The sequence below is a fragment of the Streptomyces asoensis genome, assembly GCF_013085465.1.
Lineage (GTDB): Bacteria > Actinomycetota > Actinomycetes > Streptomycetales > Streptomycetaceae > Streptomyces > Streptomyces cacaoi_A.
Genome location: NZ_CP049838.1, coordinates 9,152,983 through 9,210,653 on the forward strand (window position 1 = coordinate 9,152,983; position 57,671 = coordinate 9,210,653).

A 57,671-nucleotide genomic window follows, 5' to 3' on the forward strand; every position below is an offset into this window, starting at 1 on the left:
GAATCCGGCCCCACCGCCGGCCGCCCCGTCCTCGTCCTGCACGGCGGTGGAGGTCCCGCCACCGTCGCCCCGATCGCCGAGCACTTCGCCGCGACCGCCCACACCCTGCTGCCCACCCACCCGGGCTGGAACGGCACCCCCCGGCCCGACGACTTCACCCGCGTGGCCGACCTTGCCGCCGCCTACCTCCGCCTCCTCCACGACCGCCACCTGTCCGACGTCCTGGTCATCGGCTCCTCGCTCGGAGGATGGATCGCCGCCGAGCTGGCCACGGCCGACACGCAGGGCCTGATCAGCGGGATCGTTCTGATGAACTCGGTCGGCATCGAGGTCGACGGCGACCCCGTCCGAGACTTCTTCACCCTCGACGCGCGAGGCGTCGCCGAGTACGCGTACCACGACTCCGAGCGCTTCTACGTCGACCCGGCGACCGTCCCGGCCGAGCGACTCGCCGTCTTCCAGGCCAACATGGCAGCCCTGCGCGTCTTCTCCGGCGGCCCCGCCATGAGCGACCCCACCCTCCGCCCCCGCCTCGCGGCCGTCACCACCCCCACCCTCGTCCTGTGGGGCGAGAGCGACCGCATCGCGACCCCGGCATACGGCAAGGAGTACGCCGCGTCGTTCGGGAACGCCCGCTTCGAAGTCGTGGCGGAAGCCGGCCACCTGCCCCATCTCGAACAGCCCGCGCGCACCTTCTCCCTGCTCGATGAGTTCGCCGCGGAGACCGGTCGCCGCTGAGGAATGTCCGGCGCGTCACGAGCGAAGCCGGAGCCGGGCCGCCGCACCGGAGGAGGACCCGGCCGGCCGAGGCGGTCGCCTCGGCGTCCCTGGTGGGGGAGCCGGGACAGCGACCGTCCGGCGCGCAGCACGCTTCCGATGCGTCCTGTCCGCGTCACCCGGTCCGGCGTTCGCCCGCCTCCGGGTGCTCCAGGCGGGAGGCGAGGCCGGCGGCCCGGACCCGGCGCCGCACGCCCAGGCTCGGCCAACAGGCGGGGGACGTGGTTCTTGACCGTCTTCTCGCTTCCGCTTGTCTCCGGACCCGGAGGGCGTGGCCGCCTACTGACGGCCGAGCCACGCGCGGTACGCGGCCACGGCAGTCGGGAGCGTGGGGAATAGCCGGTCCTTGCCGACCGTGTCCGCGAGGCCGTACGCCTCCAGGTCGTCCAGCAGGTCCTGCTTCACCCGCGCGAGGGCGAACAGGATGCCGCGGTGGGTCAGTTCGCGGCGCAGTTCGTCGACCGCGTCGAGGGCGGTGATGTCGACCTCGACATTGGCCTCGGCGTTGAGGACGAACCAGCGGACGGGGTCGGTCTGTTCGTCGACGGCGGCCAGGGCCCGGCGCCGGAAATTCTCCGCGTTGGCGAAGAACAAGGGCGAGTCATAGCGGTAGACCAGCAGCCCGGGGATCGTCCGGGCCTGCGGGTAGTCGTCGACGTCGTGCATGCCGGCCACACCGGGAACCAGGCCCTCGACGGCGTCGTGCGGACGCGCGACCCGCGTCAGCAGCTCGGCCACCGACAGGCCGACGGCCACGATCACCCCGTACAGGATGTCCAGGGCGAGTACGCCGGCGAGACAGCCGAGCGCCAGGAGCAGCTCCCTGCGGCGGAAGGAGGCGAGCCGCCGGAAGCCGGCGAGGTCGATCATGCGGACCGCCGCGTAGACGACGAGCGCGCCGAGCACCGCGGACGGAGTCCGCGCCAGCAGCGGGCTAAGGAAGAGCAGCACGGCTAGCACCACCGCCCCGGCCACCAGCGAGTACGCCTGGCTGCGGGCGCCCGCCGAGGAGGCGAGGGCGGTGCGGCTGGCGCTGCTGCTCACCGGGAATCCGTGCAGCGCCCCGGCGCCCAGATTGGCCGCGCCCAGGGCGAGGAACTCCTGGTCGGCGTCGAGCCCGGGGCCTTCGTCGTCGTGGTCGGCGAACGCCCGCGCGGTGAGGATGAAGTCGGTGTAGGCGACCAGCAGCACACCGAGCGCGGGCAGCACGAGGTGCGGCAGCTCGCTCAGGTCCGGGACGGCAAGGCTCGGCAGACCGGCCGGGACCTCGCCGATCACCTTGAGCCCGTACCGCCCGTCGAGGTCGAAGACCACGACGGCGGCGGTGCCGAGGACGAAGGCGACCAGCGGGCCGGGCACGGCGGCGGCGTAACGGGCCGTCACGAAGAGGAACACGAGGACGACGACGGAGAAGACGACGGTCGCCGGGTCCGCGTCTGGCAGGTGGACGAGGAAGGACCACACCTGGGGGAAGAACTCCGCGCCCGTCGTCCGTACCCCGGTGAGCTTCGGCAGCTGGTCCACCATCATGATGAGCGCCACGCCCGCGAGATAGCCGATCAGGACGGGACGGGACAGCAGGTCCGCGAGGAAGCCCAGCCGCACCGCCCGGGCGACCAGGCAGAGAAGCCCGACCGTCACGGCGAGAGCCGCCGCGAGCGACGCGTAGCGCCCGGCGTCCCCGGCGGCGAGCGGTGCGACCACGGCGGCCGTCATGAGGGCGGTCGTGGACTCGGGGCCGACCGACAGCAGCCGTGAGGAACCGAACACCGCGTACAGCGCGAGGGCCGGGAGGATCGCCCACAGACCGGTGACCGGCGGCAGCCCGGCCACGCCCGCGTAGGCCATGACCTGCGGCACCAGGTAGGCGGCCACGGTCACCCCGGCGAGCAGATCACCCGTGAGCCACGCGCGCCGGTAGCCGAGGAGCGCGACGAGACCGGGCACCAGCCGGCGCCACTGCGGGACGTGTCTGCCCGAGGCCTTGGACATGTGCCGCCTTCCGTCGTCTGCCCTCATGATCTACCGGCCATGAGAGCTACGGCGAGAGCAAGGGGTGTCGGGCACCGAACCGATCTGACCGGACCGCCTCCGCGTCCGAGTCGGCCGTGTCGGCAGACACCGGCACGCACACCGTGCGGGCCTTACGCCTTCGCGTTCCCGCGCCTGCTCACGGGGTTCGTCTTCCTGTGGGCGTTCCTCGCACGAGGGCGTCGGCCTGGTGGAGGCACTCGGCGAAGGCGCCACCCACCTCGCCCTCGGGCAGCTGGTCGCCGTGCCGCTCCGCCTGCCCCGTCGCGGTCGTACCCGAGCGGGTGTGAGAGCGATGGCCGGCTGCTCACAGGCTCGCCGCGTGGTCGGGGACGTAGGTCTGGAGATCCCGCGGCGGACGCTGGTAGCCGGTCGACGGCGGCCGCTCCGGGAGCTCCAGCACGGGCGGCGGCACCTCGCGGTACGGCACGGACGACAGCAGGTGGGCGATCATGTTCAGCCGTGCCCGGCGCTTGTCGTCGCTCTCGACCACGTACCAGGGCGCCTCGGAGATGTCGGTGTGCACCAGCATCTCGTCCTTGGCGCGGGAGTAGGCCTCCCAGTGGGTGATCGACTCCAGATCCATCGGTGAGAGCTTCCAGCGCCGCAGTGGATCCTCCAGGCGGCGCCGGAAACGCTCCTGCTGCTCGGTGTCGCTCACCGAGAACCAGTACTTGCGCAGCTGGACCCCGGCTTCGACCAGCATGCGCTCGAAGATCGGGCACTGGCGGAGGAAGAGCTGGTGCTCCTCCTTCGTGCAGAAACCCATCACGTGCTCGACCCCGGCCCGGTTGTACCAGGACCGGTCGAAGAGCACGATCTCCCCGGCCGCCGGCAGATGTTCCACGTACCGCTGGAAGTACCACTGGCTGCGCTCGCGCTCGGTCGGCTTCGGGAGCGCCGCGATCCGGGCCACGCGTGGGTTGAGGTGTTCGGCGACCCGCTTGATCGTCCCGCCCTTGCCCGCCGCGTCCCGACCCTCGAAGACCACCACCAGGCGAGTGCCGGACGCCCGTACCCACTCCTGAAGCTTCACCAACTCGGTCTGTTGGCGCAGCAGTTCCTTCTCGTAGGTCTTGCGCGGCAGCCTCGCCGCCTTCTTGTCGGCCATGCCGCCTCCACCGCCCGATGACTTCCGGAGTCCCTCATGCCCGAGGTCGAACACCAGGACGCCACCGTACTTTCCGAGGACGAGCTGCGCACTCTGGACGCGCACCGGCGGGCCGCCGATCACCTGGCCGCCGGACAGATCCATCTGATGTCCGACCCGCTGCCGACCGAGCCCTTGAGGCCCGCACACATCGAGCCCCGACCGCTCGGCCACCGGGGCACCTCGCCCGGCCTCAACCTCGTGTACACGCACCTCGACCGCGTGATCAAGACGCGCGGACTCGACGCCCTGTGCACCACATCGTCGACTCCGTGGTCAACCAGCACATCAAGTGGCTCAAGACGTCACGCGAGTTGCCGTGGCGCGCGCACATCGCCTCCCTCAACCACCTGCTCACCTCGCACGTCCGGCGCCAGGACCACAACGGCTTCTCCCACCAGGACCCGGAGTTCGTCGACCGCGTCCTCAACGAGAGCCCGGAGCCCGACGGCGTCCTCGGCGTCAGCGGCTCGCGGAGTCCAGTGCCGACTGGAGCGACTCGCGGTAGCCGTCGCTGGTGTACGTGGCACCGGAGACGGTGTCGATGTCGGCACTCTGGGCCGTGAGCGCCTCTCTGGTCAGCTGCGGGATGGCATACGCGTTGATCTGCTGGTCCCTCGGGTTCTCCTGGGGGTAGGTGACCGCGGTGACGTCGGTGAGCTTTCCGTCCTTCAGCGTGACGCGGACCTGGACGGGGCCCCAGCGGGTCTGGACGGAGTCCCCGGTGAGGGTCCGGGTTCCCGTGGCCGCCGAACCGCTCGACCCGCCAGACCCGGTCGCTCCGCTCGACGCACTGGAACTGCCGGAAGGCGCGGGGGAGGACGCCAACCCTGCGACGGCCGGCGTCGTGTGCGGCTTCAGCGACAGCAGCAGCACCATCCCGGAGACGGTCGCGGCGCTGGCCAGCACGATGCGGCGCAGCGGACGGTTCTTCTTCAACGTGTGCAAGGCGGCCTCACAGCTCGAAGGACTCGTGGTGGATACGGCTGTCCGGGACCCCGGCGGCGCGCAGTGCCTCGTACAGATCCCGCGCGAACCCGTGCGGGCCGCACAGATACACGTCGTGGGCGTCCAGGTCGGGCACCGCCGCGCGCAGGGAAGGGGCCGTGAGGTCCGGCCGCCGACCTTGGGGAGCGTTGAGCGCGTACAGCACCTTCGCCCCGCGCCACCGCGCGACGGTCTCCAGCTCGGCGCCCAGCGCGAGGTCCTCGGCCGTGCGGGCGCGGTAGAGGAGGGTGACCTCGCCGGGCAGCGTCTCGAACAGCGCCCGCAGCGGGGTGATGCCGACGCCGCCCGCGATGAGCAGGGCCTTGTGCGCGCTCTGCCGGTCCGCGGTCAGCGCCCCGTACGGCCCCTCCACCCACACGCGGGTGCCCGGCCGCAGCAGGCCGACGGCGGCACTGTGGTCGCCGAGTGCCTTGACGGTGATGCGCAGCAGGTCGGGGCGCGGCGGCGCCGACAGGGAGTACGGCGTGGAGGTCCAGCGCATGCCCTCGGTGAGGAACCGCCAGCGCAGGAACTGCCCCGGCCGCGCGCCCAGTTCGTCCAGTCGTCGGCCGCGGACGACGACGGAGTGCACGCCCGGTGCCTCCCGGTGCACGGAGTCGACCCGCAGTCGGTGACGCAGGTTGAGCCGTATCGGAGTCAGGACACGGAACCACACCACCAGGGCCGCGACGCCGAGGTACAGCACGTACCAGGCGGCCTGAACGGGCCGGCTGCCGACGAGGTCGGACCCCAGGGCGAGCTGGTGGCCGAAGGCGAGGAAGACCGCGGCGTACGTCAGCAGGTGCGTGTAGAACCAGAACTCGTGGCTGACCCGGTCGCGTACCGCGCGGGCCGAGACGATCCCGACCGCGAACAGGATGAAGGTGCCGGCGGTGGCCTTGAGCATCTCCGGGTAGTCCAGGACCACCGTGAGCGTCTCGTGCACGAATGACGAACCGTCCTGGGCGGCGTACCCGAGCAGGATCAGCACGACGTGCGCCACCAGCAGACAGATCGTGTAGCGGCCCGCCATCGCGTGCCAGCGCGTCACCCGGTCCGCCCCGATGCGCCGCTCCAGGAGCGGGACGCGGGCCATGAGACCGACGAGGACGGCGCAGGCGTACCCGCACAGCAGTCCCGCGATCCGCCCGGCCCCCGTCAGCCGGCCCGAGGCGCCCACGACCGACCCCGTGTCGTGCCACCACAGGGCGACCACGGCGGCGGCACCGCCCCACAGGACGGCGAGCACGGGGCCGACGGGGGAGCGCCGTGGAGCGGGAGGCGCCGGGGCCACCCTTCGTCGCGCGTAGGCCGTCGTCATCCGCATGTCCCTTCGGCTGTCCGTACGACCCCCGGTTCTTCGGCCGTCCGGGACGACACTGTGCCGACGCAACCTCTGAGCCCGCTCTCAGCGACCGACGGGCGACGCGGACCCGCCGCAGGTCGGAGGGTCGCCCAGGTGATCGGTGCCGACCGGCGGCACGGCGCACTCAGAGGGAACTCAGAGGTTGGGAAGACAGCTCATGTCGTGGCGAGACCGCATCCTGGTAGCTGAGATGAACACTTCCCGCCCCCGCGGCTCCGGCCGCCCCCTGCTGACCCGGACCGACGGCGCCCCGCTCCGGGTCCTCGTCGTCGACGACGACCCCGACCTCGCCGAGGTTCTGTCCGGTGCCCTGCGCTACGACGGCTGGGAGGTACGCACGGCGGGCGACGGCGTCTCGGCCGTCGCCGAGGCACGTGAGCTGTTGCCCGACGCCATCGTCCTCGACGTCATGCTCCCGGACACCGACGGCTTCGCCGTGCTGCGCTCGCTGCGTGCCGTGCGCCCCGACGTGTGTGTGCTCTTCCTGACCGCACGGGACGCGGTCGAGGACCGCATCGCGGGCATCACGGCGGGCGGCGACGACTACGTGACCAAGCCCTTCAGCCTGGAGGAGGTCGTCGCCCGCCTGCGCGGACTGCTGCGCCGGGCCGGCATGGCCCGACAGCTGGCGGAGGGGCCGCGGCTGACCGTCGGCGACCTGGTCATGGACGAGGAGGCTCGAGAGGTCACCCGCGGCGGCGAGCTCGTCGAGCTGTCCCCGACGGAGTTCGAACTGCTGCGCTTCCTCATGCGCAACCCGCGACGCGTCCTCAGCAAGGCACAGATCCTCGACCGGGTGTGGTCCTACGACTTCGGCGGGCAGGCCCATGTCGTCGAGCTGTACATCTCCTACCTGCGCAGGAAGGTGGACGCGGGCCGCCCGCCCATGATCCACACGGTGCGGGGCGCCGGATACGTGCTCAAGCCGGTGGCCCGGTGAGGAGGGGGGCACGACAGCGCCCCGCACGCGGTCCGCTCCGGCGCGGGGCGAGGCGGTGGCCGGCCCGGCTGCCCCGGCCGCACACGTTGCGGGCGCGGCTCACCACCGGCCTCGTCGTGCTGCTCGCGGTCAGCTGCGCGGCCGTCGGGGTGGCGGCGGTGGTGGAGCTGAACGGCTTTCTGACCGGCCGCCTCGACCAGCAGCTGCGCGACGCGGGCGAACGGTTCCCGGCGAGCCTGGAGCACGGCGGGACGCTGCCCTCCGATCACGACGGCGACGGTGACGGCGACAAGGACGGTGACGGGGATGGCGACACCCGCCGGCAGACCGTCGGCACCTTCGGAGCCCGGCTCGTCGGCGACACGGTCACGAACGCCGCGGTGGTGGGCTCCGGCGCGGGCACGGGCGCGGGCGCGGGCGCGGGCGCGCTGGACGTTGCGCTCGACGCCGCGGACAGGAGAACGCTCGCCTCGGTGCCGACGGACGGCAGAGGGCACACGATCGATCTCTCCGCGCTGGACGACTACCGCGTGATGGCGGTCCAGGGCAGAGACGGCGATGTTTTGATCACCGGGCTGCCCACGGAATCCGTCGAGGCCACCGTCCACCGGCTGGAACTGGTCGCCGCAGTCGTCTTCGGCGCCGCGCTGGTCGTGGCCGGCTTCGCGGGAGCGCTCTGGGTGCGCTGGTCGCTGCGACCGCTCAGCAGGGTGGCCGCGACCGCCACGAAGGTCAGTCGGCTACCGCTCTCCAGCGGCGAGGTGGGTCTCTGGCCGCGCGCGCCCGAGGCCGACCCGCGCAGCGAGGTCGGACGGGTCGCCGACGCCTTCAACACGATGCTCGGCCACGTCGAGGACGCGCTGACCAAACGGCACGCGAGCGAAGAGCGGCTGCGCAGTTTCGCCGCCGACGCCAGCCACGAGCTGCGCACGCCGGTGGCGTCGATCCGCGGCCACGCGGAACTGGCACTGCTCCACCCCGGTCCGGTGCCACAGAAGGTGGCGCGGGCCCTGGAACGCATCGAGGCGGAAGCGGCCCGCATGGGCGAGATGGTCGACGACCTGCTGCTGCTCGCCCGCCTCGACGCGGGCCGTCCCCTGGAGCGCCTTCCCGTCGACCTGACCCGTCTGGTCCTGGACGCGGTGACGGACGCGCAGGCCGCGGGCCCCGGACACCGCTGGACGCTGGAGCTTTCCGAGGAGCCGGTGACGGTGACGGGTGACGCCCACCGGCTCCATCAGGTGCTGGCCAACCTGCTGGCCAACGCCCGCCTCCACACACCCGTCGGCAGCACGATCACCATCTCGCTGGAGACCGACGACGGCATGGCGGTGCTCAAGGTCCACGACGACGGCCCCGGCGTCGCCGCGGACGTCCAGCCCAGGGTCTTCGAACGCTTCACACACGGGGACCGCCGCCGCACGGAGGGCGTGGAGAGCGGCACGGGCACCGGCCTCGGCCTGTCGATCGTGGCGGCGGTGGCAGAGGCCCACGGTGGCGGCGTCGCCCTCGAAAGCGCTCCCGGCTCGACCACCTTCACGGTACGGGTCCCCGCCGCCAAGGGGTGATCGGCCACTGGTGTCCTCCGGGTCGTAGAGGCCGCTCCAGGCGGCCTCGCGGCCGTTGATCAGGTCGCTGAGTCGGCGGAGTCGTCACGTCACTCGAATGCGTTACCGTGCGCCGTCGCCACCTCGGGCGGAATGAGGAACTCGAACTCGGGGCGGTCCCATGCCACGGCCGGCGGGTTCGCGGAGGCGGTCCCGGTACGTACCGCACCCTCGCTGCGGTAGAAGCCCTCGGCGGGAGGATGCGACACCACCAGGACGCGGTCGAGCTCGGCGGCGCGGGCCTCGGACTTCATGTGTGCCACGAGCAGCCGTCCGATGCCACGTCCCTGTGCTCCGTCGGCCACGAACAGCAGGTCGAGCTCCGGTGGGGCGAGGACGAGCGAGTAGAACCCGAGGACAGGGCTGTGGTGCTCGTCGGCGGCGACGGCCACGAAGACGCGGTGGGTCTCGATGTAGTCGGGTCCCACCCGGTAGTCCGCGACCATGGGCGCGTACGGACCTTCGTAGGCGCGTGAGCCGCGCACGAGCCGCGTGAGCCGTTTGGCGTCCCGCGCCACGGCCCGGCGTATCGTGATCGGCCCACCCCTGGGCGTAATGCCTGAGTTCATCAGGAGAGTATTACGCATCGGGAAGCGACTTCTTGCGACGAGCGGTTGAGGGAGATCGGCCGCGGGAACGGCGCGTGAGCATTTCGAGCGTACGGCAGCTGCTGAGCATCGGGATCGGGAGGGGGCGGAAGAGGTGGAGGCAAGCCTTCACCAGGTGCTTCAAGGCGCCCCAGTACTGCTTCGGCGCCTGCTCGTTGCCCTCGTCCAGCAGTCTCTGCATGATTCTGGTCAGGCTCGCCCACGACCGGAGAGCGGCGGTGATGCGACCCGCTCGCTGCTGCGCGGCTCCGAGGGCGAGGAGAATTCTGATTTCCTGGTCGAGCCCGTCGTTCTCCGGCAGGTTGGCCAGGACCCAGGTGTACAGGGCCATGGCCTTGTCGGCTCGTGGTGTGTCCCGGACGGGTAGACCCAGGTCGCTCAGTGCTCTCCTCTCGCACCATGTGTCCTCCAGCTCGTGGTAGATGCCGACCGCTCTGACGTGGGCTTCCGTCGCCTCCAGTCGGCGCCGCCCGCATTTCAGCGTGGTGGCGAGGCGTTTCAGTGCCTCGGCCTCCTTGTGCCGGTCACCGCGGGCCCGGAACAGCGCGACCTCTCGCTCGTGCACCTCGGCGGCCTCGGTGAGGCGGCCGGCCGCACGCAGTGCGATACCGAGGTCGTCCAGCACCGTGATCAACAGGCTTTCCTCGTCGCGCTCCTCGTGGATGGCCGCCGCCCCGCGGTGGGCCGTGACGGCCTCGTCGTACCGGCCGAGCTGCTGGAGTCTGTTGCCCAGGGCGTTCAGCGCCACGGCCTCCAGAGCGCGGTCGCACACCTTGTGGCAGATGTTCACGAGCCTCTCGTAGTTGTCCACCGTCTCCTCCAGGCTCATGTCGCTCACCGCCCACAGGTGCTGCATGGCGATGGCCTGATGGTGCTCGTCGCCGCGCTCCTGGTAGAGGACGAGAGCGCGGCGGTACGTGTCGACGGCTTCGGTGGACTGTTTCATCGCGAACAACGTGTCTCCGAGGCGCATGAGTTGGAGGCCCTCGTGATGCCAGTCGCCCATCTCGGAGAAGTGCCGGACGGTCTCGGTGAGCACGTCGGCGGCCTCCCTGTACCGGTGCGTGTCATGAAGTGTGTCGGCCAGGCCCATGAGCGCCTTGCCGATGCAGCCCTGGTCGCCGAGTTCCTGGCTGAGGGCCAGGCTCTCGGCATGGGCCTCGGCGGCTTCCTCGAACCTCTGGGCCCGCCGGAGCGAGGAGCCGAGGTTGGTCAGTGCCGAGACCTGGCGTTGCCGGTCGCCGCGTGCCCGGCTGATGTCCAGACTCCTGGTGGCGGCCTCCACCGCCTCCGGCAGCCGTCCAGAGTTGGGGAGGGCTTCGCTCAGGTAGTACAGGGCGGTGGCCTCACAGCAGGGATGGCCGATCTCGCGGGCGCAGTCGACGGCCAGCTGCGCGGCGGTCACGGCGTCGGCGGCGTAACTGCCCCGGCCCAGCAGGAACAGACGCATCTTCTCCTGGAGGTCCAGTACCGCACGCGGGTGTCCGGTGGCCGCGGCCCGGACGATGAGCGCCACCAGGTTGGCCCGTTCTTCCTCCAGCCATTGCACGGCGTGTGCACGGTCCCGGAAGCCACTCGGCAACGGTCCGTCGTCATAGGTGTGCAGATGTGCGTTCGCCGCGTGCGCGAGATCCTGACAGTGCTTCAACAGGCGCGTGAAGGCGGCGGTCCGCCACTTGGCGCTGTCACTTTCGACCAGCGTGGCCGCGTAGACGCGGAGGAGGTCGTGCATCCGCCAGCGTTCCGAGCCCACGGGCTGCTCCGCCAGCAGTCCGGCCCGGGCGAGCGCGGCAAGGGCGTCCCGGGTCCGGGCCGCCGACCGTCCCCAGAGTGCCGCCGCCGCGCCCGTGCTGATGTCCGGGCCGGGATTGAGCGCGAGTTGCCGGAACACCTGGCGGTGGTGCGGAAGCAACCGTCGGTACGAGAGGCGGAACGCCGCCTGGACTGCCGTCGTATGCCCGCCGTCTTCGTAGCACAGCACGTCGAGGCGGGTGTGGGCGTCGGCCAGGTCGGCGGCGAGCGCGGCGATCGGCCGTCCCGCGTCGGTGGTGAGCAGGGAAGCGGCGATCTGAAGGGCGAGCGGATGGTGGCCGCAGTGTCCGGCGAGATCGGCGAGCGCGTCGGCCTCCCGCTGCGGGCGTGGATCGTCGGGCCGGGCATACCTCAGCGCCTCGGCGATCAGATCGGCGGCACCGCGTGGCGTCAGTTCGTCCAAGCCGATCAGCCGAGCCCGCAGAGAGGGGCCGGTGAGAAGGTGACGGGAGGTCACCAGCAGTCGGTGCTCCGAGCGGGCGGGGACGAGGCGTTCGATCTGTGCGGCGCTGGACGCGTCGTCGGCGATCAGCAGCACCGCCCTGCCCTCGTCGGCGAGCCGGTTGAGCGCGGCCTGGCAGAGGCCCGTCTGCTCGTCCGGTGTCATCGCGTCGTCCACGCACAACGCCCGCGCCAGTGTGCCGACGGCCTCCTCCGCGCCGACCGGCCCGGCCGGATCGTAGCCCCGCAGGTGAAGGAAGACGGCGCCCCCGGGGAACCACCCCCGCGCCATGGCCCGGTGGGCGACATGGAGGGCCAGAGCGGTCTTGCCGATGCCGGGCAGTCCGGACAGCACCGAGACGACGGTGGCGGCTCGCGCCCGGGACGAGGGGGCGAGCAGCGCAAGTACGGCCTCGGCTTCCTTCTCCCGGCCGGCCAGGTGCGTCGGCTCCGCGGGGAGCCGCAGCATCGGCGACGGGTCCGCGGCGCCCGACGCGCAGACCATGTTGCCGCTGCCGCTGATCTGGATGACATGGCCGTGTCCGGATGCCGTGGCGGCCTGTGCCTGCCCGGCCGTGGTCCTACCGATCACCACGCTCGAAACCTGTCGTACGGTCGTTCCCGCCGACCTGGGTGACACGGGCCCGGCCCGATGCCGTGGCGCGCTGCGTCACTCTGCCTGGGCGCTCCTCGGGAACGGCGTGCCCGAGGCCTCGGTGCCCCGCGACCTGGGTGACCCGGGCGGCATCCGATGCTGTGGCCTCCTGCTGCACCGCCTGCCCGCCGGGCCCGGGAGGGTGCGGCGTCTCAGGCGAGAGGTTGTCCGGAGGGACGGAGCCGGGGCGCCGCTCGTTCCCCGCCCACCAGCCGGCCGCCCCTCCGACCAGCGTGGCCACCGTCGTCGCGAACGCCGTCGCCACCGCCCACCGGTCGGCGTCCGCCCGGGGGAGGAAGCCGAACGGAGCGGCCCGTGCCGACCACAGACAGATCACGAACGAACCGGCCCCCGCGAACACCGTGACGGCCCAACGCCTCGCGCGTTGCATGCGTTCCCCCTTGTCTCGACGCGTGATGTCAGAGGTACAGCGGGAAACGGCCCACCGGGAGCAAAACATGGAAAGCACGGACAGAGCCGCCCTCTTCGGGTAGCTCACGATCCGAGCCGCGTCCACAGCGGTCCCGTGGCAATGCCGTGCTTCGCCGGCTTCGTCTGCTCTCGTTCGGCGTGCAGGGCCGGGCCACTACTGGAGGGCGTGAACCGCGGCTGCGAACAGCGGGGGCATCCGGGACGCAGCGGGGACGATGAGGCGGGCGGTGCCGGGACGGCGGCTCGCGGCCAGCAGGGCCCCGGTCAGCAGCCGGTGTCGTCGGGTCAGCCGCACCCAGGCACGCTCGTACTCGTCCGGCCGGCCGTCGGCCAGGCAGCGGACGGCGGCCCCGGCCGTCGCCAGCGCGAGGGCGATGCCCTCGCCGGTGAGGGCGTCCAGGTAGCCTGCGGCGTCGCCGACGAGCAGGACACGGCCGGCGGTTCTGCGCCGCACCCGCTGTCGCAGCGGTCCGGCGCCGCGTACCCGAGTCGCGGCCGGGCCGCGCAGCGAGGCGGTGAGCGTCGGGAAGGCGGCCAGGTGCCCGTCGTACCCGCGGCGGTCACGGCTGAGGATCGCGACGCCCACCAGGTCGTCGTCGACCGGTGTCACATAGGCCTCGCCGTGCCGTGACCAGTGGACCTCCACGAAGTCCGTCCACGGCTCGGCGCGGTAGTGCCGGCGCAGTCCGTAGCGACCATGGGGGCGGCCCGGCAGTTCCAGCCCCAGGCCACGGCGCACCGGGGAGTGCAGGCCGTCGGCGGCGATCAGCCAACGGGCCGTGATTCCCGCGGCGGTGACCGTGTCCGTGCTCTGGTACACCTCGCCCACCTTGCCCGGCAGCATGCGCACGCCGAGGTCGAGGGCGCGCTGGTGCAGCGCGGAGTGCAGCGTCGTACGGCGGACTCCCAGCCCGTTGCCGCCGCGGAAGGGCGCGTCGGCGCGGGCGGTGCCGTCCAGGTAGCGGATGCCTCGCAGTGCGCGGCCGGTGACCTCGACGCCCAGTGTGCGCAACGCGGCTACACCGCCGGGCATGACGCCTTCTCCGCAGGCCTTGTCCACGGGCGAGGTCCGGGGCTCGACGACGACGGCCTCCAGGCCGGCGAGCGCGGCGTGGACGGCGGCGGCCAGGCCGGCCGGTCCGCCGCCGGCCACCAGGACGTCGATCACGCCGGAGCGGTCGTGGTCGGAGCGGTCGTGGTCGGCGCAGTCGCGGCGGCCAGCGCCCGGTTCTCACAGCGGATGCGCACGGTGAGCAGGGCGGCGTTGAGCACCGTGAACAGGGCCGCGGTGACCCAGGCGGTGTGGACGAGCGGCAGGGCCGCGCCCTCGGCGACGACGGCCACGTAGTTCGGATGCCGCAGCCACCGCCACCGGTAGGGGCCGCCCGTCACCAGCGGCAGGCCGGGTACGACGATCACCCGGGTGTTCCAACGGGGGCCCAGGGTGTGGATGCACCACCACCGCAAAGCCTGCGCGCCCGCCAGCACGGCGAGCATCGGCCAGGCCAGGGCGGGTACGAAGGGGCGGTCGGCCAGCCAGACCTCGGCCGGGCAGGCGATCAGCAGGCCGGTGTGGAGGGCGACCATCGCCGGATAGTGGCCCTGCCCGGTCACGGTCGCGCCGCGGGCGCTGCTCCACCGTTCGTTGCGGCGGGCGACGACGAGTTCGGCGACGCGCTCGGCGGCGACGGCGGCCACCAGCAGTCCGTACCAGATCATGTGTCCTGTGTCCTTCGTCGGTCCGAACTACCAGCGCAGCAGGACGAGTTCGCAGGCGAAGCCGGGCCCCATCGCCAGCAGCACACCCGGAGTGCCCGGCGGCGGGCGGCGCTCGGCCAGAGTGTCGCGCAGTACGTGGAGCACCGACGACGAGGAGAGGTTGCCGACGTCTGCCAGGTGACGCCAGGTCACATCAAGCGCGTCGTCGGGCAGGTCGAGGGTCTCGGTGACGGCCTGGAGGACCTTGGGGCCGCCGGGGTGGCACACCCAGGCGGTCACGTCCTTCGGCTTCAGGCCGTGGTCGCCGAGAAACCCCTCGACGTCATCGGCCAGGTAACGGCGCACCACGTCGGGCACCTGCGGGTCGAGGACGACCTGGAAGCCCGAGTCCTTGATGTCCCAGCCCATGACGCGCCCGGTGTCCGGGTACAGGCGGCTGCGGGTGTCCACGATCACCGGGCCGCCGGTGTCGGCGGGGCGGTCCGCACCGCACGCGACGACCGCGGCGGCGCCGTCGCCGAACAGCCCGGTGGCGACCAGGTTGGCCACGGAGGCGTCGTCGCGCTGGAAGGTGAGCGAGCACAGTTCGACCGACAGCAACACCGCCACGTGGTCGGGGCGGCCCAGCAGGTAGTCGTGCATACGGGCCAGACCGGCGGCGCCGCCGGCACAACCCAGGCCGAACAGGGGCAGCCGTTTGACATCCGGCCGCATTCCGAGGCGGCCGGCCAGCCGTGCGTCGATCGAGGGGGTGGCGATGCCGGTGACGGAGGTGAAGATCAGCAGGTCCACGTCGGCTGCGGACAGACGCGCCGTGCGCAGTGCGTCCCGGACGGCCCTGGTGCCCAGGTCGGTGGCGGCGGCGATGAAGACGTCGTTGGAGGCGCCGAACCCGTCCAGTTCGCCGTACCGTTCGAGCGGCAGTGTCATATGGCGCGAGCGGACCTTCGCACTGCGGTGCAGCCGGTCCAGGATTCGGCGGTCGGCGCCCTCGGGCAGACAGGTGCGGGCCACCATTTCGGTGATCTCGGACTGGGTGCGGCGGTGCGGTGCGAGGGCACCGTGAACGGCGGCGATCCGCGTCATAGGGTTCCCGTCCGGTTACCGACTGGGGCGAGTTGCTCTCACGTGTTCCCCGGCCCGGGACTTCGACACCATGGATCGCCCGTCCGGCCGTTCGTCCCGGGGCGCGGTGCACCGGCCGGGCGGGGCCCGGGCGCCTACGATCGGCCGGGTGGGCACTCCCGAGCAGTCGACGACCGGCGGCCCGGCAGCGAGTTGGGTCGGCCGGGTGACCGGCCTGGCCGGCGCCTGCCATCCCGGGCCTGTCGTGGCGGTCACCGCCTTGATGGCCGCGCTGGCCGTGACCGCAGGCCAGGGCGCCGCGCGTGGTGTCCTGACCGCTGCCTCCGTTCTGGCCGGGCAGTTGTCCGTCGGCTGGTGCAACGACGCGTTCGACGCGCGCCGGGACATCGCCGCCGGCCGCCGTGGCAAACCCGTCGTCGACGGCACGGTCGGTGTGACGGAGGTGTGGGTGGCCGCGTACGCCGCGCTGGCGCTGTGCGTGCCGCTCTCGTTCGCCTGTGGCTTGTGGGCAGGGGCCGTTCACCTGACCGGGGTGGCTGCGGCGTGGGCGTACGACCTGCGGCTCAAGGCGACAGCGTGGTCCTGGGTGCCGTACGCGGTGGGTTTCGCCGCGCTTCCGGCGTTCGTGGCGCTGGGGCTGCCGGGGCAGCCGTGGCCGGCCTGGTGGGTCGTCACCGCCGGGGCGCTACTGGGGGTCGGCGCCCATCTGGGCGATGCGCTGCCGGACATCCGCGGGGATCTGGCGACGGGCGTACGGGGATGGCCGCACCGGCTGGGCCCGGACGGCGCGCGGCTGCTGCTGCCGGTGCCGCTGGTGACCGCGTCCGCGATTCTGGCGCTGGGGCCCGCCGGACCACCCGGCAGAGGGGGAATGGCGGCGCTCGCGGCGGCCGGCCTCGTCGCGGTGGCGGGGACGGTGCTGGGACGCCGCCGGGAGCGTGCGGCGTTCGCGGCGGCGGTCGCCGTGGCGGCGGTGGACGCGGCCTTGCTGCTGCTGCGCGGCACCGGAATCGCCTGACCGTGGGGCCTCGCCGACTGTCGGCCTCGCGCCGCTGAGGTGGCGCGGAAGACGACTGTGTGTCCTCCATGCGGGAGGGGGAGGCGGTCACAGGCGTCGTCTTTCCGCTCGCCGCGGGCGAGATGGCGTACGAGCACGATGGCGTCGGCCGGCCCCCCATGCTGCCGCAACCTCTTGGTCGGCCTTCGGGGACGGGTAGGAGGTGGCGGCGAGGCGGCGGCCGGTGCGCGGTCCGATGTAGGCCGAGTGGCGGTGGCGGCAGCTGTGGTGCACGCCCTGCGCGCCGACGGCGTGAAGGGCCTCCTCCAGCCACGCCCGGCCCGGTTCGCCCACGTCACGGGGGCGAGCGCCGAGTGCGACCAAGCGCCGCGCGACCCCGCCGCGGCCGCGCTCGTTGTTGCGTACCTTGGACATCGCGCGGTCGGAAACACGCGAGTTCGCCGTTCAGACAGCCGGACGGTCTATGCCCCACTCGGTACCCACGTGCACTTCTTCGACTACCTCAAATCCAGCATGGAACACTCAGGGGCACGGCTCACGGCTCACCGTCGAGGCTGTGGGCGGAGGGCCGCCGCTGGGTGAGGCCGCAGCGCTGGCCTCGGTGATGGTCCTGGTCGTGAACCCGACGCGGTCGATGACCGGCCGGAAAACGCCGGGGGCTGCCGCGGCAAGGGTGTGGAGGCGGTGCGGAGTGATCGTCTGCGCACGGCGTTCGATGCCCGACACGATGCTGCGCACGGCCTTGTCGACGGAGCACACCCGCCAAAGCCCTCGTTCGTTTCCGCTCCACAGGCGCCGACCTGCCGGATCCGCGTGGATCGCGTCCAGCATCGGCGTCTTGAGGAAGGTCGGGTGCAATGTGCCGACGTCGACGCCGAGATGCCTCACCTCCAGGCGGATGCTGTTGCACATCGCCCAGACGCCGGCCTTGCTGGCGGTGTAAGGGCCTTGGAGCGGGGAGTGTACGAAGGCCGCCATCGAGGAGACGGCCAGCAAGTAGCCGCGTTGACGTTCGACATGCGGGAGGGCGGCCTTGAAGGTTCGCCATACTCCGGTCAGATTGACGTCGATGACGCGCTCGAAGGCGTCGGGATCGAGGATGGCCGTCGGGGCGATGACGGTCACCCCAGCGTTGGCGACGACGATGTCGACGCGACCGAAGTGGTCGGCGGCTCGGTCGATCGCCGACCGGAGGCTGAGGAGGTCGGTCACGTCCGCGTGGGCTGCCCACGCGGTGCGGGGCCCGCCGAGCATGTCGGCTTGAGCGGCGAGGGCGCTCTCATCGCGGCCGAGGAGGGCGAGGTGCGCGCCTCGATCGTGCAGTGCGGCGGCGACGGCGGAGCCGAGTCCGCCGGTGGAGCCGGTGATGACGACGGTGCGTCCGGCGAGGTCGTAGCGGCTCATGGGGCTCTTTCGGGACGGCTGGATTTGTCGGAATGTCCGAAACGGTTGGCCGACGTCTTGTCAGGTGGAGAGGGGAACGTCGTCGGCGGGCCGGGGAACGGCGGTTGCATACGGCGTGGTGTCGGCGGGCTCAGGGCCCGGCCGGAGGGGAAGACGGCGGCGCAAGGGGGCTGGTAGCCACCAGTTGGCGTTACCCGCCAGCTTCATGACGGCGGGCACGAGCAGGGGACGGATCACCGCAGCGTCCAGGAGGACGGACAGCGCGACGGTGACAGCGATGCTCTTCAGGATGGCGACGTCCGTCACCGCGAGCGCCAGGAGAACGACGAGGACCACGGCGGCCGAGGCGGTGAACAACGGCGCGGCGGCTTGCAGGCCTTCGGCGGTCGCACGGACGGTGTCGCGGGTACGGCCGTGCGCCTCGGTGATGCGGGCCAGCAGCAGGATCTCGTAGTCCATCGACAGGCCGAAGGCGAGGAAGAACGCGATGAACGGCAGTGAGAGGTCGGTGTTGCCGGTCATGACGAAGTCGCCGACCCAGTGGCGCAGATGGCCTTGCTGGAAGACGTAGACCATCGCGCCGAAGGTCGCCGTGAGGCTGAGGATGTTGATCAGCAGGGCCTTGAGCGGCAGGAACAGGCTACGGGTGAAGGCGAGCAGCAGGGCCAGGGTCGCGACGGTCACGACCACAAGAGCACCGGGCAGGTGGTGAAACGCCGAGGTGCGGGTGTCCAGGAAGTCAGCCGTGGCCCCACCGGTGAGGGCTGGCACGGGGGCCGGTCGAGCGCGGACGCTGTGCAGCAGGTCGACAGCGGCAGTGCCGTAGGGCCAAGGTGCGGAGTTGATCGCCAGCCAGGTGCCGCTGGGCAGGGTGAATCGCCGTAGCCCCGCGCAGGGGTGATTCGCAGGTGGTTCTTCGGTCGGTTCACACAGGGGGCCGACGGGCTTGCCGTCGAGGTAGGTGCCGGTCGCGGTGCGTAGTCCTTGGACGCCGGGGAGCCGGGAGAGACTGCGGGCGTAGGCATCGAGGCGGTCGGCGTCGTCGGGGCTGATGGGGTGCCACTCGGGCAGGACGACATCGATCTCGGTCCCGAGGTGGGGGAAGTCGGTATGCAAGTCGCTCATGGTCCGGGCGACGGGTGAATCGGCGGGCAGGGCACGTTCGGCGCTGAAACCGAAAGTCACATCGCGGAAAGGCAGGGCGAGCAGGAGCAGCAGGGCGCTGGTCAGGGTGAGGACTACCAGGGGGCGGCGCATGACGGCGGTCGCCAGGGTGTCCCAGCGGGCGGCGGCCCGGGCGGCCTGGCGTCGGCGGGCGAGGATGTCCCGCCCGGCCAGGCGTTCGCCGAAGCAGGCAAGGGCGGCCGGGACGATCAGGAGGGACGCCGCCGCGGCCAGAACGATGACGCTGATGCCCGCCGTGGCCAGAGAGCGCATCAAAGGCACCGGGAACAGCAGGAGTCCCAGCAGTGAGACGGCGACGACGCCGGCGGAGGCGATCACGGTGCGTCCGGCGGTGCGGCCGGCGAGGACCACCGCTTGGGCGTGCGGGCGACCGAGGGCGGTCTCCTCGCGGTAGCGGGCGATGAGGAACAGGCTGTAGTCCACGGCCAGCGCAAGCCCAACGGCCGTGGTGAGACTGAGGGCGAACGCGGAGATCGGGGTGACGGCGGCGACGGCGCGCAGGATGGCGGCGGTGCCCGTGATGGCGACGGTGCCGACGGCCAGAGGCAGAAGAGCCGCTGGAACGCTGCCGAACATCAGAAACAACAGGACGAACGTGAGGGGCAGGGCCAGTAGTTCCATGCGCACCAGGTCCCGCTCGCTGTACAGGTGAATGGCGCGAGTGACGGCCGCCTCGCCCGCCGCCCGGGTCTCCAGGGGGCCGTACCGGCCGTCGGCATGGGCGAGGACGTCCGCGGTGGCGGCGTGCCGAACGGGCTCGGTGGTGTCGAGCCACACGGCGATGAGGGCCGTACGGCCATCGGTGGCGCGTAGCAGTGGGTCCGGCGGGGGTGGGAGCGCCGGAGTGGAGGCAGCCGGGTCGAGAGGGCCTGTCCAGTACGAGTCGACGGCGGTGACGCCAGGTACCCGGCGCAGGTCCTCCGCGAGGCGAGTACCGGCGGTGCGCGCGGCCGGCTCGTCGACGGACCCGGTGGCGCGGGCGAGGAGCAGGAGGGGCGGCATACCCCCGTGCGGCGACTGCGCCAACAGATTGCGTGCTCGCGCCGCGGTGGTGTTCTCGGCAAGCCAGCCACCGCTGCTCAGGTGTGCGGAGACTCCGGCGGACAGCAGGCCCGTGGTGACGACGAAGAGCGCGGCGGCGGCGAGGACGAGCCGGTTGTGGCGTGCGGCCCATCGGGCGAGCGTGGCGAGGGAGCCCGGGATGTGCGAGCGGTCGGGGTGCGGGGACGGCTCGCACATCACGGTCGGCCTCTCTACTACAGGTGTAAGGGTCGGTGAGTCAGGGGGTGCGAGCGCCTTGTGCGGGCACGGCAGGGGCCGGCACGGTCGGAGTCGGCGCGGTTGAGCTGGGCGCGGCCGGCGCCGGCACGGTCGGGGTCTGATGGCCGAGGCGGATCAGGGCACGGCGGGCGAGGTCGGTGATGCCTTGGGCGTTGAGGAATTCCAGGGTCGGCAGTTCGCAGCCCAGGCGGCGGCGGGCGGCGACGACGGCTTCGACGGCCATCAGCGAGTCCAGGCCGAGTTGATCCAGGCGGCGATCGCGGTCGAGACGGGCGGGGTCGGTCTGCAGGATCTCGGCCAGAACCTGGGTGATGGCGTCCGCCGCCAGGGCGAGTGCTTCGTCGGGGGTGGCGGTGGCGAGACGGTGGCGTAGTTGGTCGGGTCCGTCGTCCTGGGGGGTGTGGAGGGGGATGAGACCGGCGAGGCGGGGGGTCTGCACGGCCGGCATCATGCTGCGGATGCGGGCCCAGTCGATCCTGGCGGCGGCGGTGACGTCGGTGTCCTGGGCGACGGCGTTTGTGAGGGCGGTGCAGGCCTCGGCGGGGGTGAGGTTGTCCAGGCCGAGGCGGGCGAGCATGTCGGTGATGCCGTGGCGGGCGGCGTAGCCGGTGTCGCCGACGGCGCCCCAGGCCACCGTCGTGCCGGGCAGGCCGGTGGCGCGCCGGGTGCGGGTGAGTGCTTCGAGGTAGGCATTGGCGGCGGTGTAGTTGGCCTGGTAGGCGTTGCCGAACCAGGCGGTGACCGACGAGCAGGTAGCGAACAGGTGGAGGTCGCGGTCGCGGGTGAGGGCGTGCAGGGTGGCCGCGCCGAGCATCTTGGGCTCCAGAGCGGTGCGCAGACGTTCGTCGGTGAGTTCGGCCAGCGGCGCGTCGTCCAGGACCATCGCGGCGTGGACCACCCCGCCCAGCGGGGGGCCGTCGGCGTCGATGGTGGCCAATGTCCGGCGTAGGTCCTTTTCGCGGGTGACGTCAGCCGCGTGGGCGGTGGTGGTGGCGCCGCGCTCGGCGAGTGTCTGCATCAGCTGGGAGCCGCCGGGGGTGTCGGAGCCTCGGCGGCCCAGGAGGGCGAGGTGGCGTGCGCCGTGGTCGACGAGACGGTGGGCGAGGGCTGCGCCGAGTCCGCTCAGTCCTCCGGTGACCAGGTAGGTGGCGTGCGGGGAGAGCCGCAGGGGTGCGTGGATGCGCTCCAGGGGAGGTGGCTCCTCGAAGGTGATGACGACCTTGCCGAGGTGGCGCGAGCGCTGAAGGACGCGCAGTGCCTCGCTGATCCGGGTGGCCGGGTAGGCCAGGTGCAGCAAGGGTCGGTAGGTTCCGTCCGCGATGAGCTGGGCTGTTTCGTCGAAGCAGGTCCCGGCTTGGGGCAGGCGGCCGGAGATGAGCTGGTATGCGTCCACGCCGAAGAAGGCGATGTTGTTGCTGAAGGGCCGCAGGGCCAGGGGAGTGGAGGTGTAGATGTCGCGCTTGCCGAGTTCCAGGAAGCGTCCGCCCGGCCGCAGGAGTTCCAGGGTGCGGCTGATGGCCTCTCCCGCCAGGGAGTTGAGGACGACGTCGACGCCCTGCCCGCCGGTGAGGTCACGGACGTGCTCGGCGAAGTCCAGGGTTCGGGAGTCCAGGACATGGCGGACGCCGAGCATGCGCAGCAGGTCGCGTTTGGCAGGGGTGCCGGCGGTGGCGATGACGTGGGCGCCGCGGGCCCGGGCGAGCTGGAGGGCGGCAAGGCCGATGCCACCGGCGGCACCGTGGACAAGAACGGTCTCGCCCGCCTGGAGACGCGCGAGGCGCTCGAGGGCGTGGTGGACGGTGAAGTAGACCACCGGCAGGGTGGCGGCTTCGGTGAACGTCATGCCGTCGGGGACGGTCCCCACGAGGCGGGCGTTGACGGTCACATGGGAGCTGAGGCTAACGGGGTGCGAGCGCGTAGACGCGGTCGCCCGTTGTCAGATGGGTGACGTCGGCGCCGACTGCCGTGACCGTGCCGGCGCACTCCAGGCCCAGGGCCGGCCCGTCCGGCAGCGGCGCCTCCGCGCCCGGGGGCAGGAGGCCGACGGCGAGCATGACGTCGCGGTAATTGAGTGCGGCCGCTGCGACGGCGATGGTGACCTCGTCGGCGGCGGGCTGCTGCGGCCGGTCCGGAGTCCAGATGAGCCGGGGGCGCAGGCCGGCGTCGTGCAGGCGCAGCGTGAAGGGCGTTGAGCCGGAGGCATCGGGTGCGGTGGCGGAGGCGGGCCGGGGGACGGTGCGCGGGACGAAGCGGCCGCTGCGGGTCAGGACGACCTCGTCCTCGTCGGTGGGCTGGAGCAGTTCGGCCGCCAGACGCCGCGCGTCGTCGGCGGGCCGGTCCCCGGCGTCCAGGGAGATCCGCCGGATGGTCAGCTGGGGGATCTCGTTCGCCAGGGAGCGGGTAGCGCCCCACAGCGCCGCGTCCTCAGGAGTGCCCGGTCGTTCGGGGGCGGCGTGGATGCCGCTGGGTCGGGTGACGATCCACAGGTTGGCTGCGCTCCCGGCCGGCAGGCGTGAGCCGGTTTCGGCGAGGTCCCGCAGCACACCGAGTCGGGCGACGGCTTGGTCGCACGTTTCGGCGGGGCTGTCGCCGGGATGGGCGTCGAAGACCAGAACCGTGTGAGGGGGTTGTTCCTCCCCCGCGACCTGCGCCCAGTGCCGAGGAACCTGGTCCAGGCCGGCGGTGCGGACATCGGCGCCCGCCTGGATGAGAACGTCGACGAGGTCGCGGAGCAGGTCGCCGTCGGGGTTCTCCCCGGCCAGCAGCCAGCGCGCGTCCGGGGCGGCGGGCGGCGTGAGGGGGGCGGGGAGGACGGTGGTGCGTGCCGCGCGGCGGGCGCAGAACACCGAGTACTCGAGTTCCGGCAGGGCTTGGTCATGTCCGAGTTGGGCGACCTCGTCGAAGCCGCACTCGCGCAGCAGTGGTGCCCAGGCCTCCCCCGGCAGCAGAGGGGAGTCCTGGCGCAACGGGGCGTCGGTGAAGTCCCAGAATCCCTCGAGCGTGCCGAAGCAGGGGGCCAGCAGGCCGGGTTCGTGGGTCTCGTGGGCGAGAAGTTGTCCGCCGTCGGCAAGGAGATAGGTGATGCGGGAGAGGGTCGCGTGCAGGTCCCGGGTGGCGTGCAGGACGTTGGTGGCGATCACTACGTCGAAGGAGGCCGCGGTGAAGCCCTGCTCGTCCGGGTCCTGGTTCAGGTCCAGGCAGCGGTAGTCGACGAAGTCGAAGTCGGCGAAGCGGGCCTTGGCAGCGGGGAAGAAGCCGGCGGACAGGTCGGTGAAGGTGTATGCGGTGCGCTCGGGCGGCAGATGGGGCAGGAGCAGGGCTGTACTGCTGCCGGTACCGGCACCCACCTCCAGGATGCGCAGCGGCCGGTCCTCGGGCCACGTGCGAACCTGCTCACGTACCAGGGCGAGCAGCAGCTGATTGTGGAAGCGAGGCTGGACGGCGTCGCTGTAGAAGTACTCGATCAGATGGCGGTCGGGTTCGTCGAAGAGGAGCGCCAGCGGATCATGGTCGCCGCGCAGGACGTCGGCCAGGTGCAGACAACACCGGCCGAACAGGGACGTCTCGACCGTATGCTGGGGGAAGTCGCGTACGAGTTGCTGGAACAGCTCCAGCGCCGGAGGGCCGTCGGTGTCGGGAAGGCGCCAACGTGTCGGGCGGCCATCTCCGGCCTGCTGGATCTGGCCCAGCAAGCCGCGGGTGGCATGGGCGAGAAGCTCTGCCAGGCGGGCGTGTCGGGGCTGCATGCCGCCTGCCACCAGATCACCGGTGTCGAACTCGCTCTGTCCCTCCGGCAGCAGCTGGGCGAACGCGTCGGCGATCAGGCGCGAGCAGCACTCGCGTAGACGTTGCAGCCCGGCTTCGTGCCCGTCCTCGCGCCAGGTCTTCTCCAGACGGTCGCGGTAGGGCAGACACCGCCGCGCCAGGGCGGTGGGCGAGGGCAGGGGGCCGGGCAGTGCCGGGTCGGCGGTCCCTGGAGCGGCGCGCAGCACGCTGACGAGGTGCTGCACGGGTTCGGTGGGGGTGTTGCCCATGCGGCGTAGCCGGCAGCCGGTGAGCTGGAGGCAGATCTTGCCGTCGGCATCGGACAGGGTGATGTCCCAGCACGTTTCCTGGGGGTTGCTCTCTCGCAGGCGTACGTGGATCAGGCCGCTCTGCGGCGGGGTGTGCCACAGGCGCAGGGCTTCGACGGCGACCGGCAGGAACGGCAGGTACTCGCCGTCGACGCTGATCAGGCAGGCGCCTGCCTGGAGTGCACCGTCCAGGAGCGCCGGGTGTACGTGGTAGCCGTCGGCCGGTTCGCCCAGGGTGTAGGAGGCGAGGGCTTCGCCCTCGTGCAGCCGCAGGTCGGTGAGGACCTGGAAGGCGGGTCCGTACACGAGGCCGGCGCGCCGGGCACGGGCGTAGTGCTCGGTGACGTCCATGCGGGTGTGCAGACGCGAGCGCAGGTCGGCGAGGTCGACGGACGGCGGCGTGGCGGCCAGCAGCCGTCGCACGCGGGCACGGGCGTACGGCTGCCAGGGCAGGTCGTCGCCGGTACGCGCGGCAATCGTCAGGGCCTGGTCGCCTTCGCTGAGGGAGACCTGTACGCGCACGTCGGCGGCCTCGTCGTTCCAGGGCAGATCGAGGGCACGGGTGATGAGCAGATGGTTGACCTCGACGGGGGCGTCGTGGACGAGCCCGCCTGCGGCAAGGGCCATCTCCAGGTAGGCAGCGGCGGGCATGACGACGGAGCCTGCGACCTGGTGGTCGGCCAGCCACGGCAACCGGGTGGGCTCTACCAGGTTGGACCAGCCGGGCTGCTGTACGGGGACGCGTGCTCCCAGCAGAGGGTGCTGGACGGGGGTGGTCTCGCCGGCGACGCGCAGCCACCACTGAGGGTCACCGTGCCAGTGCCGCTCGCGCTGCCAGGGATAGGCCGGCAAGTCGCTCGTGCGTCCGGGCCGCGGGAAGAAGACGTCCCAATGGATTTGGGCGCCGGCAGCCAACACGTGGGCCGCCGCCGTGTCGACGGCGGCGGGCCCCGGCACGGCCCGAGCACAGGTAGCCGTGACCAGCACCGAACGTTCCAGGCCCTTGATCGCCTTGCGCAGGTAGGGCCGCAGGACGGGGTGGGGGCCGATGTCGACGAAGATGTCGTAACCGTCATTGAGCAGCGTATGCAGGGCCGGTCCGAACAGCACGGGCTCACGGACGTTGCGCCACCAGTAGTGGGCTTCGAGGTCCTCGCCCGGGCAGGCGGTGCCGGTGACCGTCGAGACGAACGGGAGGACGGTGGCCTCCGGACGCAGGCCCTCCAGGCACTCGAGCAGGCCGTCCCGTACAGGGTCCATGGCGCGGCTGTGGAAGGCGTAGTCCAGCTCCAGCATGCGGAAAAAGACCGCGCGCCGCTCCAGATCCGTGCCCAAGGTGCGGAGGTCTTCCTCGGGACCGCAGACGGTGACGTCCTGGTCGCCGTTGACGGCGGCGATCTCCAAAGTGCCGGCGTAGGGGGCGAGTTCCTTGGCTGCCTCCTCCGCGGACAGGCCGACTGCGGCCATGCGGCCCCGGCCGCGGGTGGCTGCCTGAGCACGGCTGCGTTCGGCGACCACCCGGGCGGCGGCAGACAGGCCGAGAGCGCCGGCTACGTGTGCGGCGGCGATCTCGCCGACGCTGTGGCCCAGGACCGCGGCCGGACGGATACCGCGGGCCTTGAACAGTTCCACCAGACCGATCTGGAAGGCGAACAGCAGCGGCTGGGCGATCTCGGTGGCCTCGATGCGCGCGGGGTCGGCTGCGGCCATCTCCGCACGCACCGACCAGCCCAGGTGAGGCCGGAGCGCGTCATCGACCCGGTCGAGCGCCGCCCTGAAAACGGGTTCCTCGCGCAGCAGGTCCGCCCCCATGCCGGCCCACTGGGAGCCGTTGCCGCCGAAGGCGAACACCACGCGGCCGTCAGTCACCGCCTGTCCGGTGGCGGTGGCGACGGGCAGGGGCAGTGCCCCCTGGCCGACGGCTTCCAGGGCTTCGGCTGCCTGCCGGGCGCCGGGGACCAGGACCACGGTCCGGTGCGGGTGCAGGGTACGACGACGTGCGGCCGTCCACGCGACGTCGTAGAACCCCTCGGGGGTCTCCTCCCGGAGCCGCTGGGCCATGCGTGCGGCCGCGGCCTCCAGCCCCTCCGGGGTGCGGGCCGAGACCACTACCGGCAGCACACCCTTGGGGGGCTCACTCGGGTCGGTGAGGGGGACTGCGGGCGCGGCGGCCAGCACGACGTGCGCGTTGGATCCCCCGAAACCGAAGGAGTTGACGCCGACCACCGGCCGCTGCCCGGCAAGGGACCTGGCTTCGGTGCACGGATCGAGCTGCCAGCCCTCGAAGTCGATGTGGGGGCTGAACGGCTGCGCGTGCAGGGTCGGCGGGATGCGGCGGTGACGCAGGACGAGCAGGGCTTTCATCAGTCCGGCCATGCCGGAAGCGGCCTCCAGGTGACCGGTGTTGCTCTTGACCGATCCGATCGGCAGTGGCCCGATCGTGCGGCGGGTGCCCAGGGCGCGGCCGATGGCGTCGCACTCGATCGGGTCGCCCACCGGTGTTCCGGTGCCGTGGGCCTCCAGGTAGGACAGGTCGTCGGCGCTCACGCCGGCCTGGGCGTAGACCTGTTCCAGCAAAGCTGCCTGCGCCTGGGCGCTGGGAAGTGCCAGCCCGGTGGTGCTGCCGTCGCTGTTGACGCCGCTCGCCAGGATCACTCCATGGATGCGGTCGCCATCCGCAAGCGCGTCGGACAGAAGTTTGAGGGCCACCACGCCACCGCCCTCCGCGCGCACGTAGCCGTCTGCCTCCGCCGAGAAGACACGGCAGCGGCCGGTCGGCGACAGCATGGAGGCGGCCGAGAAGCCGGTGAAGCCGAACGGACTGAGCAGGACGCTCACTCCTCCAGCCAGAGCCATACGCGCTCGGCCCGTGCGCAGCGTCTCGCACGCCTGGTGCAGGGCGGTCAGGGCCGAGGAACAGGCGGTATCCACCGTCATGCTCGGCCCGTGCCAGTCGAGCAGGTGGGAGATGCGGTTGGCGGCGTTGGTGGCCGCCAGCCCAGCCATCGAGTACGCGTTGGGCGCGTCACCGCCGGTGGATTGCAAGTCGGCGTAGTCGTGGCTCGACATGCCGACGAACACCGCCGTGTCGGAGTCGGCGGTGGCAATCTGGTCGATGCCGGCGTCGTCCAGGGCCTCGACCGCCATCTCCAGCAGCAGCCGGTGCTGCGGATCCATGCGCGCCGCCTCGCGCGGTGAGACCCGCTGGAAGTAGCCGTTGTCGAAGCCGGTGACGTCCTGGAGGAATCCGCCCGCCGCCGTGTAGCTCTTGTTGTTCCTGCGCCGCCCGGTGTCGACGAACCGTTCGGGGTCGAAACGGTCCGGCGGGACCTCGCCCACCAGGTCGCGTCCCTCCAGCAGCGCCTCCCACAGGTCCTGCGGTCCATCGATGCCGCCCGGCAGTCGGCACGAGAGGCCCACGATCGCCACGGCGGGCCTGTCAGGGTTCGTGGGGGCCACGATCACGGAGTTCTCCCGGTGCACGAAGAAATGGGGGGGTGAGCAGCAAAGACGCCGGCAGGCAATGGCACGCAAAAAGGTGTTCCGCCGCCGGGAACGCCGTGATCTTAGGAGAGCGAACGAACAGTCCTTGCACGCGTTACTGCGTGCGGGGGAACGCCAGGAACAACTCCGGAGCGGACAAGGGGGTGAATTCGGCGGGTCCGGCTGCCCAGGGCAGCTCTGCCATTCACCCCTGCGCGTGAAGTTCGTGGCCCCTCCACGGCACTGACGTGCAAAAACGTCGGAATGGCGTCAACCGGTCACCCGTTGATCCCGGAAAGGGTGGCGGTAGGTAGGTGTTCCTCCAGGCCGCCGGTATGGTCACCGACGTCCTGAGCCCGTCCCCCTGTGCGGCTATTCGCACGTCCACGGCGACGAACCTGTCACCGCCGCTTTTTCGCGCGCCGTGACCCAGCCGACGAAGGCCTCTTTCGAGGCGGTCGCAACGTTTCCCGGAAGGTAGGCCATGAGCAGTTCACCGGTCGCCGTACCCGCCGTCCAAACCGATGTGACCGCCTGCGGCTGGTGGCGTCCATGCACGGTCCAGGTCATCGGCGAAGTGCCGGAAGGGCAGCAGGCGCTGCGGTCCTTCCTGGACCACCTGGTCGCCTCCTTCGAGGTGCAGGGCCATACCGTTCTCGACCGCTCCCATGGCGACGTCGACCTGATGCTCATGTGCGGACAGATCCCCGAGGGGCCGCAGCTCCTGCGGGAGAGGATCCCCGACGAATTTCCGCCGCTGAGTGCGATGCTGCGCCAGCAGCACGGTCTGCGCCGCAACCCCCGTCATGTCGTCGCCGTGGTCGAGGTGCCCGAACGACTCAGTGCACTGCCCCACGCAGAAGTCGTCGCCACCGCCCGCACGGCCATGGGCCGGCTCGGCGCGGCCAAGGTCCTATTCGTGTCCCGCGGGGATGCTCCCGGGCAGGTAGGGGAGGTGACGTTCTGCAACATGGAGGGCGGCCATCCCACCGAGATCACGGACATCGCCGACCGCATGCGTGATCGGCTGGTCACCGCGGCGTGCGCCCGGCAGGTCGCTGAGGACTACGACACCGTCCGTGATGCGATCACCATCGAGGCGTGGCAGGCCAGCACCGCGCCTGAGCGACTGGCCGATGCCGGCAGGCGGATGGGCGAGCTGGGACTGCTGCCGGCGCCGGTGAAGGTGTCCGACTTCGTCTCCGACCAACTGGCTGACATGTACGAGGTCTACATGGGAATGCGGGGCTTCAGCGAAGGCATGCTGTTCGCCTTCGACCCCGATCTCAACTGCCTGGTGGTCAGCGCCTCAGGTTCCTGGGACGTCGACAAGCGCAACCTGACACGAGAGCAGACCGTGGCCGTCGAGCCGCGCCTGGCCGACGGCCAACGCCTGCGCGTCCTGGCCCCCAGCGGCATGCTGCCGATGCAGCCCTCCGTGGAGACATGGGAGATCTGCGCCCTGATGGAGGCCTGTCCCACCGTCCGCGTCACGAAGGACCCGTCAGGTACCTGGGTGCTGGACCCCGACGGGGAACGCGAGGTACCTCTCATCCGGGCCGGCATCCACGCCCACGTCGGCGTGGTCTCCAGCGACCACACAGTGATCGAAACCGTCGGGGCGGACCGCGAGCAGTTCCCCTACGGCTTCGGCTGCGGTACCGACCTGACTGTCGAGATCGCCCGCGACACCGTTCGCCGTTCACACGCCGTCAACGATCCGGCCGACCCGCGGACCTACGTGCGCTGGCCCCTGCTGTATCACGGGGAGATGGCCGTCGAACTGTGGAAGCCCGGCCTGCCCGCCCAGCCCTTCCAAGGCCTGCTCGACCTGTACGGCACGGCAGTGCGGTTCACACCCGACGACGTCCCCCAGCCGGTATGAGTGGGCGTTCCGCCTCCGGCCCGTGGACACAACCCGGCAGCGAGCAGCCTGCCACCGTCGGGTGCAGCCGTGCCGTGGGCCACCCGATCGGTAATCGCCGCCGCCCGTGCCGGGCCAGGGGGGCACGCCCCCTCTCCCGCCCAGTGACCGACGCGATGAGCAGGGATCCGGGCTGCCGCCGATCGGCTCCTCCCTCGCCCGGTCGTCGTGACCGAGGCACCGCGACGTGACCTTCCCGTCCGTCCGCCCCCGACCGTCGGCCCGGCCCCTGACCCCCGACCGCGGCGCGATGCCGGGACTGCGCATCGGCCAGGACCTCCTGCGCGGCGACCGACTGCTGCTCGCCCTGGCAGCCGTCCTGTCCCTCGCTTCGGTCGCAGCCGGTCTGGCGGTGCCGTGGCTGGCCATGGGCGTGATGCGTGCTCTCACCCGGCACCAGCCGGTCACCCAGCCCGCCGTGGGCATGAGCGTCGCCGTCCTGGGCGCGGCCGGACTGCAGGCCCTGAGCGGGTGGTTACTGGCCGGAGTCGGCGAGCGCGCCGTGCTGCGTCTGCGCCGCCGGGCCATGGGGCATCTGCTGCGGCTGCCGCTGCGCGCCGTACGCGACGAGGGCACCGGCAGCCTCACCGCCAGGATCACCTCGGACGCTGTGCTCCTGCGCCTGCTCATCGAAACCGGTCTCGTCCACCTCCCCGTGGCGCTCATCGCCACGGCGGCCACGCTCACCGCCATGGTCGTCATCGACCTCAGGCTCACCATGGTCGCCGTCGGAGCCTTCGGACTCACCGGTGCCTGCATCGCCCTCATGACGACCCGGATGAGACACCTCGCGGTCGCCCAGCAGCGCGCGCTCGGACAGCTCGCCCAGAGCCTCACCGCCCACCTCGCCGCGCTCGTCACCGTCAAGGCCTGCCGTTACGAGAGTGAGGCCGCACACAAACTCGGACACGCCGCGGACGCCGTTCGTTCGGCGTGTCTGCCCGCCTCCCGTTTGCAGTGCCTCATCGGCCCGGTCGTGAATTCGGGCCAGCAGATTGCCGTCCTGGCCGTCGCATTGGCAGCAGGGCAGCAGATCACGCACGGAGAACTGTCTCTGGCCGCCTTCAGCGGCTTCTTTCTCTACCTGCTGCACCTCACCTCGCCCCTGACCGTCGCCGCCCTCGGCATCGGCCATCTTCAGGCGGGACGAACCGCGCGAGGCCGCTTCCACCGCCTCCTCACTCGCCCCGCGGAAGCGGAACAGGACACGACCGCAGCTCCCGTCCTGCCCCTGCCCCGCCCCGACGCACAGGCAGTGACCTTTCGCCGTGTCACCTTCCGCCTTCCGCAAGGCAACCCTGTCCTGGACCATGCGAGTTTCCACGTCCCCGCGACCGGGCTCACCGTCCTCGTCGGTTCCTCAGGCGCGGGAAAGTCCACAGTCCTCACTCTGATCAACCGCCTCGCACAGGCCGAGCACGGGGAGATCCGCGTCCTGGGGAGGTCCGTCAGCAACTGGCCCCTCGGCGACCTGCGCCGACGCGTCACCTACGTCGACCAACAGTCCACCCTGATCGAAGGCACCATTCGCGAGAACCTCCGGCTTGGTCTCGCCGAACCGCCCGGCGATGCCGAGCTGCTGAAAGCGTTGGAGAGGGTCGGGCTACGCCGAACAGTGTTGCGTCTCCCTCAAGGCCTGGACACGCCCCTGGGCCGTGTCCAGGACCTGTCCGGCGGACAACGCCAGCGCCTCGCCGTGGCCCGCGCCCTCCTCACGGACAGCGACGTCCTCCTCCTCGACGAGCCGAACTCCCACCTGGACGGCATCAGCGATCGCCTCGTCACCCGGGCCGTCGACGACCTGGCGGCCACCCGCTGCGTCATCGTCGCCAGCCACCGACTGCCCACCGTCCGCAGGGCCCGGCACATCATCCTGCTCACGGAGGACGGGACAGCGGACTCCGGCAGCCACGAGGACCTTCTCACTCGTAGCAGCCACTACAGAGAACTCACCACTGGGCACGCCATAGAAGCCGGTTCACCGATTCGAACGCCGCCCGCCGATTCTCCGCACGCCTCAGCTCCGGGTCGCACCGGCAATTGAGCCCTCGCCGACAGTGGTCCGACATTCCTCCGTCCCAGCCTGGGCCAGGCGCCCGCTGTTGTCGTGGTGTACGCGCTGCTCGCAGACCTCGACGGGGGAGAGCGGTGAGGTCGGCGGCGACCTGGTCCGGGGTGAGGTGGGCGCAACAAGGCGGGATCGGAGGCGGCCTGCCTGCGCCGGCCGACGGGCTGCGCCTCGTACTGGAACAGGCGGGCGTACTCGATCAGTACGGGTACGCAAGCGGAGCAACCCGCACCCGCCCAGACCAGCTCTGAGCAGGCACTCGCCGCTTCTCTGCTGCTCCGCGAAGTACGCGAACAGCTCGCCGAACGGGAACCGGGCCTGATCGAAGAAAGCGCGGGAAGTGGCCTCGCCCGGGTGCGGGCCCAGGAGCTTCCCGTACGGCCGCTGCGGCGTGAGACGTTACGGGCGACCCAGGACCGGGTGCCGGTCATCACGCAGCGGGACGCGGAGTTGCCCGAACTGCCGCAGTCCGAAGGGGTGTTGATCAGCCGGGCGGTGCACCGGTGGAGGTTCGAGTCGCTGAGTCGGTGAGGCGGCGGTTCTGACTTTCGCCGACGCGGTCCAGAATGAGGAAGAAGACGGGAAGGCAGAGCAGCGGGACGACCCCGACCAGCAGGAGCGTCTGCGTCGGTCGGTCGTCGAAGACCAACCAGATGTCGTAGACAAACATGACGGCCGCGACGACCAGGCCCGCCGTGGCCGCCCGCTGCCACGCCTTGCGCCGCCGCGCCCCTCGGGCGATGCGCTCCTCCGCCTCCGGTCGCGTCTCCAGGGACGTGAGTCCGAGCCGCAGGGCCGTGGCGCACAGGTCGGCGACCTCGGCGATCGGGTCGGTCAGCTGATACTCGTCGAGGTGGGGGAGGCGGACCCGGTGCCCGTCGGTGGTGTAGAGATACCCCGAACAGCGCGGGGTGCTCCCCCTGTTCTCCTCGACCCGGATGCCGTAGATATCGGACCAGGCCCAGCTGCGCGTACGTATCGGCCCTCGGACGGTGACCCCGTCGGCTGTGACGAACGTACGCGCCCGCCACTGCTCGAGCGCCACCCGGCCGGCGGCGGCCAGCCAGGCCCCCACGGCCAGCACGTCCCAGCCCGACGGCCCGAGCGTCGCCATCGCGTGCAACGCGTTGGCGGTGACCAGTGCCGCCGCGATCAGCATGGTGAGGAAAGCGGGCGGTACTCCCCGCCGTCTGCGGTACTCCCGCTCGATCCCGTCGCTCATCGAAACTCCCCCGTCTACAAGGCCCTCATGGCACAGGCATGAGAGCGAAGGGATCTTATAGCCCGTCTCTGTGCAAGGTCCCAGCCGTTCGCCATCTGCCAACCCCCGCTCGGGGGACGGGCCGTCGGCCTGTGATACTCCCCAGTGGGCTGCGCTGGCCAAGGACACGCACTGCTGCTCGAGATCGGGGAGGGGATCGAGCCCAGGACGGTGATGACGGCGCCGACTGTGTTGCAACGGCAGTCACGGGAGAGTGCACGCAGGGTCTGGGCAGTTGACGGTGCTTCGGCGCCATACTGTCTCTCGCCATGCCTGATCGGCTGGGCTGTGTGGTCTGTGTGGAGGGGGAACAGGGATGCCGCTGGAGTTCGGACTGTGGCGAGTGGACGACAAGCCGGTGCGGGTCACTACGCGGCCGATGCCCTTGGAGTCCCGGCTCGAGGAACTCATCGAGGCCGATCCCGGCATCCTGGGGCACCCGCTGCTGCTGATCGGCCGACAGGTCCTCACGCAGTACGGCAAAGTCGTCGACCTGCTGGGCATGGATGCCGAGGGGGGCCTGCACGTTTTGGAGCTCAAGCGGGATCGCACGCCTCGCGAGGTGGTAGCCCAGGTTCTCGACTACGGTTCCTGGGTCCAAGAGCTCACCAACGACCAGATACGCGACATCTACACTTCCTACGCCCGCGGTAGGGGACTGGCTGAGGAGCTGGATGAGGCGTTCGCGCTGCGGTTCGGCGGCACTCCGCCGGAAGCTCTGAACTCCACTCATGCGCTCACCATCGTCGCGAGTGAGATCGATGCGGCGACGGAGCGGATCGTCACCTACCTGGCGTCGGGGTTCCAGGTACCGGTCAACGTGCTCTTCTTCCGCTACTTCGAGGATGAGGGGCGTTCCTACCTGGCACGCAGCTGGTTGAGGGACGAGGCAGACGCGGTGGCCCCGGCGGCTGGTACGAAGGGGCGCGGTAAGCAGGAGCCGTGGAACGGGACGGATTGGTATGTGTCGTTCGGCGATGAGGCCGGCGGGCGGAACTGGAACGACGCCCTTACCTACGGATTTGTGTCGGCTGGCGGCGGACAGTGGTTCTCTCGGACGATCCGGTCCTTGCCACTTGGAGCGCGGGTGTTCACGCACATTCCCAAGGCGGGCTACGTGGGCGTCGGCACGGTCTGCGGCGAACCGCAGCCGTTTGAGGACGCCACTCTCAGCGTGGACGGCGAACGCCGACGGATGGCGGATCTCCCCCTGGATGGCGTCTACCGACCCGTTGGGGAAAGAGCAGCGACGGAAGGGGAGGAACCCCGCGAGTGGATCGTCCCGGTTGCCTGGGAGCGTGCCGTGCCGCGCGAACAGGCATTGTGGCGCACGGGCTTCTTCGCCAACCAGAACTCCGCCTGCAAGCTCCGCGCCCGCTTCACGATTGACGAGGTCTCCCGTCACTTCGGCATTGATCAAGACATCCCTGAGGCCTGACAGGATCCATGGGCGGGTGTTGCTTTGTTCATACGCCTGGCGTACGAGGGGCTGGATGCGCGCGCGGGACTCGTCTCGTCGTTCGCGGAAGACGCGCCGACGGGCGCTGCGAGCCATTTCTTCGGCTTCCTCGTCGAGAGGTTCGTGGCCGCTGGGCTGGTCCTCGGCGCGCAGTCCCGGGGTCGTTTCGGCGATATGCCGGTCTGCCTCGTGTAGTTGTTCGCATGCTGCGTAGAGGCGACGTGACATGCCCAGGGATACTTCCGTGCCGGGAATCCGGCAGACCAGGAAGTCGTCCAGCCCCAAGGTCCGGATCAGTCCGCGTGCGGTTGTCTGTGCACTGGAAGCTGCGCCGCGCAGGTCAGCGCGTCTTGCGAGCGTTTCGTTTGACATTGGTCTGGGTGGAGTCGGGAGCGAACGTCGCGATGTCGGCTGGCGTGCTAGGCCGGGCGGTAGAAGTGCTGATGTGGTGGCCGTGTCCTTCCAGAAGTGGGGGGACTGCACTTCTTGTCGCACTGGCTCGCGAGGACGGGATCATGTGCCCCCTCTTTCGGGGCGGTAGGCGTCGGGGTCCTGCCGAAGAGCGATGTGATGGGGCCGGCTAGGTGTGAGGGTGCCGCGGTCCAGACGCTGACCGGCTGCCTCGTTGACGAAGCGCTCCCAGTCGTCGAGGTACAGCCCGGTGCGGAGCAGATCGCAGCCGTATCCGACGAGCCCTTGCAGCCCTGTGTCGGCAGAGCGCAGGGCAAATACGGCGGTGCCGGCTGCTGCGGCGGAGATTCGGCCGGACCCCAGCAGCAACAGGACGGCGCCCCACACGACTGCCGGCCCGAGCCCGGTCGCGGCGGCACCCACGAGGGTGACCTTGGCTCGCTTCCAGGTGGCAGTGTGCTGGTGGCCTCCACGCGTTCCGCGCTCGCCCTGTGCTTCTTCAGGAGGTAGGGGGCCAGGGTGTCGGTGCGGACCTGGTCGGACTGTTCTTTTGCGATCAGGTGCCAGCGGAGCATGTGCAACCGATAGCGGTCGGTGGCCTTGAGGACGCGCGTGGACAGACGCGGCGTCAGTCGCAGGCATTCGGGTCTTTCCCGTAGGGGGGTGCTGTACCCGGGGCGCTCGGCACGCACGGTCTAACGTCGCGATGGGAGGTTCGAAGGCTCTCGGGCGGGATCGGCGCTGTGGCCGCAGCTGCGGATCAGGGCGCGCTCACCACGCCCGCGCGTCGGCTCTGTCGCCGCGCCGGCCCAGGCCGGGTCGCCGGTGGTGTGACACCGAGGTCAGGCGCTGTCGGCGCTGCCGGTGTCGCCGATGTGGACGAAGCCGCACAGAGTGCACAGTCGGGTGCCCGGGTGCTCCGCCGCCTCTAGGGCCCGGTCCGTGCTGTCTGCGCACTTCAGGCCTGGTCTTTGCTGCGTCGCCTGACGAACCATCTGCCCGCCGGTGCCAAGACGGCCAGCGCTGCTGCCGCCAGCAGCGGCCAGTGGTGCCAGTGCCAGAGCGGATTCTGCCACCGCCACAGCGGCGCGGATGCGGCGTCGACGGGGATCGTGTCGCGGTCGTTGCCTGGCACGGAGTCGTTTGGGCCGTACACGGTGACGGAGCCCTTGGCGCCGGGGATCCGCTTGTCGATGCGGATGTGGAAGCCGATGGTGATCGAGGATCCGGCCGGTGGTGAAAAGTCACACAGGAAGTAGTAGTTGTCCGTGTCTTGTGGCGGCTGGCAGGCGTATTTCCGATCGTCGTCGTCCCCTTCCCAGGGAATGGACGTGACAGTGGTTCCGGGCGGCGGTACGACCGCGAAGGATCCGGCTTCGCCGTCGGGGGAACCGGGGCCCAGGTTCGTCACACCGAGCCGGACCACGACGGTGTCCCCCACCCTGCCCTTTACCGTTTCGGTGACGGGTATGTAGTCGGCAGGCGACGACTGGGACACACCGACGGTGAGGGCCGTGCCGACCTGCGCCAAGTCGGCGCCATGGACCGCGGTGGTCGGCAACACGCGGGTGATGTTCGGCAGTTGAGGCCGTCGACTCGGGTGGCGGGTGGGCAGTGGTCCGTCAGTCTCCCTGCGGGTGCCGTTCGTGACGGGCACCGTGGATGGCTCGGCCCGCAAGGTGGTCTCAACCCCCACCGACTGCTGGGGTTGTACCCACACCGGCCGTACCGCCGTGCCGAGCGCGATCAGGAACACGACGGCAGTGCTGAATCGGTGCCTGGCATGTTCAGCCATGCGGCCCGAACCTTTCTGGTCGCAACCCTGTCGCACCCCTTTATGGTCGGTGCGCCCTTCTGCGACAGTTCGCCGCGTGCGAGAGGGTAACCAAGCCCTGCCTCAATCTCATCCGCGCTGGAGAGGCGGAAACCGCACAGTCCGCACATGAGTCCGTCAGCCGTCAGGTCCAGCTCTGTAGGCGATCCGCCTTGTCGTCCAGGACCGATGGGACGGTCTCCGCCACGCCTCCCAGAAGACATCACGGCCCTGCTCCATGTGCTCGCGGGATCCTGTCCGTCGAGGTCGCGAAGGACTGAAGGTAGTCGTCCAAACCGCTCGCACTCCGCAGCCGGTGTTCTCGGCCGCGGGATCCGCGAACCCTGACTGGAAGCGGTATGTGGCCGGACGGTTCGGCCGGAGCATCGTTCAGCCAGCCGGTTCCTAATTCGATCTACAGGCCTGAGAAAGGCTGGAAGAACCTTGGTACTGTCACGTCGCCTTCCCCTTCGACGGCCAGGACTGGGGCTCTACGCGCCTCCTCGCGGTCGGTTCGACCAGGACGACCGCATCCTCGGATCCGAGATCATCGAGGACCTCGACACCGTCACCCAGGGCGTCCGCCTGCGCGACCGGCTCTGGACCCTGGCCGTCCCCCAACCGAATACACGCCCTGAACCACCGATGACCACCCGGGCACAAGAGAGATCACCACCCGGGCACAAGAGAGTTGGGGGAGGGCTCGGTGGTCGGCATCGAGGCCGATTGCGGCTTCGGCGGGCTTGTACGGCTCGGCCGTCCGCTCGGCTTCGATCGGCTCAAACCCCCCAGACGGCCGCCGGCTGGCACCCTCCCGCCGGGATCCGGACGGACTCTTCCGGCGTCCCAGTCTCAGAGGCACATCTGGGGGGCAGATGACCGAGGAGCCGCAGAGGCACGTCCGGCTACGACTGGCCAGGCGCCGTACAGTGCCCGTACGCGTGCGTGCACGCGTACGGGAAGACCCACCTGAGGTCCGCCCGGATCCTGCACCTGAGCCCGATGAGGAGCCTGCGCCCAGCCCGGAGTCGTCCAGAGCACACAGGGCTTGGAGTCGCGTCCGGAGTGCGAGGTGGTCCCACATCATCACCGTGGGCGGTACCGGCCTCGCCGCCGTCGCAGCGATCGGCGGGCTCTGGGCTCAGGCTGTCACCACGTACTGGAGCCAGCAGGCGGCAAAGGACCAGCTCCAGCAGTCCCGTGATGACAGCGAGAACGAAGAACGGGGCCAAGCGAAGGCAGTGTCCGTCTGGGTGGACGGGACCCTGAGCTCCTGGAGGTTGCACATTTTGAACCGTTCGCCTGACCCGGTGCCTGAGTTGACTGTGGTCTTCGACGGCAGACTGAAGTTCGAGGCGGACAAGGACCCAGATCTCGACACGGGCCCCGTGACCCGTTTCTATGCGGGTACATCTCGACTGGCACCTTGCACGGAGCTCATTTTCACGCCGAAGGCCGTCGACAGGGTGTGGAATGTGGCTGACGGTTCGCTCGGCGGCGCGGTCCGCGCGTCGACTTTCGGTGAGCTCAGGTACAGCCTTTTCGTCGATCGTGACGGTAGGCGGTGGCAACGAGGTGCCGACGGTCTGCTCACCTCGCATGTGCCCAGCGAGGACATTGGCCCTCCCCCGGAAGTGAATTGGACGGCTCCCCTCGACGACGTGCCCGAGGTGAAGAAGGCGGCGTCGTGCCGAGAGAACGACTGACCTTCAGATGGAAGCCGGCGGCTGTGGGGCGCGTACCCCTACGCCCTCCGGACGCTGTCGGAACCGGTCGGTGCGCGATTCGCATCGGCCGAGGGAGGCGGAGACCGGTCTGCGATTATTTGCCTGGATTTCACCGCCCGGCGAGGGTGTCCATGCGGTGCCGGTACGGAGTCGGCCGGCGCGGGGACGGACGCGGTCGGGGGCGTACCACCGTGTGACACTGATGCGCATGTTCGGAGTGATCGACCTTCCCACCTACCTCGCAGGGCTCGCCCTCATTGTTCTCCTTCCGGGGCCCAACTCCCTGTACGTCCTGTCCGTCGCCGCGCGGCGCGGGGTACGGGCCGGGTACACGGCCGCGGCCGGCGTGTGGTGCGGGGACACCGTGCTGATGACTCTTTCCGCGGCCGGGGTGGCCTCGCTGCTCCAGGCCAACGCCGTGCTGTTCGGGATCGTGAGGTACGCGGGCGCCGGCTATCTGACCTGGCTGGCGGTCGGGATGCTGCGGGCCGCCTGGGGGATGTGGCGGACACGCCGTGAGCGGGTGCTCGCCGAGGACGGCCCCGCCGCGGTCCTGGTCGAGCGGCCCTTCCGACGGGCGCTGGTCGTCAGCCTGTTCAACCCCAAGGCGATCCTGTTCTTCGTCGCCTTTTTCGTGCAGTTCGTCGACCCGGGGTATGCCTATCCGGTGCTCTCCTTCGTCGTCCTCGGCGTATTCGCCCAGCTCGCCAGCGTGTTGTACCTCAGTGCCCTGATCTTCGGCGGCACCCGGCTGGCCGGTGTGTTTCGGCGCCGCAAGCGGCTGACGGCGGGGGCCACCTCGGCGGCCGGCGCGCTGTTCCTCGGATTCGCGGTGAAGCTCTCCCTCGCCAGCGCCTGAAGTCCAGGAAGAGAGCGGCCTGACCGTCACCGTCGACCGGATGCTGTGGTTGCGCGACTGAAGCCGCTTCGTCACCGCTCCTCATCGCCCGCACCCGCGTGCCAGGCCGGCCGCCTCGACGGCTCAGTGCCGACTGGTCAGATCCTGGATGGCGGGTCCCTACCGGCCAGCGGACCGCCCGCGCTCCTCGACCCCGGCGGTGCCCACCGGAACTTGTGAGGGCCCCGGATCGCTTCCGTCCGGGCGACGGTGGCAGCCCTGGCGCCATGTCCGTCGTTCCGGGGGAGAGCTGTCCGCGACCCGAGCATGCAGAAAGGGGAGGCCGTCGGCCTCCCCTTTCGCGGGCGGGGCGTGCGCCAACACGGATCCCGCCGATGCCCTTGAATCTTGGTTGCACCCAGTTGACCAGGGGATCTTCGGACAGTAGCTGCCCGTTTCTCCAGGACAGTCTGCGCCCGAAGGCAGGTCTACAGCAAAAACGATTTGTACACGGATGAGCCAATATCCACTTGCTTATAGATATCTGCGCCTTCCGCAGGCATGCAAGGGCACAAGGCGACCTGCTCGCAGTGCGGGGCATGGAGAGCGCAGATGCATAGTCCCAGCCAGAGGTTGACACCTCGAGAATCTACTGGCGGGTAACCACTTCGTGGACGCAAGTGAACGAATGAAGCGACATATTGGCCTTACCGGTGCATAGGGAATGCCTGTTGGGTTTCCAGAAGCCCGGTGCCTGCTGGGACACTGCCAATGCCCGTGCGTCACACAGCGCCAACTGTGCGTCCATAGAAGCGGGTTGCACCCAGTGCGGGGGCCTGTCCGGGCCCCCGCACCAACAACCAGGGGTCCAACCATGTCAAAAACTTGCGACAGTCACGTCGTACCCGTTTCCCGGCCCGGCAAGGTGCCCCAGGCGGTACCGGCGGACGAGCCGATCTCGCACCGCCTCTCGGTGGCGCAGGTGCTGCCGACGATCACCTTCCCGGCGATCGGCTGCGCGCTCTATATCGAGGGTATGCCGCTCACCGCCATCTTCAGACTGCTGCTCGGCTGCGGCGGCATCGGCGTCCTGGTGACCCTCGCTGTGACCGGCGGGCGCCGTCTCCTGGTCGCCCTCGCGCACGGCGTCCTCGCCCTCGCTGACAACAGGTAGGACGGAGCCCTGCTGTGGGACGTCCAGAGAAACCCGTCGTCGGCCCCTACCACCGGGCGGCGATGGCGTTCAAGATGCGCGCCATCCGTGACCTCGCCGAGGTCACCTATGACGACATGGTCAAGTTCGGTCAGGCGTCGGCCGCTACCTACAAACGAACCGCCTCCGGCACGAACGTGCCGAGGTTGTTCAGGGTGATGGAGTTCGCCGACGCATGCCACCTCGCCGCTCCGCCGGAGGTGCTCGACCGGCTGCGCGTCGAGTCACGCCCTCGCGATCTGCACACGTTGTGGGCGAACGCACGGATGGAGGAACGAGGCACCCTGCGCCTGGGGGCCCCCAGGGCTCGGCTTATTGCCAACTGGGCTGAGTGCAGCCTGGCGTTGAAGACCCTCTATGAACGGGCGGGGGCGCCTCCGCTACGTGAAGTCCAGGAGTTGGCCGGCGGCCCGATGCACCTACCGCTGAGTACGCTCGCTCGGATCGTCAACCGTCAGGCGCTTCCCAACGACAATCAGCAGCTGCGCGCTTTTCTCCTCGGCTGCAGGCTGAGGAAGGAGCAACTGCCGGAATGGGATGAAGCGTGGAGCAGGCTCGTTGGCGGGCGCTCAGTCTCGATTTAGTACAGATGTGTTCGGGTGCGGGCGTATGGCAGCGCCCGGTCTGGTCCCGAGCCCGGCTGCCGGCGGAAGTAACTGATTACATCTCAGGCGGCGGCGCTGTGACTGCGCATGACGCTCGCCGACCGGCAGACAAAATCAGTTCTGGGGAGGTTCGGGGTGGTGAGCGTGGATGATGAGTCCGGTGATCCGGCCCGATTGGATGACGGGGCCGTGCTGTACCCCGCCGTTGATGGTGTTGTGTACGGTGCCCGGCCGGGCCGCTTCGCTCTGTAGGTGCTGCAACGACGTGAGGAGCTCGTGCAGTTCGGCGCCGGAGACGGCGTGGGCCTCCAGTGGATGTCGTAGGTGTGCGTCCCACTGTTCGACGGTGTCTCGGACCACGTGCGGATGGCCTGTGGACGGGGAGGCGAGGAGGCGGGCCCGCGCGGTGTCCAGGTCGGTGATCGTAGGCACGTCAGTAACGGGCGGGGCGACCAAAGCGATCAGCGCTCCGCCTGCATGGAGGGCGGCGTCGCACAACCGAGCCAGATCACGGCTGGGCGCTTTGATGCCTCGTTCGACCTTGCTCAACTGCGCCTTGCTGTAATGCACTACGGCGGAGAGCGCTGTGAGACTCCATCCGGCGCCCAAGCGCCGCTTCCTCAACTCTTCGTCGAACACGCAGGACGGCTGTGGCACGGAAACCCCCAGGACCGTCCATCCAGGTGCAAGAGGCTGCCGCACGAAAGAGTGCGGCACTCGCGACCGGACGGACAAGGCAAACGGCACTGTTTCCCGTTTCCTCTCCGCGCACGGAAGGCGCTGCTCACGACGAGAGGGACCTGCCAGGTCGGCTGCCGCGGGCGGCTTCGCACCCGGTGCTGTCGGCGGGCACCACCACGGTCATCACACGCAGCCTCTGGGTGACCACCTCGAGGTCCCGCTTGCCGTGAGCGGTAGGCCATTCCCAAGGGCGCGGGGGATAGACGGCCCGCAACGTCTCTGCACCTGTGTTCCTGGTGACCGTCTCCGCTCGCGCGGGGAGCAGGGTCCAGCTCACGCGGGTGTGCGGTCACGGTGGTCGGCTCATCGGCCCGGCCGGGTAGTTCGCGTGGCGCGGCGGCGGACGTCGGTGATCCGCAGGCCCAGCTCACGGGCACCGGCCGCCCGGCCCGCCCTTCGTGAGGGATGACGGGAATCGGCGACCGGACCCAGTCGTCCCTGACCGCCGTGGCCTTGACGGCGTTCTGCTCGGTCTTGCCGGAGATGAACTTGTCCTGGTCCTTGCGTCCAGTGGCCGGCCGCCGGACCCGGATCTCGGTGCCGTCGATGAAGCCGGTCCTATCGGCCGGCACGTCGTGAGTCGTTGCGTGCCGGTGAGGGACCAGCTCACCGGCTGGTGCCTGCAACGGCGTGTGCCCTGACGGTTGGCAGCGGCGGCGGCAGCGGCAGCGGCTGCGTCGCGTGGCCGATCCGAGCCGGGACGGGAATGCTCCGGATTCCCTGTTTGACACGCTTCGCCTCTGACACAATGCAACGGTAGGTCTACGGACGGTGGTTGGGGAACTGCCGTGACCGGCCTGCTGGGGGGAGCTTGAGCCATGCTTTCGGCCACCTACGACGAACTGAAGCACCGGACCCTGACGCTGTTCATGACCGCGACATCGTCGGCTCAACGAGCCGGCGCGGGCGCTGCCGTCGAGCGGCTCGACGCGGCCGAGCGCCCGCTGCGCGACGAGCGCTTCACCCTCGTCGTCATGGGCGAGTTCAGCCACGGCAAGTCCTCGCTGCTCAACGCCTATCTGCGAGAACCCGGCCTCTTTCCGGTGCACTCGTACGTCTCCACCCGGCTCGTCACGACGGCCCGATTCGGTCCTGAGGAGACCGTCCTGGTCTCCCTGGCGGAGCGGCCGGGTCGCTCGGCCGAACAGCGGCACATCGCACGCACCGAGATCGCCGCCTACGCCTCCGAAACGCACGTCACAGACGGGGACGCCTCGCCGGACGCCGACCGGGCCACGGCCATCTCCGTCACCCTGCCCAACTCCGTACTCGCGCAGGGGCTGGTGGTCGTGGACACACCGGGCATCGGCGGAGTCCACCGTGGGCACACCGCCGCAGCCGTCGGTGTCCTCTCCTCGGCGGACGCCGTGCTGTACGTCATCGATGCTCAGCAAGAGGTGCCTGCCTCGGGCATCGCCTTCATCGAGGATGTCGCACGGGCGCTGGACGTCCGAGGCTGTCCCGCCCGGCTCGTCTTCGCGGTCACCAAGACGGACCGAGTGGAGGAGCCGGACACGGTGGTGGCCGAAGTGCGCTCCCGGCTGCGGGCTGTCCCCGGCCTCGACCCCTACGGCACCGCCATCGTCGGGGTGTCCTCCCGGCACCGTCTGCTCCACCTCCAGGACGGCGACCCGGAGCGCTTGGAGCTGAGCAACTTCGGCGAGCTGGAGCACGAGCTGCGTACGTCGGTGAGGCTCTCCAGGGCCCGGTTACGGCTGGGCACGGCCCTCAACGAGCTGGACTCCGTCGCGCGGACGCTCCTCGCATCCGTCGACCACGCGCTGGCAGTGCTGGACGCCGCGGACGAGGCCGAGCGCGAGCGGCTCGTGGCTGCCGCGAGGCAACACCACGTCAAGGCGGGGGACCGGACCGCGACCGATGCTTGGAAGGGCGCTCTGGAAGCCGAACTGGAAGCCCTGAGCGCTGACCTGTGCCGCCGTGCGACATCGGAACTGGCCGAACTGTGGCGAGGCGTACGCGAGTCCTATCGCGCTCGGCCCGAGCTGCTGGACGACCCGCAGCTGGTGCTGGACCAGCTGGCGCGTCGGCTCGCGCTGTTGATCGCAGGTCTCGGCGACCGTGCGCGCGCCGGAACGGCGGACATCCACATGAGGGCGGCCGACCGGACCGGGCTCACCTCCCCTGCACCGACGCCGACGTCGTTGCCGCCCCTGCCTCCGCTGCCCGCCCCGACCACGCTGGCGCGGCCGGACGGGGACGACAGCGCAGAGGTTCTCGTCAAGGCGCTCACCGCCTCGGTGGAAGGAGCCCGCACCGGCGCACTGATCGGTGAGCGCCTCGGCGACATCGTCTTCAGTCAGGCCCTGGGAAGGGCGCTGCCCCGAGGACCCATCGGCGAGGCGGCACAAGGCGTCATGGCGTACGGCTCCGCACTGCTCAAGGACGATGCCCGGCCCGGCTCGTGGCCCGGAGTGTCGCCCGGCGCTCTGATCGGGGCGAGGATCGGCGCCGCCGTGGGCGCCACCGTGGCGTTCGCCGGGCGGCTGCGACTCGAACGCAAGAAGGACCTGACCGACAGGATCCACACGCTGGACCGGGCGCTCGCCCCCTGCGAGGAGGAACAGCGCACGTTCCTGCACGAGAGCCTCGACGAGATCGTCGGTGCGTGCGCACGCAGGGCCGCCGCCGACATGGAGAGGCTGGCCGCCCGCCGGCAGGCCGAGCACGAGGCGGCCCTGGCCGAGATCGAGACCGCGCTCGCTGCGGTGGGGCAGGACACGGCGCGCAAACGCCAGGAGCTGACCGACCGCCGTGCGGAACTTCACGCGCTGGGCCTCTCGATCGTCGAGGTCGCGGACGCTACGGGCGCCCTCCCGGGCTGACCACCGCGCACCGGAGGGGCAGAGGGGGAGCATGGCATCGCGCCGGACGGAAATGCTGGACCGGGCGCTTCGGTCGTTGCCCGAGGGCCCGGCGGCACAGCCCGTACGGGAAGCCCTTCAGGGCGCTCACGAAGCGTTGCGCGCGCCGTTGCGCGTGGCTGTGGCCGGGCGGGTCAGCTCGGGCAAGTCGACGCTGGTCAACGCCCTGATCGGTGGTGAGCTGCTGGTCACGGGAATCAACCCTGTGACCTTCACCGTGTGCGTGCTGCGGCACGCGGAGGTCCCGTCACTGACCGTGCGGTTCAGTGGCGGGGTGGGGCCCGAGTCACGGCCGCTGTCGGATCTGCGCCTGCTCACCGCGCGTGGCGCCGACGGGGCGGCGCCGGGGGGCCTGGACCATGTGGAGATCTACGGCCCTTTCCCGTACCTGGGCACGTTCGAGCTGGTGGACACGCCCGGGTTCGGCTCCCGCTACACAGCGGACACCGCCGCGGCCATGCGGGCACTGGGTGTGACCCCCGATGCGGTGGCCCGATCGACGGCTGGTCAACTCCGGCGTTCGGACGCGGTGATCGCCGTACTCAACACCGCGGTGGCGGGACAGGACGCCGATCTGCTCACCCGCTTCCGGGGCGCGGACGGCACGTCACCGTCGCTCACCCCGATCACCGCGATCGGCGTGCTGACCAAGGTCGAGCTGCTGTGGCCCGGAGAGGTGGACGATCCGTGCGACGACGTCCTCGCGCTGGGACGCGACCACGCCCGGCGCATCATGGCGGATCCTGGTACGAGGCGGCTCCTCCACGACGTCATCCCGGTCTGCAGCAAACTCTCCGAAGGTGCAGCCGGCCTGACCGAGGCGGAGTTCGACGGCCTCGACCTCCTCTCCCGCACCCCCGAGGCACGGCTCAGGGCACGACTGGACGACCGCAGGGGCTTCGCGACGCGCCGGTACGACGACCTGCCCCTGCCGCCCGAGCGACGTCGTGCCTTGGTGGCACGCCTGAGCCAGTACGGCGTGTTCCTGGCGAGCCGGCTCGTCCGCGAAGGTGCGGACACCCCTGCGGAACTGTGCCGGGCCCTCGAGGCCGCGAGCGGCATGGAGCATCTGAGGCGGACCCTGCTGTCGCACTTCGGAGAGCGCAGGGAACTGATCAAACTCGGCCGTATCGTCGACGCGGCCCGCGACCTCCGCACGCGCCAGACACCCGCCGAGGACCCGCGCGTCCGCGCCCGCATCGGCGACGCCCTGCGCATGGTCACCGACTGGGAGCACGACGATCCGGCGTTCGTGGAGCTGCGGTTGCTGGAGCAGTGGTACGAGAAGCGCCTCGACATCCCCGACGCCGCCGGTGAGGAACTGGAGCGCGCCGGGGGTGAGCGAGGCACATCGGTGGCCGACCGGCTCGGCTTCCTCGACTCGTCGGCTCCGCCGTCACTCGCCCGGCTCGAGCGGGCCGCCCTGGAACGCGTGGAGCACTGGCGCCGTTCGAGCGTGGTGACCAGCCCCGGACTCCGGATGGTGGCACCGGTGCTGGAACGCCGGTACGCGCAGCTGTACGACCGAGTGCGGCAGGCACGGATCCTGCTGGGGGAGGAGCTCCCATGACCGAGCCGAGTGCCCCTGCCTCCGGCGGTACCGTCGCTGTCCGGACGAGCGCCCGCAGTCCCGTCCTCGTCGTCGACCTGGGGACCACCAGTTCGTCGGCCGTCGTCGCCTCCGCGGACGGGCAGCACCACCTGCTCAAGCACACCGACGGCATCACCCGGCACGACTGGCTGCCCACTGCGGTCCTCCTCGATCAGGACACCTTCCTGGTGGGCTGGCAGGCCTACGAACGCCGAGGCGACGATCCGGCTCTCTACCGGACCGAGTTCAAGCCCGACATCGGCAGCGCCGTTCCCATTCCCTTCGGCCGTTCCTCCTTCCCGGCAGCAACGCTCGTGACGGCGGTGCTGGCGCACATCCGTGAGATCGCCGCCGAGCTCGGTCCCGTGCCGGAGCGCGTCCTGCTGACCGTGCCCGCCGAGACCACGCACGCCCGCCGCGATGCCATGGTGGGGGCAGGGCGGGCCGCGGGCTTCGACGACGTGGATCTGTTGCCGGAGCCGGTCGCGGCGGCCTACGCCCCCACCCTGGGCGGCGACTGGCAACGGGGTGACCTGGTCCTGGTGTACGACTTCGGCGGTGGGACCTTCGACGCCGCTCTGGTTCGCATCGGCGACCGTACGCACGAGATCCTCGGCCAGCAGAGTCTCCTGACCGGCCACGGCGGACGGGACATCGACGCCGCCCTCATGGCGGACCTCCGCCCCGCCGCCGACCGATGGCTCACCGCCGATCCCACACGCGAGGACATCCGCCACCGCCTCGACAGGCGCACCGCGGATGCTGCTGTCGCCCTCAAGCACCGCCTGAGCACGGCCGAGCGGGCGACCGCCGAGATCGCCCTCGACATACCCACACAGTGGGTGTCCCGCGACCGCCTCCATGACATCGCCATGCCTGTACTGGCCGGGACCGTCGCCTGCTGCCGGGCGCTCATCAGCCAGGCGGGGGCCACTCTTGACCAAATAGCCGCGGTCGTCCTCGTCGGCGGAAGCACCCGCCTGCGCATGGCCGCCGCGTACGTCGAGAAGGAACTCGGCCTCCCCGTACGCCGAACCGCCGACCCGACGCTCGCGGTGGTCCACGGTGCGGCCCGCTGGGCCGGTCTGACCGCCGGCGGCGGCATGACCGGCGAGGCGCCGACGGAGCTGGAGTACCCGCTGAGGTGGCCGATTCCGGCTGGAGAGGCCAGGCTGGAGCGCTGGCTCGTCGCCGAGCACGGCACCTATCCGGCGGGCGCCGCCCTCGCCCGCGTCCGCCTGACCGACAACACCCTCCACGACCTGTGCGCACCCCGCGAGGGGAGGATCGTCCGGCGCCACGCCCTGGAGGGCCAGTGCGTCTTCGACGGCGACTGGCTCGTCACCGTGGTGCATCCGCTGCCGCCCGGTGCCGAGTTCACGTACGAACTGGTGCCCTGGGCACAGGGCCGTCGGAGCAGTACGCCGGACCCTCGCCACCCGAAGCGCGCCGCACGGCGAGGAGGTGGCGATGACCGGGACGACGACCGGGAGATCCCCCCTCGCTGACTGGGCCATGGACCACCTCGCGTGCGGCCGGGACCTGATCGAGCGGCATGTGCCGGAGCCACAGGAGCGGGCGCGGCTGCTGGGCCTGCTGGACGCGGCGGCCCGCCGGATCCGGGACACCCGGCTGCGCCTCGCCGTGGTCGGCGAGTTCTCCAGCGGCAAGAGCACGCTGATCAACGCTCTGCTCGGCGACGGCCTCCTGCCGGCGGGAGCGTTACCCACGACTGGCGCGGCCACCTGGGTGACTGCCTCCCGGGGCACGCCCGGCTACTCGTTCCGGCTGGACAGATCAGCACATCACATCGTCCTGCTGGACGGCCGGCCCCCGGCTCCGGAGGTGCTGTCCTCACTGCGCGGCACCGAGCCGGATGCGGAGCCGTCGGCTGACGGCGCCGTCCTGCTGCGGGAACTGGTCTCCGAGGGGCCCTGGTGCGACCGGATCGACGAGCTGACCCTGAGCGGGTGCGCGCCGCTGCTCGACCAGGGAGCGGTCCTGATCGACACACCCGGCAGCAACTCGCCCGTCGCCGGGCACGTCCGGGTCACCCGGCGGGTGATGGCCGAGGAAGCGGACGCCGCTGTTGTCGTCGTCTCCTCGCACGTCCTCATCACCGACTCGTTGGTGCGGTTCCTCCAGGACGCCGTGCCGGCACCGGCAGGCGGCCGGTACCTCTTCGTGATCACGCGCATGGACGATCTCGACGGGGACGACGAGTACGCCTCGGTGCTGTGCTCGGTGCGCACGCGCGTGCAGCGGCAGCTGGGCATCCGGGACCCCGTCGTGCTCGGCGCAGCGCCGGCAGGTGTCATGAAGCGGCTCGCCGGGCGGTCCCTGACCGCCGCGGCCGCTCACTGGCACGAGCGGTTCCCGGAGCTGGAGCAGGCCCTCGGACGCTTTGTCACCGAGCAACGCCCCGCCGGCGTGCCTCTGCGCGTGCTGCGCTCGCTCGACGAGGCGCTCGCCCTCGTCGAGGAGGCGCTGACGCACCGTCACCAGAACCTGGAAGCGGCATGTACGGAGCTGACGGCGCGCCCGGTACGAGAACTGGACGACTTCCTGTCGCCACGGGCCGAACCCGTCAGGGCCGTGACCCGCCAGGTGGCCCAGGCAGCCCGGACAGTGCGCCGGGACGTGGACCTGGCCTGCGACGACGTATTCCGTAGTGCCGCGACCTCCCTCGTGGCGTTGGTGTACTCCTCCCGGTCCCGCACCGAACTGGCCACACGTGTAGGTGCCACCGCCGCACACACCGTCGAGGAAGCCGTCATCGCCCTGTCCGAGGAATTGGCCGACCTGATCAGCCGGCAGGTGAACGACGCCGCTTCGGGGGCTGTCCGGCTGCTCGATGAGGCATTCACAGCCGAGTACGCGGACTGTCTCCCCACCCCCGTGCCTCCGGTGGGGCAGGAACCGAACGCGATCGAGGCACTTGGCCCGCCGCTCGGCGGGCGCCTGCACGGGACGACGCTGAGCAGGAGTGCCGTCCTCGGTGCCCTGGCGAGGAACGAGTACCTGGGTAAGTGCGCCGCCCTGGTGCTCGGCGGGTTCCCGCTGTTCCCCGGCCTCGATCGGCTCCAGGAGGAGGTACTGACGAGCCTGACCACCTGGCTGGAATCGGTGCACGAGGAGGTGCGCGTCGACGCACGGCGGCTGGCCGAGGCCGCCGTCGCGCGGCTGGAGCAGCACACGTCCGCCCTCGTGGAGGCGTACCGGGCCACGCGTACCGGCACGGTGGCGCAGCTGCTGAGCGATCGGGCCGCAGCGTACCGGCGCATGGGGAAGGAAGGTGCCGCGGTCGCCAAGGGGATGGCCACCGTTCGTCAACGCCGACTGCTGGTGCGTACCCACCTGACGCGTCTCGACGTTCCGAGGGAGCCCTATGAATGACACATCCGCCGACCCCCGTACCGTGCCGTCCCCGCCGAACCACCTGGAAGAGCTGGCCCGGGCGGTCGCCGAACTGCACGCCGCTCACGGGCCGTTCGACGACGGGCCGGTCCTCGATGACACTCGTGGTGACGCTCCCCGTGACGCGGCCACCGCAGACGGGGCGGTGCACGTGGTCGCAGTGGTCGGGGAGCGCGGGCGCGGCCGGACCACCGTGGCCCGGCAGTTGGCCACGACGCCCGCCCGGATCATCGACGCCCCGCCGTGGGGCTCCCCGGGCGCGCTCCCCGACGCCGACGTGGTCGTGGTCGTCGTCGCCGCGGGTTCGCCGCTCGGGATGAGTGAGCGACAGGCCGTCGAGGCGTCGGCCGATCGCACCGGAGGCGCTCCGGTCCTGGTCGCCGTTACCCGACTGGACACCCTTGACGAGGAGGAGCGGCCTACCGTGCTCTCGTACGTCCAACGGCGGGCCCGCACCATCCTGCCCGCGATCCGGGTCGTACCGGCCGGACGCACCCCGGACGAGGGCCATGACCTGCGTACCGAAGTGGCCGCCGCACTGGGGATGACGACGAGAGAAGCCCGGGCACGCCGTCGCCTCCGGGTCAGGATGGGGGAGGAACTCGCCCTCCTCGGCGAACGGGCGACACATGAGGCCGCCCTCCAGGCACAGCGGCGGCAGCACCGTGAAGCACAGCAGGCGGCGGCGAAGGCGGCCCGGGCCGCGGGCGAGGAGCGCTGGGCGGACATCCTCGCCACCCTCACACGGCGGTCCGCGCAGGAGGTGACGGCGGCTCACACCCGGATACGGGCCCATCGCGCGAGCTTGCTCCAGGACGTCCTCGCCGCCCATGAGCGCGGTGATCCGGCTGCACCGAACCGGGTAGACCTGGCGACGCGGGCGATCCTCGCCCAAGGCCGGGGCCAGGCCGACGCCGCACTGGCGGGGAGCCGGGAGGAGGCGGTACGGCAGGTGCACGACCGGTTCCGGATGGATTTGGCCGCATTCCTCGCCGAACCGTCGGATGCGGCGTGGACCCGTGCACCCGAACCGGCGCCCGCGCCCGCGACGCCCCCACCCGGCCAGCGGCGTTACACGGCGGCCACCGTCGCCGCCGGTGCGTCGCTCACCGTGGTGAACCTGGCCCGGGGCGCGAACGTCCAGGCGGTCGGCATCGCGGGGCTCACCTCGTTCCTCCTCGCCCTCGACCACCGCGAACGGGGCAAGGCCCGTGCCGCCGCGGCGCGCGACCAGGCGGATCGGATCGTGGCCGTCATGGAGGAGTGGACCGCCCGCTGCACCGACGACGGGTACACGGCCTTGCTCAGCGGTGTATGCGCGGCCCGGGAGCAGTGGCGCGCCGAAGCGTCGCCGGCCGCTCCCGCCGACGGCGACGACGCCGAGGAACCGGACTGGAGCGGGGTCCAGGGGCGCGTGGCGGAACTGGAGCTCGTCCTGCGGGAGCTGAACCGAGGCGAGTACGTACAGAAGGGGGAGGTGTGCTGACGCATGCCCAAGAGCGCTGACGCGGACGACCTCGGCGGCATCGCCAGGAAAAGGCGGGTTCTCCTGGAGTTGATCGAGCGGCAGTCCATGGTCGTTCGTGATCTGCGGGACGAGGCCGTCGCCGGTGACCTGGCGGATCTCGAACAGCAGGTACGGGACGGACGCTTCACCGTGATGATCGTCGGCGACTTCAACCGGGGCAAGAGCACCCTGGTCAACGCCATGCTCGGCAGCCGGGTCCTGCCCACCAAGCCGGAGCCGACCACCGCCGTCATCACGGAGGTGCACTACGCCGAGCAGGCCACGGCCCACCTGTACCCGACGTCCGACAACGGCCTGACGCCCGAGCCGGTACAGGTGGACCTCGACCTCCTCGAGGAGTACCTGGCGGTAGACCAGGACGCCCCCGATGTGGCCGGCCTGTACGAGCGTGCGGTGGTGCGATGGCCGGTCGCCCTGTGTCGCGACGGAGTGGTGCTGGTCGACAGCCCCGGGCTCAACAACATCAACGTGCACACCGGCATCACCCTGAACTACCTCCAGAGCGCCGACGCGGTGATCATGGTGGTCGACGCGACCGTCGCCTTCGCCGAGAACGAGCGCGAATACCTGGAATCCAGGATCCGTGCAAGTGGCCACGAAGACGTTCTGTTCGTGATCACCAAGACCGACACCCTGGACACGTACGAACTGCCGATCGCCCTCCAGTCCATCCGGCGGACGGTGGAGAAGCTGCGCCGCCCGCGGGAAGCGCTGTTCTTCGTACGCGCCAAGCAAGCCCTCAACGGGCGGGTGAGCGGCGACCAGGAACTGATCGAGACCTCCGGAATCACCGAGTTCGAGGAGGCGCTGTCCGAGTTCCTCGCCCGGGAGAGGGGACGCGTGCAACTCCTGATCGCCGCGAACCGACTCGGTACGTACACCGTCATGTCCCATGGCGCGGTGGCCGACCGCCGCCGGCTCGCGGCCTCGAGCCATGCGGAGCTGGAGCGTCGGCACGCCGCGCTCCAGCCAGAGTTGCTCGCCCTGGAGGCGCGTCGGCAGAGGTTCCTCGACGCCGCCGGCGCGGTCATCGACGAGGCACAGATGTCCATCGACGCACGCGCCAGGGACCTTCTGCGCACCATCGCCGACCAGTGCGTCGACTGGGCTGTGACGACGGAGACGGAGGCCGGTATCGGCTGGAGCCTCCGGCTGAAGAAGAACGCCGAAGCGTTGGCCAAGGAACTGGGCGCCGCGCTCGCCGCCCGCGCCGAGTCCGAGGTCACCGTGTGGCAGGCCGAGGTGTTGAAGCCGGCGTTGGAGACGTATGGTGCTGTCCTCTCCACGGTGATGGAGAGCGAGGTCGAGCGTTTCGAGGCCGACCTCAGGGCTCTGCGTTCCACGCTCTTCGCGGCCGGAGCGAGCGACACCATCGGCGACGTCGCCGGGCCCGGCATGGGGGAACGGACCGTGGCAACGGTGCTCGGCTGGGTCGGCGGCGGACCGGCCCTCGGCTTCGCCGGTGCCAGGTTCGGCATGAAGGGCATGCTCAAGCAAGCGGCACCGATCATGGGCGGGCTGGCCGTTGGTGTCCTGCTCGGCGTGGGGACCGGAGGACTGGCCTTCATCGCGATGGGCATCGCGGCCGCGCTGAACTTCAAGGAGCTGCCTGCGGCGGAGAAGAAGGTCCGCCAAGCGATCGGTGCGCGCATCAGGGACCAGCTGCTGGCCCAGCGGGAGACCCACACCGCGAGGATGGCCACGGAGGCCGTCCGCGGTCTCCGTGACGCCACAAGTGCCTTTGCGTCCGGCCTGCACACCGAGATCGAGTCGGTACGCAGCCAGGTGGACGCCGCTCTCGAAGCCAAGCGGCAGGGCGGCGAGGCCGTCGCCGCGGAACTTCGACTGCTCGACACCCTTGCGGCGGAGCTCGACCGCATCGACCGCGACACCGCCGAATTGCGCGCGGGACTGGACCCTCTCCCCGGCCTGTGAACCCATTGCCGCAACGACCGGGGACGATCAGGCCCTCATCCTCGTAGTGGCGTAACGATCGCGCACTCACGCGCACCGCGATCTTCCAGCACTCGGCGCTGCGATGAAGTGAAGACCTGCTCAGGGGTCGACAACCGCAAGTCCCGCAACACGGCGTACAGGGCGAAAACTGCTCTTGGCCTGCAAAAACGCAGGTGGAGCGTTCCAGGTTCGGCGGTAGCCGCCCGTCTCGCGGCATGTTCCAAAGGAAAATGCCGGAGCCATCGCTTTCGGACGCGGCTTTCCGTAGCCTCAGGAGTACCTGAACCACCGCGCGCCGCACCGCACTTGATCCGTGTCAGCCGACAACGCGCCGAAGGGGCAACGGTCATGGCCGTCGAGACCGAGGTTCTGAACGAACTGCACCGGTTGCGTGCCCGTATACCGGAGCTGACAGGGGCGTTGGCGGCCGGTGCCGACGGTCTCGTGCTTGCCGAGGACATGCCGGACGTGCAGCCGGAAGGGCTGGCCGCGCTCACCGCGGCGGCGCTCGGCGTCGGGCGCCGGATGGTCGACCTCGCGGCCCGCGGCGAGTTCCGCGAGCTGCTGGTGCGTGGGGCCGGGGGCTACCTCGCGACGTACGCGGCCGGGCCGTCCGCCGTCCTGACGTTGCTCGCCGACGACCGGACCAACGTCGGCCGTCTGCATCTGGAGGGGCGGCGCAGCGGCACGCGCATCGCCGAACTGCTGCTGGCGGCGCGGTCCATGGACGACGGGCCCGTCGTCCATGGCGGTGAGCCACCGGCTCCGCAGTTCCGCGGCCGGATCCTCGGCGCTCTGCCCCTGCGTATCCCGCCGCAGTCCCGATACGAGCCCTGACGGACTCAGGGTGGACTCCGGGCGGACTCCGACGGGAGCGCCTACGACCCGGTGGGCCGTCCGCGTCGTCCGCCGACCCCGCGCCGTCGGCCGGCGCCCCGTTCCGGGCCCGCACCCGCGCCCGACGAGGGGGCGCTGAACCCGCCGGGGACGAGACGCGGTGGTCCCACGGTCGGTGTCGCCGGCCCGGAGGGAGTCGGGCCGGTACCCGCCCCCCGGCCTGCCTCCGTGCCCGTGCCCGTGTCCGGTGCCGGGTCGGGAACGCGGGGCTGCGGTGGAGCCGCACGGTTCAGTACGCGTGCGTGGGGCAGTAACGGGGCGCAGGCGGCGCAGACTTCGCTGAGGGTCCACACCTGGCCCACCGCCGGGTCGTGCCGCAGGACGAGGACCACCGAGCCCGCGCAGGCGACCCGGGTGCCCTCGTGCAGCGCGCACCGCTGGCGACGGCACCAGCAGGCGGCGTCGTGATGTACCGCCGCGGCTCTGGCGTGCGCGGCCGCGTGGGCCACCGCGAAGCGGCGCAGGGCCGCGATGTCCCGGGAGCGCGGCGGCATCACGCATGGCGAGGAGCAGGTGACCGATGCGGTGCGGTCCCGGTGCCCGACCACACGGATCGTCCAGCAGCGGCCCGGGCGGCGGGCCGATGGGGCGTCAGGGTACATAAGAGCCAAAGCACATGTCCTTCGTGGGGGAGGGCGATGAGCGAGTGGGGGAGCGGTCCGGGAAGAGTCCCGCACGGCCCGGCGGAAGTGACCTCGCTCACAGCATGCCCGTGGCCTCCGCGGACCATTCGCGCTGTGCCCCCTCTGGCCGACGCACCGCCTGTCGGTCCGTACCCCTAAGCTCCCTCCATGAGCACAGCGGAACCCCACAGACGCGTCGTCGACGGCCGTTTCGAGCTGGTCGGGCGACTTGGCGGCGGAGGCATGGGCCTGGTGTGGCGGGCCCACGACCTGGCACTGCGTCGGGATGTGGCCGTGAAAGAGGTGCGGCCGCCGGACCCGGACCTCGCCGAGTACGACCCCGAGGGCGCGCGGACGCTGCGCGAGCGCGTACTGCGAGAGGCTCGCGCCCTGGCCCGCGTCCACCACCCCAACGTCGTCACGATCCACCACATCGTCGACGGCGGCGAGAACACGTATCCGTGGATCGTGATGGAACTCGTCGAGGGCGGCTCCCTCCAGGACCGGCTCGACCGGGGCGTGATGACGCCGGCCGAGGCCGCCCGCCTGGGCCGCGAGGTGCTGTCCGCGCTGCGCGCCGCGCACGCCGTCGGCATCGAGCACCGCGACGTGAAGCCCGCCAACGTCCTGCTCTGCCCCGACGGGCGGCCCGTGCTCACCGACTTCGGTATCGCCGCCGTCCGGGAGTCCGCCAGTCTCACCGCCACCGGCGCCGTCATCGGCTCGCCCGACTTCATGGCGCCGGAACGCGTCAGCGGCAAGGAGGGCGGGCCCGCCGCCGACCTCTGGTCGCTGGCGATGCTGCTGTACGTCGCCGTGGAGGGCCACCATCCGCTGCGCAGGGCGAGCACGCTCGCCACGCTGGCCGCCGTGCTCGGCGAGGACGTGCCCGAGCCGGTCCGGGCCGGACCGCTGACCGGTGTCCTCAAGGCGCTGCTCGTCCGCGACCCACAGGCTCGCCCCGACGCGGCGCAGGTCGACCGGATGCTCGCGGCCGTGACCGGAGACGCGCCGGATCCGTCGCAGGCGGCGCCGGCGCCGGGCCGGCTCGCCCCGCCGACCTCCTACCCCCTCGCCCCGCCCGCGGCCGCCGACGTCACCCCCGCCCCGCCGCACACCACCGCCCCGACCCGAGGGCGCCGGACCCGGGGCACGGCCATCACCGGAGCCGTCCTCGGCACGGCTCTGACGGGCGTTCTGGTGTGGACGCTGCTCCCGAACACGGACGACGGCGAAACCGGCGGCGCGGCCACGCCGAAGCCGTCCGTGTCGCAGACTGCCCGGCAGGCGTCCTCCGGCGGCTCGTCCGGCGGGGTCGCTGCCGCGGAGAAGGTCGACCTGCTCAGTGAGAAGGGCCTCAAGACGGCCGTGGCGAAGCTGACCGCCGCCATGGGCGGGACGAAGGTCACCAGCCTGGTGGTGTACGGGGAGTACGCCATCGCCGACGCCCCCGTCGCCGGTCACCCGAAGCTCTACGACCGATACATGTACCGGGGCGGCGACGTGGCGGTGAAGGACGGGCCAGGCGGCACCGTCATGACCGGCGCGATCCCCGTCGACCTGGACGTCTACGACTGGGACGCCGTGCCCGCGTTGCTCGCCAGGGCCACCGAGGTGCTGGGCGTCGCCGAGCCGACGAGCCGATACCTGGTGATCAACCCGGGTTCCACGATCTTCGACAGCGGGCCGACGATGAGCGTCTACCTGTCCGACGACTACGGCAGCGCCTACCTCCGGGCCGATGTGCGGGCCCGGGTGATCGAGACCCACCCGCGCGACGACGGCTGACTCCCGGCTGCCGGTTCGCGCGCTCGCGCTATTCGCGGGTGAAGGTGCCCAGGCCGGTCTCGTCGAACGCCTCCACGGTCACCCGGGTCGCCTTGCCGTCCCGGTCGCCGTGGAAGGTGACGCCGGACAGTCCGACGGCGTTCTCGCCGACCGTCCGGAAGCTGAACGTGTCTCCGTCGTAGTGGGTCAGCCGGAACGTCGTCGGCTTCGGGCCCAGCCGCATGGTCAGTGCGCCGCCGGACGCGGAGACGGTCAGCGGACCGTAGAAGCTGTTGGCGTACGTCCCGGTGTACGCGGCGTCGGGGCGGGCGGCGGCCGCGTCCGCGGGCGGGGTGGAGTAGTCGGTGGGCGAGATCCCCGCCTGTTCCTGCTGCGCGTAGACCTTCCCGATCAGGTCGAGCCAGTCGGCCGTGGCCTTCCCGTGCTCGGCGGTGTCGAAGAAACTCTCCGCGATGGCGTCGGGAAGCCCGAGCGGCTTGCCGTTGGTGAGGACCACGATGCCCAGTTGCTCCGCGGGAAGCATGGTGACGTTGGTGTTCGCGCCGAGGGCGAAGGCGCCCGAGTGGCTCAGACGCAGGCGGCCGAGGTCGTCGTAGCCGACGTTCCAGCCGAGGCCGTAGAAGCCCGTGCGGCCGGCCGGCGCCTGCGGGGGATTGGAGACGATCGCGGGGAGGTGGGTGCGCTCGAGCTGCTCGGCCGGGATGATCTGCTCGCCGTCGAGCTTGCCGTTCGCCAGCTGGAGGCGCAGCCAGCGGGACATGTCGCGGGCGGAGGAGCTGGCGCCGCCCGCGGGGGCCTGGGCGTCGGCGTCGCGCACGAACTGGGCCCGCCAGGTGCCGTCGGGGGCCTTCACATGCAGGTCGGCCCGGTTCTT

Annotated in this window: 41 protein-coding genes and 4 pseudogenes (2 of these 45 only partly in view); 23 read left to right on the plus strand and 22 right to left on the minus strand. The window is 70.9% G+C overall.

Annotation, left to right across the window (positions count from 1 at the left end):
• Positions 1-738 carry the 3' portion of an alpha/beta fold hydrolase gene (locus G9272_RS40685; RefSeq protein ID WP_171401219.1) on the plus strand. Its footprint begins 24 nt before the window's first position, so the window shows 738 of its 762 coding nt (coding positions 25-762); its start codon lies beyond the left edge, outside the window; its stop codon occupies positions 736-738.
• Positions 739-1,056: 318 nt separating this feature from the next.
• Here the strand turns inward: G9272_RS40685 and G9272_RS40690 are convergent, their stop codons facing one another.
• Both G9272_RS40690 and ppk2 read right to left on the minus strand, forming a co-directional pair.
• The gene (locus G9272_RS40690) at positions 1,057-2,769 is read right to left on the minus strand and encodes a SulP family inorganic anion transporter (RefSeq protein ID WP_171401220.1); all 1,713 of its coding nucleotides are present in this window, start codon (positions 2,767-2,769) and stop codon (positions 1,057-1,059) included.
• 346 nt (positions 2,770-3,115) lie between these two features.
• A complete protein-coding gene (gene ppk2, locus G9272_RS40695) occupies positions 3,116-3,919 on the minus strand; it encodes a polyphosphate kinase 2 (protein WP_171402385.1) in 804 nt (267 codons plus the stop codon).
• 36 nt (positions 3,920-3,955) lie between these two features.
• On the opposite strand from ppk2, the pseudogene G9272_RS40700 reads away from it, so the two are divergent.
• Together G9272_RS40700 and G9272_RS46500 are read left to right on the plus strand one after the other, a co-directional pair.
• Positions 3,956-4,213 (plus strand): annotated as a pseudogene (locus G9272_RS40700) (phosphoketolase); the annotation flags it as partial.
• Between the two features lie 2 nt (positions 4,214-4,215).
• Positions 4,216-4,401: pseudogene (locus tag G9272_RS46500) on the plus strand (hypothetical protein); the annotation flags it as partial.
• Positions 4,402-4,420: 19 nt separating this feature from the next.
• Here the strand turns inward: G9272_RS46500 and G9272_RS40710 are convergent.
• Both G9272_RS40710 and G9272_RS40715 read right to left on the minus strand, forming a co-directional pair.
• Complete coding sequence (locus G9272_RS40710) at positions 4,421-4,906, minus strand: FMN-binding protein (protein ID WP_171401222.1); 486 nt, start codon at positions 4,904-4,906, stop codon at positions 4,421-4,423.
• Between the two features lie 7 nt (positions 4,907-4,913).
• On the minus strand, positions 4,914-6,266 hold the full coding sequence (locus G9272_RS40715) for a ferredoxin reductase family protein (protein ID WP_171401223.1): 1,353 nt from the start codon (positions 6,264-6,266) through the stop codon (positions 4,914-4,916).
• Between the two features lie 235 nt (positions 6,267-6,501).
• Between G9272_RS40715 and G9272_RS40720 the strand changes: the two genes are divergently transcribed.
• A complete protein-coding gene (locus G9272_RS40720; protein ID WP_301272160.1) occupies positions 6,502-7,251 on the plus strand; it encodes a response regulator transcription factor in 750 nt (249 codons plus the stop codon).
• An 86-nt stretch (positions 7,252-7,337) separates the two neighbouring features.
• Entirely contained in the window at positions 7,338-8,819 is a 1,482-nt protein-coding gene (locus G9272_RS40725) for a sensor histidine kinase (RefSeq protein WP_253268086.1), read from the plus strand.
• Between the two features lie 89 nt (positions 8,820-8,908).
• On the opposite strand, the gene G9272_RS40730 is transcribed toward G9272_RS40725, so the two are convergent.
• The 6 genes from G9272_RS40730 to G9272_RS40755 all read right to left on the minus strand — a co-directional run bounded on the left by G9272_RS40730 (position 8,909) and on the right by G9272_RS40755 (position 15,611).
• Positions 8,909-9,445 carry a GNAT family N-acetyltransferase gene (locus tag G9272_RS40730; RefSeq protein WP_437184344.1) on the minus strand — a complete coding sequence of 179 codons (537 nt, stop codon included), beginning with the start codon at positions 9,443-9,445 and terminating at the stop codon, positions 8,909-8,911.
• On the minus strand, positions 9,438-12,314 hold the full coding sequence (locus G9272_RS40735) for a tetratricopeptide repeat protein (protein WP_171401225.1): 2,877 nt from the start codon (positions 12,312-12,314) through the stop codon (positions 9,438-9,440). The genes G9272_RS40730 and G9272_RS40735 overlap by 8 nt, the downstream gene beginning before the upstream one ends.
• Entirely contained in the window at positions 12,301-12,765 is a 465-nt protein-coding gene (locus tag G9272_RS40740; RefSeq protein WP_171401226.1) for a hypothetical protein, read from the minus strand. The genes G9272_RS40735 and G9272_RS40740 overlap by 14 nt, the downstream gene beginning before the upstream one ends.
• Before the next feature lie 195 nt (positions 12,766-12,960).
• A complete protein-coding gene (locus G9272_RS40745; protein ID WP_171401227.1) occupies positions 12,961-13,974 on the minus strand; it encodes an NAD(P)/FAD-dependent oxidoreductase in 1,014 nt (337 codons plus the stop codon).
• Positions 13,971-14,525 (minus strand): isoprenylcysteine carboxyl methyltransferase family protein, encoded by a 555-nt coding sequence (locus G9272_RS40750; RefSeq protein WP_171401228.1) that lies wholly within the window; start codon positions 14,523-14,525, stop codon positions 13,971-13,973. The genes G9272_RS40745 and G9272_RS40750 overlap by 4 nt, the downstream gene beginning before the upstream one ends.
• 27 nt (positions 14,526-14,552) lie before the next feature.
• Positions 14,553-15,611: a type III polyketide synthase gene (locus G9272_RS40755; protein ID WP_171401229.1), complete on the minus strand. Its 1,059-nt coding sequence runs from the start codon at positions 15,609-15,611 to the stop codon at positions 14,553-14,555.
• 148 nt (positions 15,612-15,759) lie between these two features.
• On the opposite strand from G9272_RS40755, the gene G9272_RS40760 reads away from it, so the two are divergent.
• Positions 15,760-16,629: a UbiA family prenyltransferase gene (locus tag G9272_RS40760; protein ID WP_253268087.1), complete on the plus strand. Its 870-nt coding sequence runs from the start codon at positions 15,760-15,762 to the stop codon at positions 16,627-16,629.
• 522 nt (positions 16,630-17,151) lie between these two features.
• On the opposite strand, the gene G9272_RS40765 is transcribed toward G9272_RS40760, so the two are convergent.
• From G9272_RS40765 to G9272_RS40775, 4 genes are read right to left on the minus strand one after another with little or no spacing between them, the layout of a single operon-like run.
• The gene (locus G9272_RS40765; protein ID WP_171401231.1) at positions 17,152-18,033 is read right to left on the minus strand and encodes an SDR family NAD(P)-dependent oxidoreductase; all 882 of its coding nucleotides are present in this window, start codon (positions 18,031-18,033) and stop codon (positions 17,152-17,154) included.
• A 60-nt stretch (positions 18,034-18,093) separates the two neighbouring features.
• Complete coding sequence (locus G9272_RS40770; protein ID WP_171401232.1) at positions 18,094-20,457, minus strand: MMPL family transporter; 2,364 nt, start codon at positions 20,455-20,457, stop codon at positions 18,094-18,096.
• 40 nt (positions 20,458-20,497) lie between these two features.
• Positions 20,498-22,384, minus strand: coding sequence for an SDR family NAD(P)-dependent oxidoreductase (locus G9272_RS45620; protein WP_253268088.1), 1,887 nt, complete (start codon positions 22,382-22,384; stop codon positions 20,498-20,500).
• Between the two features lie 13 nt (positions 22,385-22,397).
• A complete protein-coding gene (locus G9272_RS40775; RefSeq protein ID WP_253268089.1) occupies positions 22,398-28,037 on the minus strand; it encodes a type I polyketide synthase in 5,640 nt (1,879 codons plus the stop codon).
• A 502-nt stretch (positions 28,038-28,539) separates the two neighbouring features.
• On the opposite strand from G9272_RS40775, the gene G9272_RS40780 reads away from it, so the two are divergent.
• Together G9272_RS40780 and G9272_RS40785 are read left to right on the plus strand one after the other, a co-directional pair.
• Positions 28,540-29,940, plus strand: coding sequence for a hypothetical protein (locus tag G9272_RS40780; RefSeq protein ID WP_171401233.1), 1,401 nt, complete (start codon positions 28,540-28,542; stop codon positions 29,938-29,940).
• 226 nt (positions 29,941-30,166) lie between these two features.
• Positions 30,167-32,023, plus strand: a complete 1,857-nt coding sequence (locus tag G9272_RS40785) for an ABC transporter ATP-binding protein (protein WP_253268090.1) — start codon at positions 30,167-30,169, stop codon at positions 32,021-32,023.
• Positions 32,024-32,163: 140 nt separating this feature from the next.
• Here G9272_RS40785 and G9272_RS46505 read toward each other — a convergent pair.
• Positions 32,164-32,250, minus strand: a pseudogene (locus G9272_RS46505) (replication-relaxation family protein); the annotation flags it as partial.
• A gap of 115 nt (positions 32,251-32,365) precedes the next feature.
• On the opposite strand from G9272_RS46505, the gene G9272_RS45625 reads away from it, so the two are divergent.
• Positions 32,366-32,578, plus strand: coding sequence for a hypothetical protein (locus G9272_RS45625; RefSeq protein WP_253268278.1), 213 nt, complete (start codon positions 32,366-32,368; stop codon positions 32,576-32,578).
• Here G9272_RS45625 and G9272_RS40790 read toward each other — a convergent pair.
• Complete coding sequence (locus G9272_RS40790; protein ID WP_171401234.1) at positions 32,532-33,269, minus strand: PH domain-containing protein; 738 nt, start codon at positions 33,267-33,269, stop codon at positions 32,532-32,534. The two genes, G9272_RS45625 and G9272_RS40790, sit on opposite strands and share 47 nt — an antisense overlap.
• Positions 33,270-33,624: 355 nt before the next feature.
• Here G9272_RS40790 and G9272_RS40795 point away from each other — a divergent pair, with 355 nt between their 5' ends.
• Together G9272_RS40795 and G9272_RS40800 are read left to right on the plus strand one after the other, a co-directional pair.
• Positions 33,625-34,746: an endonuclease NucS domain-containing protein gene (locus G9272_RS40795; protein ID WP_171401235.1), complete on the plus strand. Its 1,122-nt coding sequence runs from the start codon at positions 33,625-33,627 to the stop codon at positions 34,744-34,746.
• A 24-nt stretch (positions 34,747-34,770) separates the two neighbouring features.
• Positions 34,771-34,962: a hypothetical protein gene (locus tag G9272_RS40800; RefSeq protein ID WP_171401236.1), complete on the plus strand. Its 192-nt coding sequence runs from the start codon at positions 34,771-34,773 to the stop codon at positions 34,960-34,962.
• 318 nt (positions 34,963-35,280) lie between these two features.
• Here the strand turns inward: G9272_RS40800 and G9272_RS40805 are convergent, their stop codons facing one another.
• On the minus strand, positions 35,281-35,601 hold the full coding sequence (locus G9272_RS40805; protein ID WP_171401237.1) for a hypothetical protein: 321 nt from the start codon (positions 35,599-35,601) through the stop codon (positions 35,281-35,283).
• A 535-nt stretch (positions 35,602-36,136) separates the two neighbouring features.
• Complete coding sequence (locus G9272_RS40810) at positions 36,137-36,973, minus strand: hypothetical protein (protein WP_171401238.1); 837 nt, start codon at positions 36,971-36,973, stop codon at positions 36,137-36,139.
• 1,109 nt (positions 36,974-38,082) lie between these two features.
• Between G9272_RS40810 and G9272_RS40815 the strand changes: the two genes are divergently transcribed.
• From G9272_RS40815 to G9272_RS40830, 4 genes are all read left to right on the plus strand, one after another.
• The gene (locus tag G9272_RS40815; protein WP_171401239.1) at positions 38,083-38,697 is read left to right on the plus strand and encodes a hypothetical protein; all 615 of its coding nucleotides are present in this window, start codon (positions 38,083-38,085) and stop codon (positions 38,695-38,697) included.
• Between the two features lie 229 nt (positions 38,698-38,926).
• Entirely contained in the window at positions 38,927-39,577 is a 651-nt protein-coding gene (gene leuE, locus G9272_RS40820) for a leucine efflux protein LeuE (RefSeq protein WP_171401240.1), read from the plus strand.
• 853 nt (positions 39,578-40,430) lie between these two features.
• Entirely contained in the window at positions 40,431-40,730 is a 300-nt protein-coding gene (locus G9272_RS40825; RefSeq protein ID WP_171401241.1) for a hypothetical protein, read from the plus strand.
• A gap of 14 nt (positions 40,731-40,744) precedes the next feature.
• Positions 40,745-41,353, plus strand: a complete 609-nt coding sequence (locus G9272_RS40830; protein ID WP_216377859.1) for a hypothetical protein — start codon at positions 40,745-40,747, stop codon at positions 41,351-41,353.
• 135 nt (positions 41,354-41,488) lie between these two features.
• Here G9272_RS40830 and G9272_RS40835 read toward each other — a convergent pair whose 3' ends face one another.
• Together G9272_RS40835 and G9272_RS46285 are read right to left on the minus strand one after the other, a co-directional pair.
• Complete coding sequence (locus tag G9272_RS40835) at positions 41,489-41,806, minus strand: hypothetical protein (protein ID WP_253268297.1); 318 nt, start codon at positions 41,804-41,806, stop codon at positions 41,489-41,491.
• Between the two features lie 36 nt (positions 41,807-41,842).
• Positions 41,843-42,121, minus strand: a pseudogene (locus G9272_RS46285) (helix-turn-helix domain-containing protein); the annotation flags it as partial.
• Positions 42,122-42,933: 812 nt separating this feature from the next.
• On the opposite strand from G9272_RS46285, the gene G9272_RS40845 reads away from it, so the two are divergent.
• From G9272_RS40845 to G9272_RS40875, 7 genes are all read left to right on the plus strand, one after another.
• Positions 42,934-44,958, plus strand: a complete 2,025-nt coding sequence (locus tag G9272_RS40845; protein ID WP_171401243.1) for a dynamin family protein — start codon at positions 42,934-42,936, stop codon at positions 44,956-44,958.
• 31 nt (positions 44,959-44,989) lie between these two features.
• Positions 44,990-46,567, plus strand: coding sequence for a dynamin family protein (locus G9272_RS40850; RefSeq protein WP_171401244.1), 1,578 nt, complete (start codon positions 44,990-44,992; stop codon positions 46,565-46,567).
• Positions 46,564-48,096, plus strand: coding sequence for an Hsp70 family protein (locus G9272_RS40855; RefSeq protein WP_171401245.1), 1,533 nt, complete (start codon positions 46,564-46,566; stop codon positions 48,094-48,096). Before G9272_RS40850 ends, G9272_RS40855 begins: the two co-directional genes overlap by 4 nt.
• Positions 48,059-49,984, plus strand: a complete 1,926-nt coding sequence (locus tag G9272_RS40860; protein WP_171401246.1) for a dynamin family protein — start codon at positions 48,059-48,061, stop codon at positions 49,982-49,984. The genes G9272_RS40855 and G9272_RS40860 overlap by 38 nt, the downstream gene beginning before the upstream one ends.
• Entirely contained in the window at positions 49,977-51,491 is a 1,515-nt protein-coding gene (locus tag G9272_RS40865; protein ID WP_171401247.1) for a hypothetical protein, read from the plus strand. The genes G9272_RS40860 and G9272_RS40865 overlap by 8 nt, the downstream gene beginning before the upstream one ends.
• A 3-nt stretch (positions 51,492-51,494) precedes the next feature.
• Positions 51,495-53,468: a dynamin family protein gene (locus tag G9272_RS40870; protein WP_171401248.1), complete on the plus strand. Its 1,974-nt coding sequence runs from the start codon at positions 51,495-51,497 to the stop codon at positions 53,466-53,468.
• A gap of 369 nt (positions 53,469-53,837) precedes the next feature.
• Entirely contained in the window at positions 53,838-54,326 is a 489-nt protein-coding gene (locus G9272_RS40875; protein WP_171401249.1) for a roadblock/LC7 domain-containing protein, read from the plus strand.
• Positions 54,327-54,367: 41 nt separating this feature from the next.
• On the opposite strand, the gene G9272_RS40880 is transcribed toward G9272_RS40875, so the two are convergent.
• Positions 54,368-54,880, minus strand: coding sequence for a hypothetical protein (locus tag G9272_RS40880; protein WP_253268091.1), 513 nt, complete (start codon positions 54,878-54,880; stop codon positions 54,368-54,370).
• 297 nt (positions 54,881-55,177) lie between these two features.
• On the opposite strand from G9272_RS40880, the gene G9272_RS40885 reads away from it, so the two are divergent.
• Entirely contained in the window at positions 55,178-56,797 is a 1,620-nt protein-coding gene (locus G9272_RS40885) for a serine/threonine-protein kinase (protein WP_171401251.1), read from the plus strand.
• A gap of 28 nt (positions 56,798-56,825) precedes the next feature.
• On the opposite strand, the gene G9272_RS40890 is transcribed toward G9272_RS40885, so the two are convergent.
• On the minus strand, positions 56,826-57,671 hold the 3' portion of the coding sequence (locus G9272_RS40890) for a serine hydrolase (protein WP_171401252.1). It continues 750 nt past the right edge of the window; only the last 846 of its 1,596 coding nucleotides appear in the window; its start codon lies off the right edge, out of view — the gene reads right to left on this strand; the stop codon is at positions 56,826-56,828.

Bases quoted from the DNA above. Each gene is read 5' to 3' on its own strand.
- G9272_RS40690 (WP_171401220.1), bottom strand. From the start codon at position 2,769: ATGTCCAAGGCCTCGGGCAGACACGTCCCGCAGTGGCGCCGGCTGGTG.
- ppk2 (WP_171402385.1), bottom strand. From the start codon at position 3,919: ATGGCCGACAAGAAGGCGGCGAGGCTGCCGCGCAAGACCTACGAGAAG.
- G9272_RS40715 (WP_171401223.1), bottom strand. From the start codon at position 6,266: ATGACGACGGCCTACGCGCGACGAAGGGTGGCCCCGGCGCCTCCCGCT.
- G9272_RS40720 (WP_301272160.1), top strand. From the start codon at position 6,502: ATGAACACTTCCCGCCCCCGCGGCTCCGGCCGCCCCCTGCTGACCCGG.
- G9272_RS40730 (WP_437184344.1), bottom strand. From the start codon at position 9,445: ATGCGTAATACTCTCCTGATGAACTCAGGCATTACGCCCAGGGGTGGG.
- G9272_RS40740 (WP_171401226.1), bottom strand. From the start codon at position 12,765: ATGCAACGCGCGAGGCGTTGGGCCGTCACGGTGTTCGCGGGGGCCGGT.
- G9272_RS40750 (WP_171401228.1), bottom strand. From the start codon at position 14,525: ATGATCTGGTACGGACTGCTGGTGGCCGCCGTCGCCGCCGAGCGCGTC.
- G9272_RS40755 (WP_171401229.1), bottom strand. From the start codon at position 15,611: ATGACGCGGATCGCCGCCGTTCACGGTGCCCTCGCACCGCACCGCCGC.
- G9272_RS40765 (WP_171401231.1), bottom strand. From the start codon at position 18,033: ATGAGCCGCTACGACCTCGCCGGACGCACCGTCGTCATCACCGGCTCC.
- G9272_RS40770 (WP_171401232.1), bottom strand. From the start codon at position 20,457: ATGTGCGAGCCGTCCCCGCACCCCGACCGCTCGCACATCCCGGGCTCC.
- G9272_RS40780 (WP_171401233.1), top strand. From the start codon at position 28,540: ATGAGCAGTTCACCGGTCGCCGTACCCGCCGTCCAAACCGATGTGACC.
- G9272_RS40790 (WP_171401234.1), bottom strand. From the start codon at position 33,269: ATGAGCGACGGGATCGAGCGGGAGTACCGCAGACGGCGGGGAGTACCG.
- G9272_RS40795 (WP_171401235.1), top strand. From the start codon at position 33,625: ATGCCGCTGGAGTTCGGACTGTGGCGAGTGGACGACAAGCCGGTGCGG.
- G9272_RS40810 (WP_171401238.1), bottom strand. From the start codon at position 36,973: ATGGCTGAACATGCCAGGCACCGATTCAGCACTGCCGTCGTGTTCCTG.
- leuE (WP_171401240.1), top strand. From the start codon at position 38,927: ATGTTCGGAGTGATCGACCTTCCCACCTACCTCGCAGGGCTCGCCCTC.
- G9272_RS40825 (WP_171401241.1), top strand. From the start codon at position 40,431: ATGTCAAAAACTTGCGACAGTCACGTCGTACCCGTTTCCCGGCCCGGC.
- G9272_RS40845 (WP_171401243.1), top strand. From the start codon at position 42,934: ATGCTTTCGGCCACCTACGACGAACTGAAGCACCGGACCCTGACGCTG.
- G9272_RS40850 (WP_171401244.1), top strand. From the start codon at position 44,990: ATGGCATCGCGCCGGACGGAAATGCTGGACCGGGCGCTTCGGTCGTTG.
- G9272_RS40855 (WP_171401245.1), top strand. From the start codon at position 46,564: ATGACCGAGCCGAGTGCCCCTGCCTCCGGCGGTACCGTCGCTGTCCGG.
- G9272_RS40860 (WP_171401246.1), top strand. From the start codon at position 48,059: ATGACCGGGACGACGACCGGGAGATCCCCCCTCGCTGACTGGGCCATG.
- G9272_RS40865 (WP_171401247.1), top strand. From the start codon at position 49,977: ATGAATGACACATCCGCCGACCCCCGTACCGTGCCGTCCCCGCCGAAC.
- G9272_RS40870 (WP_171401248.1), top strand. From the start codon at position 51,495: ATGCCCAAGAGCGCTGACGCGGACGACCTCGGCGGCATCGCCAGGAAA.
- G9272_RS40875 (WP_171401249.1), top strand. From the start codon at position 53,838: ATGGCCGTCGAGACCGAGGTTCTGAACGAACTGCACCGGTTGCGTGCC.
- G9272_RS40880 (WP_253268091.1), bottom strand. From the start codon at position 54,880: ATGCCGCCGCGCTCCCGGGACATCGCGGCCCTGCGCCGCTTCGCGGTG.
- G9272_RS40885 (WP_171401251.1), top strand. From the start codon at position 55,178: ATGAGCACAGCGGAACCCCACAGACGCGTCGTCGACGGCCGTTTCGAG.